The sequence below is a fragment of the Nonomuraea harbinensis genome (assembly GCF_019396385.1).
Lineage (GTDB): Bacteria > Actinomycetota > Actinomycetes > Streptosporangiales > Streptosporangiaceae > Nonomuraea > Nonomuraea ferruginea.
The window spans coordinates 1-56,776 of sequence record NZ_JAHKRN010000050.1 but is presented as its reverse complement, the minus strand read 5'-3'; the positions used below and the strand labels follow the sequence as shown (position 1 = coordinate 56,776).

Here is a 56,776-nt window from a genome sequence, read left to right as displayed (position 1 = left end):
GCGCGTCGACCCCCGCTTCCGCGAGGATGGCGGCGGCCTCCTCGCGGACGCACTCCAGCTCCTGCACGGCGGCGATGAGCGGGATCATGATCTCCGGGCGGGCGCCGGGGACCTCCTTGGCGGCCTGGGCGATGGCGCGTACCTGCATGGCGAACAGGCCGGGGATGACCAGGCCGAGCCGTACGCCGCGCAGGCCGAGCATCGGGTTCTGCTCGTGCAGTCTCTTGACCGCGGCCAGCAGGGCGCGGTCCTTGTCCGTGGCCTCGCCGGTGGCGACCTTGACGGACAACCCGACGATGTCGGGCAGGAACTCGTGCAGCGGCGGGTCGATGAGCCGGATGGTCACCGGCCGGTCACCCATCGCCTGGAAGATCCCCACGAAGTCGGACTTCTGGAGGGGTTCGAGCGCGTCCAGCGCGGCCTGCCGGTCCTCGGCTCCGGCGGCGAGCACCAGGTCCTCGACGAGCTGGCGGCGGTCGCCGAGGAACATGTGCTCGGTGCGGCACAGCCCGATGCCCTCGGCGCCGAAGCGGACCGCCCTGGCGGCGTCCTCGGGGTTGTCGGCGTTGGCCCGCACGCCCAGGCGGCGCGCCCCGTCGGCGTGCCGCATGATGCGGTCGACGGCCTTGACCAGGTCGTCCTCGGGCTCGGCGCCTTCGAAGTACTCGACCACGGCGGAGGCGACGACCGGCACCTCGCCGAGGAAGATCTCGCCGCTGGTGCCGTCGATGGAGATCACGTCGCCCTCGTTGACGACCACGCCGCCGGGGGCGGAGAACGTGCGGCCGGCCGTGTCGACGTCCAGTTCCTCGGCGCCGCACACGCAGGTCTTGCCCATGCCGCGGGCGACCACGGCGGCGTGCGAGGTCTTGCCGCCGCGGCTGGTCAGGATGCCGCGGGCGGCGATCATGCCGGACAGGTCGTCCGGGTTGGTCTCGCGGCGCACCAGGATGACGTCCTCGCCCCGGGCGGCCAGCTCGGCGGCCCGCTCGGAGGAGAAGACGGCCTTGCCGACGGCCGCGCCCGGCGAGGCGTTCATGCCCTTGGCGATGCGCCGCTTGTCCGCGCCGGCGTCGAAGCGGGGGAACATGAGGCGGGCGAGCTGGTCGCCGGTGACCCGGGTGACGGCCTCGTCCATGGTGATGAGGCCCTGGTCGACGAGCTGGGTGGCGATGCGGAAGGCGGCGCCGGCGGTGCGCTTGCCGACGCGGGTCTGCAGCATCCAGAGCTTGCCGCGCTCGATGGTGAACTCGATGTCGCACAGGTCGCGGTAGTGGTTCTCCAGCGTTTCCATGATCGACAGCAGTTCGTCGTAGGAGCGCTTGTCGAGCCGCTCCAGCTCCTGCAGCGGGATCGTGTTGCGGATGCCGGCGACGACGTCCTCGCCCTGCGCGTTCTGCAGGTAGTCGCCGTAGATGCCCTGGCGGCCGCTGCCGGGGTCGCGGGTGAAGGCGACGCCGGTGCCGGAGTCGCCGCCGCAGTTGCCGAAGACCATGGAGCAGATGTTGACGGCGGTGCCGAGGTCGGCGGGGATGCGCTCCTGGCGGCGGTAGAGGATCGCGCGCGGCGCGTTCCAGGAGTCGAAGACGGCCATGACGGCCATCCGCATCTGCTCGCGCGCGTCGGCGGGGAAGTCGTCGCCGGTCTGGTCGCGGACGATGCCCTTGTACGACTCGACCAGGCGCTGGAGCTCACCGGCGTCGAGGTCGGTGTCCTGGCGGCCGTCCTTCAGAGCGTCGAGGGCGTCCTCGAACAGGTCGCCGTCGATGCCGAGCACGGTCTTGCCGAACATCTGGATGAGCCTGCGGTAGGAGTCCCAGGCGAAGCGGTCGTTGCCGCCCGCCTGCTTCGCCAGGCCGTGCACGGACTCGTCGTTGAGCCCGATGTTGAGCACCGTCTCCATCATGCCCGGCATCGAGAACTTGGCACCTGAGCGCACGCTGACGAGCAACGGGTCGTCGGCCTGGCCGAGCCGCTTGCCCATGCTCTCCTCGAGCGCCCGCAGGTGCTCCTCGACCTCCCGGTCGAGCCCTTCGGGCAGGGCGCCCTCTGCCAGGTAGTGGCGGCACGCCTCAGTAGTGATCGTGAACCCCGGAGGAACGGGCAGCCCGAGATTGGTCATCTCGGCGAGGTTGGCGCCCTTTCCGCCCAGGAGATCTTTGAGATTCCTGTTGCCCTCGGTGAAGTCGTAAACGTACTTGGCCACCACAGCTCCAATCAACGCTTCTACTCGGACTCTACCGGCGGAATTGATGATGAAACTGCACTCTTCGGTTAAGTCAACGTTTCCCCAGCTCAGACGCCCTCCAGAGGTCTAATCCATTGATTATTCCGACCACTTCGGGAAGTGGTTTATACCAATGGTTCAAACCAATTCTTGAGTATGTCCGGCATCGGGGTGCACATTCGGATCACTGCTATACAAGCCGTCAGAGGGGCCGGCGTACGCGTCGGACCGCGGCAGCAGGCCGGACCGTCAGGGGAACGGGTTGTGGTCGGGCGCCGGGCCGGAGGCGCCGCCGCGGGCCGGTAGCCACAGCACGAACGTGGCCCCTTCCCCGATCCGCGAGTGCACCGCCACCCTGCCGCCGTGCGACTCCACGATCTGCCGGACGATCGCCAGCCCCAGCCCGGTGTGCCGGTCGCGGCGGCTGGCCTCACCGCGCCAGAACCGGTCGAACACCCGCGCCTGGTCCTCCGCCGCCAGCCCCGGGCCGTCGTCGCGCACGGCCACCCACAGCCAGCCGCCGGCTTCGTCCACGGCGGCCTCCCGGTGACCGGCCTTCTGGTGGCCGGACCTCGCGGCCGCCCAGCCCGCCGCGCGGTGCAGCGGCCGCAGGCGGGACACTCCGCCGGAGATCATGTCCGTCGCCCCCCACCGGCCGGCGGCCACCCGCACCCGCCCGCCCGGCGGGGACAGCCGCACCGCGTTGGACAGCAGGTTGGCCACCGCCCGCCGGAGCGCGTCCTGGTCGCCGGTCGTCTCCAGGCCGGGCGTCAGCCGCCTGGTGATGGTGAGGCCGCGCGCGGTGGCCAGCGCCGCGTACTCCTCGCAGGCCTCGACGGCCACCCGCGACAGGTCAAGGTCGGTGTCGGCGAACGCGGTGCCCTGCCTGCGGGCGCTGGCCAGCAGGTCCTCGACCAGGCGGGTCATCCGGGTGGTGGCCCGGTCCACGACGGCGACGGCCCGGCCGCGCTCCTCCTCGCTCGCCTCCGGCGACAGCAGCACCGCGTCCACGTTCGCTCTGATGATCGTCAGTGGGCTGCGCAGCTCGTGGGAGGCGTCGTCGATGAGCTGCCGTTGCGCCCGGAACGCCTCCTCCAGCCTGTCGAGCATGGTGTCGATGGTGTCGGCCAGGTCCTTCAACTCGTCGCTCGGGCCGCGCAGGGTGATCCGCCGTGACAGGTCCGTCGCCTGGATCTCCTCGGTGGTACGGGTGATCGACCGGACCGGCCGCAGCACCCGGCCCGACAGCAGCCAGCCGATGCCCAGGCTCGCCGCGAACAGCCCGCCCAGCGTGTACAGCGAGTAGTCGCGCAGGGTGGCGAGCGTCCCGACGTTGATCGCGTTCTCCACCTCTTCGATGAACACCACTTCCTGCTTGCCGACGTACTCGCCGTCCCGGTACGTCTTCGCGATCTCGGTCGCGTACGAGCGCTGCTCGGTCGTACGGGAGACCGCGTAGTAGATGCCGCCCAGCACCAGCGCCGCGAGCAGGAAGAGCAGCCCCGAGTAGAGCACGGTGAGCCGGAACCGGATGGTGTGGATCATGCGGGCTCCCTGAGCCGGTACCCCCGGCTGATGACGGTCTCGATCAGGCCGTCGGCCTGGAGCTTACGGCGCAGGTTGCCGACGGTCACCCGGACGGTGTTGGTGAACGGGTCGGCGTGCTCGTCCCAGACGTGCTCCAGCAGTTCCTCGCTGGAGACCACGTAGCCCGGCCTGGTCATCAGGTAGTGCAGGACGCCGTACTCCTTGGGGGTGAGCGCCAGCGCCCGCCCGTCCAGCGACACCTCCATCCTCGCGGTATCGATCCGCAGCGTTCCCACCTCGAGGACGGAGGTGCCGCCGGTGTCCCTGCGCAGCAGGGCTCTGACCCTCGCCAGCAGTTCGGGAAAGGCGAACGGCTTGACCAGGTAGTCGTCGGCGCCCTCGTCGAGTCCGCGCACGCGGTCGTCCAGCCGGTCCCGCGCGGTGACCATGATGATGCGCACGCCGTCGCCCGTCGCCCTGACCGCCCGGCACAGCTGGAAACCGTCGCCGCCGGGCAGGTTGAGGTCGAGCAGCACCAGGTCGTAGGAGTTGACCTGGAGCTTCTCGTGCGCGGTGAGGGCGTCGGCGGCCACGTCGACCGCGTATCCGGCCCGGACCAGGCCCACGCGTAACGCCTCCACCAGGTCTTCCTCGTCCTCGACGACCAGCAATCGCATACTTCGGACCCTAGTTTCGGATGAGGCGGTCCGCGATGGGCGCGGCCCGGTCGATGGGGATGGCGAACCCGATGCCGATGTTGCCGCCGCCCCGCCCGGCCGCGATCGCGGTGTTCACCCCCACGACCTCGCCACGGGCGTTGACCAGCGGGCCGCCGGAGTTGCCCGGGTTGATGGAGGCGTCGGTCTGCACCGCGGTACGGGACGCGCCGCCCAGCCGCACCTCCCGATCGGTGGCGCTGACGATGCCGGCGGTGACCGTCCCCGACAGGCCGAGCGGCGAGCCGATGGCGAGCACCTGCTCCCCCACCGACAGGTCCGCCGACCGGCCCAGCGTGGCCGGCGGCAGGCGGGCGGAACCCGCGCCCGCCACCTCCAGCACGGCCAGGTCCTCGTCGTCGTCGGAGCCGAGCACCCGCGCGCCCAGCCTGCGGCCGTCGCTGAGCACCACCGTCACGTCGGACGCGCCCCGCACCACGTGCGCGTTGGTGAGGACATGGCCGCTCCCGTCCACCACGAAGCCGGACCCGCCTGCCCGGCCCGCCTCGACGGACACCACGCTCGGCAGGACCATCGCGGCCGTCGCGCTCAGCCCGGTCGCGCCGCCCGAGGCGGCCGGCGCCGCCCGGGGCAGTGCGGTGGCGGGTTCCCCGTATCGGAAGGCGGCCGCCCCCGCCAGTCCGGCCGCGGTACCGGTGACCGCCGCGACGAGCACGGCGGTCACCAGGAGACGACCGCCCCGGCGCGCGGGTTCCACGGGGCGGGAGGGCGGCGGGACGGCCAGGGGCACCTGCGTGAAGGCGGGGCCGCTGGGCCTGCCGAGCCCGTTCACGGCAGCCTCGCGAACCAGAGCATCGAGGTGGCCGCCGCCAGCAGCGCCGCGATCAGCCCCGCCGCGACGAACCACTGCCAGATCTCCTGCCGTTCGGTCCGATAACCGACCGAGGTGCCGATGTCCTCGTACACGGCCTGGAGCTCATCGCCGCTGGCCGCCTCGTAGAAGCCGCCACCGGCCGTCTCCGCGAGCCGTTGCAGCGCGGGGCCGTCCACCGGCACGGGCAACTGTCTTCCCTGGAGTTCGATGACGCCCTCCTGCGTGCCATAGGCGATCGTGGTGACGGGCACGCCTCGGGCCGCCGCCTCGCGCGCCGACTCCTCGACGGTCCGGCCGGTCGTGTTCTCGCCGTCGGAGAGCAGCACGATGTGCGCGGGCGGGGCCTGCTCCTCGGTGTCGAGCGCCTCGATGGCGTCCAGCGAGGAGTAGACGGCCTCGCCGATGGCGGTGCCCGCGGTGGTGGTCAGCCGGTCGAGCGCGCCGAGCACGGCCGGGCGGTCGGTGGTCGGCGGCACGACGACCGAAGCGTTCTCGGAGAACGCCACCAGGCCCAGGTTGAACCGGGGCGGCAGGTGCTCCACGAACTGGGTGGCCGCCTGCCTGGCCGCGCTGAACCGGTCGGGGCTGACGTCGGTGGCCGCCATCGAGGCGGACACGTCGAACGCCACCATGATCGTGGCCCGTTCCCTCGGCACCGTCACCTCGGCCGTCGGCCTGGCGAACCCGGCCACCAGCAGCACGAACATGGCGAGCGACAACGCCGCCGGCACGTGTTTGCGCCACCCCGGCCCGCGCGGGGCGACCTTGTCCAGCAGATCGAGATTCGTGAACCGCACCGCGTACTCGGTGCGCCGCCTCTGCGCGACCACGTACCCTGCCGCGAGCAACGCGACGGGCACCAGCAACAGCAGCCACATCGGCGAGAGCAGCGTCATGCGACCTCACCCCCTCCCGGCGGAGGCCCCTCACCGACGACCTGCCCCCTCCCAGCCGGCCGCCCCTGACCGAGCGGACGGTCTTCCTCAGACGGGGCGTCGGAGCGGGCGAGGGCGCGGCGGAAGGCGGCGAGCCGGGCAAGTCCCCGTCTCCGGCCCTCTCCGGATCCAGCGGGCTCGGGTGAGGGGCCGTTTCCGGAAGGGCGGCCTGCCGTCGTGGTGGTTGAAAGGGGTGCGGGGGAAGGTCCCGCGGTGGCGGAGCGGTGGGCGAGGCGGCGGTGTTTCAGGACGTGGCGCACCAGGTCGCGTACCCAGTCGCCGTCCGTGCGCAGGCGCAGGTGGGCGACCCCCGCGCGGCGCAGGCCGGCTTCGATGGCGGCCCGCTGGCCGGCGGCCGCTTCGGCGTAGCGCAGGCGGAGGCGGGCGCCGGCCGTGGAGACCTCGCGCCGCCGCCCCGTCTCCGGGTCGACGAGCGTCAGGACGCCCACGTCGGGGAGCGACAGCTCCCGCGGGTCCAGGACCTCGACCGCCAGCACCTGGTGCCGGGCGGTGAGCCGTCGCAGCGGCCCCTCCCACGTCCGCGGCGCGTCCAGGAAGTCCGACACCACGACCACGAGGCCGCGCCGCCTGACAGTCCGGCAGAGCTGATCGGCGGCGGCGCCCAGGAGCGACCCAGGGGTGCCGGGCGGGGTGCGCGGCAGCGAGAACACGGCTCGGAGCAGCGCCATCAGGTGCGGCCGCCCTGTCCTGGCCGGCAGCACCCGGACACCGCCTCCGTGCAGCAGGTGCGCGCCCATGCGGTTGCCGGTGCGCTGGGTGAGGAAGCCGACCGCGGCGAGGGCGGCCAGCGCCAGCTCCCGCTTCTCCATCGACGCCGTGCCGAAGTCCATACTGGCGCTGGCGTCGAGCAGCGCCCAAATCTCCAGCTCGCGGTCGGCGACGAGCTCGCGCACATGGGGTTCGTTCGTGCGCGCGGTGACGTTCCAGTCCATCCGCCGCACGTCGTCTCCGGCCTGGTACGGGCGAGCCTCCGCGGGTTCGCTGCCCGGCCCGGGGAACAGTCCGAGATGCTCGCCCTGCAGCAGCCCGTCCAGCCGCCTGGTGATGGTCAGCTCCAGCCTGCGCAGCGCGGGCTCGGCCGTCAGGTAGGAGCTCATGCCGCTGACTCCTGCTGCGGGGCGACGACCGGCAGCGGCACCGCCGCGAGCACCCGGTCCACGACGGCCCGCGGCGGGACGTCGTCGGCCAGCGCGTCGAACGACAGCACCAGCCGGTGCGCCATCACGTCGTGCGCCAGGTCTCGCACGTCCTCCGGCAGCACGTACTCGCGACCCCGCATGAGCGCCAGCGCCCGGCCGGAGGCGAGCAGACCGAGGGTGGCGCGCGGGCTGGCGCCGAAGGCGAGCAGCCCGCGCAGGTCGGGCAGCCCGTAACGCTCGGGCTCGCGGGTGGCGTGGACGAGGCGGACGGCGTACTCGGCGACGGCGTGGTGCACGAACACCTCGTCGGCGCGCCGTTGCAGCGCCACCACCTGGTCGGGGGTGAGGACCGGCTGTGGTCGCGGCGGGTCCACGCTCATCCGGTAGGCGATCGCCAGTTCCTCCGACTCGCTGGGATAGCCGACGTCCACCTTGAGCAGGAACCGATCGCGCTGCGCCTCCGGCAGGTGGTAGACGCCTTCCGACTCGATGGGGTTCTGGGTGGCCAGCACCAGGAACGGCCTGGGCACCTCGTAGGTGCGCCCGCCGATGCTGACCTGACGCTCAGCCATGATCTCCAGCAGCGCCGACTGCACCTTGGCGGGCGCCCGGTTGATCTCGTCGGCGAGCAGCAGGTTGACCATCACCGGGCCGAGCTCGATGTCGAAGGTCTCGGTCGACGGCCGGTAGATCCGGGTGCCGACGATGTCGGACGGCACCAGGTCGGGCGTGAACTGGATGCGCGAGAACGTGCCGCCGACGACCGTGGCGGTGGTCTCGGCGGCCAGCGTCTTGGCGATGCCGGGCACCCCTTCGAGCAGGCAGTGCCCGCGGGCCAGGACCGCGACGAGCAGCCGCTCCACCATGTGGTCCTGCCCCACGATCACCCTCTTGACCTCGAACAGCGCCCGTTCGAGCAGCGCGGCTTCGGTCATGGCCTGGCCTCGGGGCAGTCGTCGACGACGACCCGCAGTTCCAGCGCCGAAGGCTCCGGCTCGGCCATGGCGGCGCCGCCGGTCGCGAGGAGCGCACCGGCGGCCAGGACGAGCGCGAGAAGTGTTGTGCGTGCCATGGATCCCCCTGTCTTTCAGCTATGGGGGCCACTCCATCAAGGGCACGCGAAAAGGGGCGTAACACTGGCTTTTACATGATTTTTCGGTGCACGGGGTCTGGAGTGAGCGGCGCGGCACACAACAGAAGGGGGCCCCTCCGTAGAGAGGCCCCCCGCGACGCGGCGCGCGTCAGTCGTTGAGGTGCTGGCGCAGGTAGCTCTCCACCTGGTCGATGGAGATGCGCTCCTGGCCCATGGAGTCGCGCTCGCGGATGGTCACGGCGTTGTCCTCGAGCGTGTCGAAGTCGACCGTGATGCAGAACGGAGTGCCGATCTCGTCCTGGCGGCGGTAGCGGCGGCCGATCGCGCCCGCGTCGTCGAACTCGACGTTCCACCGCCTGCGCAGCGCCGCGGCCAGGTCGCGGGCCTTGGGCGACAGGTCGGCGTTGCGCGACAGCGGCAGCACCGCGGCCTTGACCGGGGCGAGCCGGTGGTCGAGCCGCATGACCGTGCGCTTCTCCATGACGCCCTTGGCGTTGGGCGCCTCGTCCTCGGTGTAGGCGTCGATGAGGAAGGTGAGCGTGGCCCGGTCGACGCCGGCCGACGGCTCGATCACGTAGGGCACGTAGCGCTCGCCGGTCTCCTGCTCGAAGAAGCTCAGGTCGGTGCCGGACGCCTTGGAGTGGGCGGTCAGGTCGAAGTCGGTGCGGTTGGCGATGCCCTCCAGCTCACCCCACTCGCCGCCGGCGAAGTTGAAGCGGTACTCGATGTCGACGGTGCGCTTGGCGTAGTGGGAGAGCTTCTCCTGCGGGTGCTCGTAGAGGCGCAGGTTGTCCTTGGCGATGCCGAGATCGGAGTACCACCGGAAGCGCTCGTCGATCCAGTATTGGTGCCACTCCTCGTCAGAGCCGGGCTTGACGAAGAACTCCAGCTCCATCTGCTCGAACTCGCGGGTGCGGAAGATGAAGTTGCCCGGCGTGATCTCGTTGCGGAACGACTTGCCGATCTGGCCGATGCCGAACGGGATCTTCTTGCGCGCCGACTGCTGCACGTTGAGGTAGTTGATGAAGATGCCCTGCGCGGTCTCCGGCCGGAGGTAGGCCAGGCCGGACTCGTCCTCGACCGGGCCGAGGTAGGTCTTGAGCAGGCCGCTGAACTGGCGGGGCTCGGTGAAGGCGCCCTTGTTGCCGCAGTTGGGGCAGGTGACGTCGGCCAGGCCGCGCTCGGGGGCCTTGCCGTTCTTCTCTTCGTACGCCTCGAGCAGGTGGTCGGCGCGGTAGCGCTTGTGGCAGGACTGGCACTCGGTGAGCGGGTCGGTGAAGGTCTCGACGTGGCCGCTGGCCTGCCACACCTCGCGGGCCAGGACGACGCTGGAGTCGAGGCCCACCACGTCGTCGCGCGACTGGACCGTCGACAGCCACCACTGCCGTTTGACGTTGTTCTTCAGCTCGACGCCCAGCGGGCCGTAGTCCCAGGACGCGCGCAGTCCGCCGTAGATCTCGCTCGACGGGTATACGAGCCCGCGGCGCTTGGCGAGGCTGACGATGGTGTCCATGACGTCGGTGCGTCGTGCCATGTTGATCGGATCTCTTTCCGGCTGGAGGTCGGCGAGGAAATGAATGTGTGAGATCCCAGCTTAGGGGAAGGGCGAGCGGCTCCGCGCCCGACTATCGCTACGCCCCGTCTTGGACGAGAACGTCCTCGAAGGCGGACGGTTCGTTCACCATGAGGATCATGAGCGGGTACATCTCCATCCGGGCGGTGGACAGCGCCCGGCGGTAGAACCCGGCGCCCTCCCACTCGGTGACCAGGGCCCACAGGTTGGGCTCGTCGACCGATCTGGCGAGCCTGCCGCGCAGGTAGCCGGGCTGGGCGGCGAGCGTGTCGAGGATGACCTCGGCCTGCTTGGCGAAGCCTTGCGACTGGGCCTCTGGAACGGTGTAACGGATCACGGCGAGCACGTCCCCAGCATGTCAGACGATCCATGGATGCCGGGGCGATTCGGGCGGCGCTAGGCTCGGGCCGTGGCCACTGACGACGACCGCCTCAGACATCCGATGGCGCAGCCCCGCGAGGATCACCAGGGCAGGCCCAAGCGGCCGCTGCCGCCGGGCGAGCAGTTCTTCACGCCCGGGGCGACGGGGATGCGCAAGGCCGTGGAGCGGCGCAGCGCGGCGCCGATGGCGTTCCTGTTCACGCAGGTGCCGCGCTGGGTGACGCCCGCCGTGATGGTGGTGCTGCTGCTGGCCGGGTTCGCGGTGCAGAGCTGGCTGGGCGGGCTGGCCGTGCTGCCGGTCGTGGTGTTCGTCGGCTGGCTGGCCTATCTGTCGTGGCCGTCGCTCGGGGTGGGCGGCAAGCTGTTGCGGGTGGCGATGCTGACGTTCCTGGTGCTGCTGGTGGCGACCCGGTTCGGGCTCCTCTAGGGGATCAGCGTGTAGCCGGGGAAGTTGCCCGGCAGGCGCTCGCCGTCGGGGCCCTGGGTGGCGGCCCTGACGAGCAGCTCGCCGCCGACGAACGCGCCACGCCAGGAGGCGCCGAGCCCGCCGAACAGCTCCTCGCGGTCGCCCCGCGAGCGTGGCCGGTTGTGGCCGACCTTGAACGCCCGCACGTCCGGGGCGAGCCTGCGGTACGTGTCCTCCTCGTCGCAGGAGAGCGTGGCGACCAGCGCGCCGTTGCTGGCGTTCATCGCGGCCAGCAGCTCCGCCTCGGTGTCGACGAGCACGAAGCTGTCGACGGGGCCGAACGGCTCGGCGTGGTGGAGCGGGGACGAGCGGGGCGGGTCGAGCAGGGCCACCGGCGCAAAGTAAGCCGAAATATCCTGACCGGGCAGGAAATTTCCGGACTCCACGGACGCCCGGTGCAGCGGCACCGCACCCCGCGCCACCGCCTCGTCCACCTGGTCGGCCAGCTCCTTGGCCTTCGAGGCGTTGATCAGCGGCCCGAAGTCCAGCTCCGGCAGCGGATCGCCGGGATGGGCGACGGCGAGCGGATGCCCGAACCGCAGCGACCCCACCGCCTCCAGGTAGGCCCCGAGGAACTCGTGGAACAGCGACCGCTGCACCACGAACCGCGGGTAGGCGGTGCACCGCTGCTTCCCGTAGTCGAAGGAGGCCCGGATCTGCCGGCTGAGCAGCTCCCAGCCGGAGTACTCCCACACGCCCCAGCAGTTGAGCCCCTCCTGCTCCAGCACGTGCCGCCGGTCCAGGTCGGACAGCGAGCCCGCGACGTGCCCGCCGGCGTCCCTGCCGCCCACGAACGACACGCAGCCCAGCGACCTGCCCGCCACCAGCACCGGTGACAACTCCGCCCCGCTCCCGCTGACCAGCGTGAACGGCAGCCCTTCCCGGACCGCGAGCGCGCACGCCAGGGTGAGGCAGCACAGCCCGCCGTCGGTCGGCGTCTTGGCGATGACCGCATTGCCGGCCAGCGCCTGCACGAGCATGGCGTGCATGAGCACGCTCATCGGGTAGTTCCAGCTCGCGATGTTGCTGACGGGGCCGGGCAGCGGGGCGCGCCCCGCCGCCATCCGGTCGATCTCCTCCACGTACCAGCGCACCCCGTCGAGGCAGCGGTCGACGTCGGCGCGGGCCGTCTTCCACGGCTTGCCGATCTCCCACACCAGCAGCAGCGCGAGCAGGTCGCGGTGCGCGGCCATGGACTCCACGGCCGCCGACACCCGCGCCTTGCGCTCCTCCAGCGGGACGTGCCGCCACCGCCGGTGCTCCTCCACCGCGCCCGCCACGGCGCGCGCGGCGCCGGCCCGGTCGAGCCGGGGCGGCCCGGCGATGGCGGTGCCGTCCACCGGCGAGAACACCGGCGCGGGCCGCCCGTCCCGCTGCCAGAACCCGCCCCAGTGGTTGAGCACCCTGTCGTGGTGGAACGCCTCCGGCGCCGCCTCGCAGCACCTGTCGTACGCGTCCTGCCAGGATGTGCCCGGTTTGACCTGCATGAGCCTTCCTCTCAGTCTGACCAGTCGACGGCGACGAGCTCGGGCAGCGGCTCGAACTCCTTGACGGCGTCCAGCGAGGGACCCATGGCGGCGTTGGCCTCGCGCTCCACCATCACCTCCACCAGCACCGGAAGCCGCCGGCGGGCCGCCTCGCCGGACGCCCATGCCAGCGCGTCGCGGATGTCGCCGGGCAGTTCCACCCGGCGCGCCGGGCAGCCGAAGGACTCCATGGCCTTGACATGGTCGATGCCGCCCTCCCCGTAGTGCAGGTCCACCGCGAAGTTCATGCCGTACGGGATCTCGGCCTGCCTGATGAGACCCAGATACTCGTTGTTGATCATGACGATCACGAACGGGATGTTGTACTGGGCGGCGACCGCGACCTCCTCCATGAGGAACTGGAAGGAGTAGTCGCCGACGACCACCACGACGTCGCGCTCCGGGTGCGCGGTCTTCACCCCGATCGCGGCCGGCACCTCCCACCCGAGCGGCCCGGCCTGCCCGCACACGAGGTAGCGGCGCGGCAGGTAGGTCGTCTGGAACTGGCCGGACCAGATCTGGTAGAGCCCGATGGCGGTGACGAACGTGGTGTCCCTGCCGAAGTGCTCGTTGATCTCGCGGAACACCCTCGGCGGCTTGATCGGCACGTCCTCGAAGTCGTCCCTGCGGACCAGGGTGGCGCGCAGCTCGCCGACCCGGCGCACCCACTTGCCCGGCCGGCGCGGGGCGGGGTGCCGGGAGCGCGCCTCGTCCAGCAGCCCGGCCAGCACCGGCCGGGCGTGCCCGACGATCCCGAGGTCGGGCTCGAAGACCCGGCCGAGCTGCATGGGCTCGATGTCGACGTGGATGAACCGCCGGTTCCCCCGGTAGACGTCGAGGTCGCCGGTGTGCCGGTCGCCGAACCTGGCGCCGACGGCCAGCACGAGGTCGCTGTCGAGGAAGGCGGCGTTGCCCCACCGGGTCTGGGTCTGGATGCCGGCCATCCCGGCGAACAGCGGGTGGTCCTCCGGGAAGGCGCCCTTGCCCATGAGCGTCACCTGCACCGGCACCTGAAGGTGCTCGGCCAGGCGGCGCAGCTCCTCGTGCGCGTCCGCGATGATCACGCCGCCGCCGGCCAGGATCAGCGGCCGCTTGGCGGCGGCAAGCAGGTCCACCGCCCTGCGCACCGCCTGGGGCAGCGGCCTGGGCTCCTCGACGGGCAGCGGCGCGTCGACCGCGGGATCGTACCGGCAGGTGCCGCGCTGCACGTCCAGCGGCAGGTCGATGAGCACCGGCCCCGGCCGGCCCGAGCGGGCGATCCGGAACGCCTCGCGGAACAGCCACGGCGCCTGCGCGGGCTCCTTGAGTTGCACCGCCCACTTGGTGACCGGTTTGGCGATCTCCACGATGTCGACCGCCTGGAACGCCTCCTGGTGCAGCTTCGAGCTGACCGCCTGACCGGTGACGCAGATCATCGGGATCGAGTCGGCCATCGCCGTGTAGAGCCCGGTGATCATGTTGGTGCCGGCGGGGCCGGAGGTGCCGATGCACACGCCCACGTTCCCGGTCACGCGGGCCCAGCCGTCGGCGGCGTGCGTGCCGCCCTCCTCGTGGCGGACCGTGATGTGCCGGATCGAGCTGTGCTGGAGCGCCGCGTACAGCGGCAGGATGGCGGCGCCCGGGATGCCGAAGACGGTGTCCACGCCCTCCGACTCCAGCACCTTGACCACGGCCTCCATGCACGGGACGGCGTTCATCCGTTGAACCTTTCGACGACCTTGAGCAGGGCGGAGTGGTCGAGCGAGCCGTGGCCCTGGGCGCGGGCGGCCGCGACGAGCTGGGCCACCTGCGCGGTGAGCGGCAGCGCGACGCCGGCCTCGCGGGCGGCGGCCACGGCGATGCCCATGTCCTTGTGGTGCAGGTCGATGCGGAAGCCCGGGGCGAACTCCCGTCTGATCATGGTGTGCCGCTTGATGTCGAGGATCCGGGAGCCGGCCAGACCGCCCGCGAGCACGTCCAGACCGGCCACCGGGTCCACCCCCGACGCCTCCAGGAGCACGATGGCCTCCGCCACCAGGCCGTAGATGCCGCCCACCACGAGCTGGTTGGCGGCCTTGACCGTCTGGCCCGCGCCGGGCGGGCCGACGTGCACGATCGTGGTGCCGAGCGCGCCGAGCACCGGCCGGGCCGCCGCGAAGTCCTCGGGGTCGCCGCCCACCATGATCGACAGGGTGCCGTCGACGGCGCCGCGCTCGCCGCCGCTCACCGGCGCGTCCAGGGCGCGGACGCCCTTGGCGGCGGCCTCGCGGGCGACCCACCGGGAGGTGTCCGGCCTGATCGTGCTCATGTCCAGGTAGATCAGGCCGGACGCGCCGTGCGCGACGACGACCGGCGCGACCTCCTCGACCTGCGGCGAGTCGGGCAGCATGGTGATCACCACGTCCGCGTCGGCGACCGCCTCGGCCACCCCGGCCGCGCCCTTGCCGCCGCGGGCCTCCAGCTCGGCGACCCGTTCGGCGCTGACGTCGTAGCCGACGACGTCGTACCCGGCCTTGACGAGGTTGGCGGCCATCGGGCTGCCCATGATCCCGAGGCCGATGAAAGCTATGGTCACTGCCGCCTCCAAGCGAACGCGCCCGGCCCTTCGTGCCGGTACTCCAGCCCGACGTGCCCCCGGTAGCCCGCCGCCGCCAGCCGGGCGAAGATCTCCGGGTACGGCATGCGCCCGCTGCCGGGTTGCCCGCGGCCGGGGTCGTCGGCGATCTGCACGTGACCGAACCGGGCGGCGTGCGCGTCGATGAGCGCGAGCACGTCCTCTCCCATCACGTGCAGGTGGTACAGGTCGGCCAGGAAGGCCACGTTGTCCCGGCCCACCTCGTCGATCAGGTCGAAGGCGGCGGCCGACGAGGTGATCGGGTAGTGCGGGTTCTCCCGGGAGTTGAGCGCCTCGACGACCACGGTGGCGCCGGCGTCCGCCGCCGCGTCGGCCGCCGCCCGCAGGTTCGTCAGGGCCAGCGCCCGGTCGGTGCCCGGGTCGTTGCCGTACAGCGCGTTGAGCGTGCCGCAGCCCAGCTCGGCGGCGAAGCCGGCGGCGACGCCGACGTTGGCCAGGAACCGCGCGGAGTCGTCCGGCCGGGCGAGCAGGCCGCGCTCGCCCGCCGCCATGTCCCCGGCGTCGAAGTTGAGCCCCACCAGGCGCACGCCGGCGTCCTCGATGGCCGCGCGGAGCGCGTCCAGCTCGGCGCGGGACGGCTCGGCCGTGCCGAACGGCCACCACAGCTCCACCGCGTCGAACCCGGCCTTGGCCGCGGCGGCGGGCCGCTCCAGCAGCGGCAGGTCGGTGAACAGGATGGACAGGTTGACGTCGAACCTCATGGCGAGAGCCTCCCGAGCGCCGAGCGCAGCAGCCGCGCCGTCTCGGACGGGGTGCGGCCGACCCGGACGCCGACCGCCTCCAGGGCCTCCTTCTTGGCCTGGGCGGTGCCGGACGAGCCGGACACGATCGCGCCCGCGTGCCCCATGGTCTTGCCTTCCGGCGCGGTGAACCCGGCGACGTAGGCCACGACCGGCTTGGTGACGTGCCCGGCGATGTAGGCGGCGGCCCGCTCCTCGGCGTCGCCGCCGATCTCGCCGATCATCACGATCGCGTCGGTGCCGGGGTCCTCCTGGAAGGCCGCCAGGCAGTCGATGTGCGTGGTGCCCACCACCGGGTCGCCGCCGATCCCGACCGCGGTGGAGAAGCCGAGGTCGCGCAGCTCGTACATGAGCTGGTACGTGAGCGTGCCGGACTTGGAGACCAGGCCGATCCGCCCGGCGGAGGTGATGTCGGCGGGGATGATCCCGGCCGACGACTGGCCGGGGCTGATCAGGCCGGGGCAGTTCGGGCCGATGATCCGGGTGCCGGCGCGGGCCGCCAGGGCGCGGAACCGTACCGTGTCGTGCACCGGCACGCCCTCGGTGATGACCACGCAGAGCGGCACCCGCGCGGCGACGGCCTCCTCGACGGCGCCGAAGGTGAAGCGCGGCGGCACGAACACCACCGACACCTCCGCGCCGGTCTCCGCCGCGGCCTCGGCCACCGAGCCGAACACCGGCACCGTGCGCTCGCCGAAGTCGACCGTGCGGCCGCCCTTGCCGGGCGTCACCCCGGCCACCACGTCGGTGCCGGCGGCCAGCATGCGGGCCGTGTGCCGGGTGCCCTCCGCGCCGGTCATGCCCTGCACGAGCACCCGGCTGTCCTTGGTCAGGAAGATCGCCATCACGCACCTGCCGCGAGTCTGGCCGCCGTCTCGGCGGCGCCGTCCATGGTGGGGACCTGCCGGACCGCCGGGTGCCTGGCCTCGCTCAGGATGCGCCGCCCGGCCTCCGCGTTGTTGCCGTCCAGCCGTACGACGATCGGCCGGCCGAGGCCGCGCTCGCCGAGCAGTTCCAGAGCCGTCACGATGCCGTTGGCCACCGCGTCGCAGGCGGTGATGCCGCCGAAGACGTTCACCAGCACCGAGCGCACGTCCGGATCGGCCAGGATGATCTCCAACCCGTCGGCCATCACCTGGGCCGAGGCGCCGCCGCCGATGTCGAGGAAGTTGGCCGGGGCCGCGCCCGCGCCCGCCACCACGTCCAGCGTGCTCATCACCAGGCCGGCGCCGTTGCCGATGACGCCGACCCGCCCGTCGAGCTTGACGTAGTTGAGCCCTTTGGCCCTGGCCCTGTCCTCCAGGCTGTCCGCGGGCTCCGCGTACTCCCAGGAGTGGCGGTAGGCGGCGTTGCCGTCGAGCGTCACCTTGCCGTCGAGGGCCACGATCCGCTGGTCGGTCGTGCAGATCAGCGGGTTCACCTCGACCAGGACGGCGTCCTCGGCCACCATCACCCGCCACAGCCGCTCCAGCACCTGCGCGGCGGCCTCCGGCAGCCCCGCCTTGGCCGCGAGCTGCCGGGCCGTCTCCGCGTCCACACCGGTCTCAGGGTCGATCTGGACGCGCACGATGGCGTCGGGGTCGGTGGCCGCCAGCTCCTCGATCTCCATGCCGCCCTGGGCGGACACCATGGCGAGGAACCCGCCCTCGGCCCGGTCCACGAGGAAGGCCGCGTAGTACTCCTCGAAGGGCACGGTGGCGGTCTCGACGAGCACGCGGTGCGCGGTGTGCCCCTTGATGTCCATGCCGATCACGTGGCCGGCCTCGTCCTCGGCGGCGGCCGGGCCCGGGGCGGTCCTGATGCCGCCCGCCTTGCCGCGTCCGCCGGTCTTCACCTGGGCCTTGATGACGACGGGCGCGCCCAGCTCGGCGGCGATCGCGCGGGCCTCCTGGGGGGTGGCCGCGACCCTGCCCGCGGGGATCGGTATCCCGTGGCGCCCGAAGAGCTCCTTCGCCTGATACTCGTACAGGTCCATTCGAGCCTCCTTTGTAGACGGTATACCGTATGGAATATCCCTCGTCCAGACCCTCGACAGCGGTCGGTGTACCGGATATTCCATACGGTATGGAGAATGCAACAACTGTCAGAGACTGGCGCGGGCGCTCCTACCTCGTGGGACCGGTGCCCGCCGACCGCACCCGGATGTTCCGTCTCGCGCTGGCCGCCATGGCCGCGATCGGTCCCCTGCAGTACGGCTTCGCGGCCCTGCTGGCCACGGACGCGAACGGGCTGATCCTGCTGGCCGCCTGCATCGTCTTCCAGGCCGTGGGCGCGCTGCCCGCCCTGCGGCTGGTCCGCCGCGGCCGCCTGCCGGTCCGCGCCGCGCTGGCCGCCGGCGCCGCCCTCACGACGCTCGGCTTGCTGACGGCCGCCGTCGTAGGCGCCGGAACCGGAACGGCGGCGTTCCCTCTCGCCCTGCTCGGGTACGCCGTGCTCGGCGGACTCGGCGCCGGAGCCGTGTACGGGGTCTGCGGCGAGGTGGTCTCCTCCTGGTATCCCAACCGTCCCGCCGCCCGGGTGAGCATGGTGACGGGCGCCTTCGGGTACGGGTCCGCGCCGCTCCTGGTGTGGGCCGGGCTCGCGCCCGCCATGACGCCGGCCGTGTTCGCGGTGGCGGCGCTGCTGGCCGCGGCGGCGATCGGGACGGCGGCCAGGTCCCTGCGGCTGGCCCCCGAGGGCTGGTGGCCGGAGACGGTGGAGCCGCGCGCACACGCGCTGGAGGCGGCGCGGCTGCGCAGGACGCCCGGCGCGGTGCGGCAGTTCGGGCTTTCCCAGGCGCTGCGCACCCGGGCGCTGCCGGCCCTGGCGGTGATCCTGGCCTGCGCGGGCGCGGTGTCGGTGTTCGACGTGGTGGTCGTGGCGAGCACCGGAGCGTGGGGGGCGCTGGCCCTCATGGTGGCGCTCAACGGCGGCGGGCGGGCGGTCGCGATGCGGCTGTCGGAGTTCTTCGGCCGCCGCCTGGTGCTGGCCTCGGTGCTCGGACTCCTCGCGCTGGGCCAGGTCCTCCTGGCAGGCGCCATGAACCCCACCGCCAGGCCGGACGGCGGCGTGGCGGGCCTGCCCCCGGAAGCCGCGAACGCGGCCGCGCTGGACGCGGGGACCGCGCCGGGGACCGGGGCCGCGCTGGACGCCGGGGCCGTGCTGGGGGTCGCGGCCGGGAGTCCGCTGCTCTGGCTCGGCGCGATCGCCGCCGGACTGGGCGGCGGGGCGTTCTACCCGCTGGTCGCGAGCCTGGTCAGGGAGTTCTTCGGCGAACGGCAGACCTGCGAGATCCACGCGGTCGTTTACAGCGCCAAGGCCGTGGCAGGAGTGCTCGGTGTGGCCATGGCCGCGTACGCGCTCACCGCGCCCGCGACGGCGCTCCTGCTCGCCGCGGGGCTCGCCGCGCTGCCCGCGCTGGCGTCGACGCGGTTGCGCACCCCCGGCCTGCCCGCCACGATCCCTTTGTGACGGGCCGGCCCGTCACGATCCCTTTGTGACGGGCCTGCCCGTCACGATCCCCCCCTGTGACGGCACTCCCCGTCATGATGCCCCTGTGACCTCGGTCTCTGTGATGAGACTCACGATCAGCCGAAGGTACGGGGCGGTATGCTGTAGGCAGTCGACCAAAACCATTTCGTCAGCCCCTGGAGTCAGAATCATGTTGCTGTCGGATCAGGCCGGTCGGGCGGCGGCCCCCAAGATCCCCCGCCCCGCCACGCTCCGGGAGAGCGTGATCGAGGCCATCCAGGAGCTCATCGTCTCCGGCCAGCTCAAGCCCGGCCAGCACCTGGTCGAGAGCGAGCTGGCCGAGCTGCTCGGCGTGTCGCGGCAGCCCGTCCGCGAGGCGCTGCAGCAGCTCAGCGGCGAGGGCTGGGTCGACCTGCACCCCGGCCAGGGTGCGTTCGTGCACATCCCGACGATGGAGGAGGCCGACCAGCTGCTCGCGGTCCGCGCGCTGCTGGAGACCGAGTCCGCCAGGCTCGCCGCGCGGCACGCCGGCGAGGACGGGGTGGCCCGGCTGCGCGCCCTGTGCCGGCGCGGCATCGAGGCCGTCCAGTCCGACGACGTGGACGGCGCGGTGGCCACCAACTCCGAGCTGCACGCCCTGGTCACCGAGCTGTCCGGCAACAAGGTGCTGTCCGAGCTGGCCAGCCAGGTCGCCCGCCGCGTGCGGTGGTACCACACGCCCGTGGCCCGGCAGCGCGGCATGGCCTCCTGGGAGGAGCACACCGCCCTGATCGACGCCATCGAGCGCGGCGACCAGGAAAGGGCCGCCCACATCATGCGCGAGCACACCGAGCACACCCGCGCCTCCTACATGGAGCAGCGCGAGAGCGAGCCGGTGGAGCCCGCCCCCAAGCCGGTCCGGCGCCGCCGCCCGCGGACGCCGGCCACCGGTTGACCCGGCGTTCACACCCGGACGCCTATCCCGTAACACCTCGGGCAGAGGATGGGGACGCGGAAGTCGCCCCCGGCACTTCGAGCAGAGGTTTGGGACGATTTTTGTCTGAAACCAGGCGACGAAAGGAGGTGAACAGAGATGAAGAAGCTTGCCCGCTTCCTCCTTGGAGATCCCCTCGGTCAGCCCGCCGACGGCCGGCCGATCGGGATCGGCCTGGCCACCGCGCTCAGGAAGCAGCGTTCCGCCGACGACGCGGAGCGGTTCCTGACCCGGTGGGCCGAGCAGCGCCACGTGCACAAGAGCGTGCGCTGACGGCTGAGGTGCCGCGCACAGGGGTGGCGCCCCCCGCGCGCGGCGCGCCTCAGCGCTCCGAGTCCGAACGCACCGGATCGGACGACGCCGAGTCCTCCTCCAGCGGCTCCCCTGCCGCCTTCGCGTCGCGGGCCGACTTCATCAGGCTCAGCACCGTGGTCACGGCGAGAGTCCCGAGGATGACGCCCAGAGAGACCAGGATCGGGATCTCCGGCGCCCACGACACGCCGTCGTGGTGCATCGCCTCCAAGATGAGTTTGACTCCGATGAAGGCCAGCACCACCGACAGTCCCTTGCTCAGGTAGACCAGCCGGTCGAGCAGGCCGCCGATCAGGAAGAACAGCTGCCGCAGCCCCATGAGGGCGAAGGCGTTGGCGGTGAACACGAGGTAGGGCTCCTTGGTGAGCCCGAAGATGGCCGGGATCGAGTCGAGCGCGAACAGCAGGTCGGTGGTGCCGATGGCGACCATGACGATCAGCATCGGCGTCACCATCCTGCGACCCAGGTGCACGGTGAGCCGGGCGCCGTAGTAGGTGTCCGTGGTCGGGAGCACCCGGCGCACCGCGCGCAGGGCGGCGTTCTCGCTGAACTCGGCCTCGTCCTCCTCGTGCCCGATCAGTTTCCAGGCGGTGTAGACCAGGAAGGCGCCGAAGACGTAGAACAGCCAGTCGAACCTGGCCACGGCCTCGGCGCCGGCGGCGATGAAGGCGCCGCGCATCAACAGGGCCAGGACGATCCCGATGAGCAGCACCTTCTGCCGGTACTGCCGGGGCACCCTGAACCTGCTCATGATCAGAATGAAGACGAACAGGTTGTCGACGCTGAGCGAGTATTCGGTGATCCATCCCGCGAAGAACTCGCCGCCGTGCTGCGCCCCCGAGACGAAGAGCAGCCCGCATCCGAAGGCGATGGCCAGGGCGACGTAGAACGACACCCAGGCCACGCACTCCCGGAAGGAGGGCTCGCGGGGGTTGCGGGCGACGAGGTAGAAGTCCAGCGCGAGCACGATCGCGAAACCGCCGATCGTGGCGAGCCAGACCCAGGCGGGCAGGTTCATCGACGAGCTCCCTTCCTGGTCTGCATGACCTGGGCATGGCGGACGTACAGGCCGAACAGCGCCTCGGCGCGGGGGTTGCCCGCGCGGCGGCGCATCAGCCAGGGCGGCATGACCCGTTCGTGCAGGAAGACGAAGCCGATCGCGAAGCCGAGACTCACCATCGCCTGGAACAGCAGGAAGGTGAGCACGCCGTCGTTCGCCCCGGCCCCGGCGACGCTCTCCTGGAGCAGCCGGGACAGCGGGAAAGCGGCCATCCAGTAGAGCCCGGTGGGGCCGAACGTGCCGGGCCGGAACACGCCGCGTCCGAGCAGCACCCCGTACAGCCCGCCGAAGAAGGCGAGCGGCGCGGACAGTGCGAGCGCGGACTGGGCGGCCAGGCCGGCGGGGACCTCCGCGAGGAGGGTCAGCCCGCCGGCCAGCGCACCGGCGACGGCTCCGATCGTCGCCCCGGGCAGGGCGAGTTCGAGGTCGTCCCGATCGATCATCAACCCACGACCACCCCGAAGGCGAACAGGCTGTAGAACAGCATGCCCAGATAGAACACCGCGCCGAGGCCGATGATCACGTTGGTCCACCACTTCGGCCTGATCGGTTTGGGCAGCATGCGGTTGTTGACCAGCAGCAGCGTCACGCAGTACGCGCCCATCGCGAACGTCGACAGGAACGCCAGCGTGTCCAGGATCCCCTCAGGCCCGTCGGCCGGGCCGAAGAGCAGGATCAGGATGCCGAAGATGATCACGCCCCACAGGAAACCCGCGTACAGGTGCGACATGCGCAGCTTCTTCGCGCCGGGCACGAAGTTGTAGGTCATGTCGGCCTGGCCGCGCGAGAACGAGTCGAAGAGCCCCAGCGTGGCGTTGAGCCCGATCAGCGCGATGAACCCGAGGAAGACGCCGCCGAGCACCGAGCTGCCCGCCGAGGAGACGGCCTCGGACATGGCGCTCAGCGCCACGTCCCGGTCGTCGCCCCGCAGCGCGGTCTGCACCTCGGGGTTCAGCCGCGCCGCCGACTGGGCGATCACCGTGAAGGAGATCGTGACCAGCATGGTGATGCCCCAGAAGAGCGCCAGCGCGTCGAACGTGACCCAGCGCCGCCAGCCCTTCCACTTGGCCATCTCCGCGGGGTCCTCGGTGTCGAACATGAAGCCCCGCGAGGGCATGGCCTCTTCCTCGCCCGCGTGCCGCAGCCCGCGGACCTTCGGGATGTGCGCGCCCATGCCGGCGCCGGAGTCGCGCAGGTGCAGCGTGTACCACATCTGCTGCATGCCCGACGGTCCGGCGAAGGCGCAGGCGCCCACGATGACCGGGAACCACGCCGCTGTCATGGCCTCCTCCGGAAGATAGCCGAAGGCGAACATGCCGGTGATGGTGGTGACCACGTCGTTCCACGAGCCCACCATCGCGGCGACCACGGAGGTGCCGATCACGAGCGTGCCGATGAGCAAGGACAGCACGTTCTCCAGGACGTTGTAGATCACCTTGGCCAGGCTGAAGATCACCCCGACCAGGATGAGCCCGGCTATGGCCGTGACCATCCACGGGATCCCGGTTATCTGCTCGAACGCCGCCGCGCCGGCCGACAGGTGGCCCGGCCAGATGTAGACGAGGACGGCGACGATGAAGAAGAACCACATGATGGGCTTGAACACCCGGGCCGCGCCGGAGAAGATGCTCTCTCCCGTGGCCATGGCGTACCGCGCCATCTCCAGCATCACCACGGCCTGCAGGGTGACGCCGATCAGGAACAGCCACCTGATCTCCGGCCCGAACAGCAGCACGAGCCTGGGCCACATGTAGGACTCGCCCATCCCCACGCCCAGGGCGACGAGGAAGACGGTGGGCCCCAGGATGTGCACCGAGGGAGGCGCATCGGGGAGTTTCCTGATGGGCATCGGCTCAAGCCGGCCCGCTTTCCATACTCGTTTGTCCTCATCCGGCGGCGCAGACGTCGCCGGGGTGTTGGATGTGTCCACCTACGGACCTCCTGGGGGGTTGGTTGTTCTCCTGCGCTGCCCCGATCGCCCCCTCGCCAGGTGATGAGCTCGGCTCTTAGCTCAGCAGCCCGGCCGCTCTTGCCCAGCGGTACTTGGCGCCCAGCACCGCCACCGGCTTCTCGGTCGTGTAGGGGTACGCGACCACGCCGTGCTCGAACAGGTACTCCGACGCCTCCTCGACCTCGGTGTCTCCGGCAAGCGAAGCCACGACGGGCTTGACGTTGCCCTTCTCCCGCTCCTCCGCCACGACGCGGGCGATCAGCTCCGCGAAGACCATCGGCGGGGTCACGATGGTGTGCCAGTAACCCAGCACGAGCGCGTGGATCCGGTCGTCGGCCAGACCGAGCCGGACCGTGTTCTGGTAGGTCGACGGCGGCTCGCCGCCGGTGATGTCGACCGGGTTGCCGGCCGCCCCGAACGGCGGGATGAAGGCGCGGAACGCCTCGTCCAGGTCCGGCGGGATGTCCATCAGCGTCAGCCCGGCGTCCACGCAGGCGTCCGAGAGGAGGACCCCGGAACCGCCCGCCCCGGTGATGATGACGACGTTCTCGCCCTTGGGCGCGGGCAGGATCGGCAGCGCCCGCGCGTACTCGAGCATGTCGTTGAGCCCGGGCGCGCGCACCACTCCGGCCTGCCGCAGGATGTCGTCGTACACCTTGTCGTCGCCCGCCAGCGCCCCCGTGTGGGAGCCGGCGGCCCGCGCGCCCATGGCGGTGCGCCCCGCCTTGAGCACGATGACCGGCTTCTCCTTGACGACCCGGCGGGCCGCGTCGACGAAGCCGCGGCCGTCCTTGAGGTCCTCCAGGTGCATGGCGACGGCCTTGGTGTTGTCGTCCTGCTCGAAGAACGTCAGCAGGTCGTCCTCGTCCACGTCGGCCTTGTTGCCGACGCCGACGATCGCCGACACGCCCATCTTGGTGGTCCGGCTGAAGCCCAGGATGGCCATGCCGATGCCGCCGCTCTGCGAGGTCAGCGCCACGCTGCCCTTGACGTCGTACGGGGTGCAGAACGTCGCGCAGAGGTTCTCCGGCGTGTAGTAGTAGCCGTAGATGTTGGGGCCGAGCATCCGCACGCCGTGCCGCCTGGCGATCTCCACGATCTCCTGCTGGCCCTCGACGTTGCCGGTCTCGGCGAACCCCGACGGGATCATGATCGCGCCGGCCACTCCCTTGCGCCCGGCGTCCTCCAGCGCGGCCGGGACGAACTTGGCGGGGATGGCGAACACGGCCACGTCCACGTCGTGCGGCACGTCGGAGATGCTCTGGTACGCGGGCAGCCCCATGATCTCGGGGGCCTTGGGGTTGATCGGGAAGATCCTGCCCTGGTAGCCGCCGTTGATGAGGTTGCGCATGACCGAGTTGCCGATCTTGCCGTCCTCGGCGGAGGCGCCGATCACGGCCACCGAGCGCGGCTTGAAGATCCGCGTCATCTGCCGCAGGATCTCCTCCCTCGGCAGCCGGTCGGGCTCCCTGGCCGGCTCGCCGATGATGATGCGCACGTCCGCGGCGACCGCCCCGCGCGCGTCGGCGAAGACCGGGTTGAGGTCCACCTCGGCGATCTCGGGGAAGTCCGTGACGAGCCTGCTCACGCGTTCGATCAGTTCCGCCAGCGCCTTGCGGTCGGCCGGCTCCGCGCCGCGTGCCCCACGCAGCACCTCAGCCGCTTTGATGTCGTCCAGCATCCCCAGCGCCTCATCACCCGAAACCGGGGCAAGCCGGAAGGTGACGTCCTTGAGCACCTCGACCAGGACACCGCCGAGACCGAACGCGACGACCTTGCCGAAGGTGGGGTCGGTGACCGCACCCACGATGACCTCGTGGCCGCCGCCGACGAGCTGCTGCACCTGGACGCCGTCGATGCGGGCGTCGGGGTCGTACGCCCGCGCGTTGGCCAGGATCTCGTCGAAGCCCTCCCGTACCTCCTCGGCCGTCCTCACCCCGACCAGCACGCCGCCTGCGTCGGTCTTGTGCAGGATGTCCGGTGAGACGATCTTCAGGACGACCGGGAAGCCGATCGCGGCCGCCAGTTCGGCGGCCTGCCCCGCCGAGGTGGCCAGGCCCTCCCCGGGGGTGGCGATCCCGTACGCCTGGCAGATGCCGCGCCCCTCGGGGGCGGTCAGTGCCGTGCGGCCCTCGGCCAGCGCCTTGTCCAGCACGTCCCTGACCGCGCCGCGCGCCCCTTGCTCCACTAGATGACTCCGTTCGTCTTGAGCTCGGCCAGCTCGTCGGCGCTCACGCCCAGCTCGCCGTAGATCTCCTGGTTGTGCTCGCCGAGCAGGGGCGACGTCCTGACCTCCACCGGGGAGTCGGACAGCTGCAGCGGGCTGCCGACGGTGAGGAACTCGCCCCGCTCCGGGTGGTCGACCGCGACGACCATGCCCTCCTCGCGCAGCGACTCGTCCTCGATCAGCTCCTTGGTGGACAGGATCGGCCCGCACGGCACGTTGGCCGCGTTCAGCTTGTCGAGGACCGTCCACTTGTCGTGCCTGATCGTCCACTCCTCGATGAGCTGGAACATCTTGTCCAGCTTGGGCAGCCGCGCCTCGGGCGTGGCCCACTCGGGGTCGTCGGCCAGCTCGGCGCGGCCGATGATCTCCGAGATGGGCTTCCAGCCGACCGGCTGGACGATCACGTAGATGTAGTCGTTCGGCCCGCCGGGCGCGCAGCGCACCGCCCAGCCGGGCTGGCCGCCGCCGCTGGCGTTGCCGGAGCGGGGCACCTCGTCGCCGAAGGTCTTGTTCGGGTACTCGCGCAGCGGGCCGTGCGCCAGCCGCTGCTGGTCGCGGAGCTTGACCCGGGCGAGGTTCAGCACCGCGTGCTGCATGGCCACCTGCACCCGCTGGCCCCGGTCCGTGGTCTGGCGCTGGTAGAGCGCGGCCAGGATGCCGGCGACGGCGTGGATGCCGGTGCCGGAGTCGCCGATCTGCGCGCCGGTGGCCAGCGGCGGGCCGTCCTCGAAGCCGGTGGTGGTCATCGAGCCGCCCATCGCCTGGGCGATCACCTCGTACGCCTTGAACGCGCGGTAGCGGCCGGGGCCGAAGCCCTTGATGGAGGCGTAGATCAGGCGCGGGTTGAGCTCCTGGAGCCGCTCCCAGGTGAAGCCCATCCGGTCGACGGCGCCGGGGCCGAAGTTCTCCACCAGGACGTCGGACTGCTTCACCAGCTCGGTGAAGATCTCCTTGCCGCGCTCGGACTTCATGTTGAGCGTGATGCTGCGCTTGTTGCAGTTCAGCATCGTGAAGTAGAGGCTGTCGACGCCGGGCAGGTCACGCAGCTGCTGCCGGGTGATGTCGCCGGTGATGGACTCCAGCTTGACCACGTCGGCGCCCAGCCAGGCGAGCAGCTGGGTGGCGGACGGGCCCGACTGGACATGGGTCATGTCGAGGACGCGGACACCTTCGAGTGCCTTCATGTTCGGACCTGCCTACTTGTACATGGTCTGGTTCATGGTTCCCGGGGCGTACACGTCGGGATCGACCCAGACGTTGATGAGCGACGGCTTGCCGGACTCCCGGGCCCGCTCCAGCGCGGGGCGGATGTCGGCCGGGTCGCGGACCTCCTCGCCGTGGCCGCCGAGCAGCTTGGCGAACTCGCCGTAGCGGACGTCGCCCAGCGTGTTGCCGACGCGGGCGCGGTCCTCGCCGTACTTGGCGGCCTGGCCGTACCTGATCTGGTTCATGGACGAGTTGTTGCCGATCACGCCGATGAACGGCAGGTCGAAGCGGACCATGGTCTCGAAGTCCCAGCCGGTGAGGCTGAAGGCGCCGTCGCCGAAGAGGCAGAGCACCTCCTTGTCCGGGCGGGCCTTCTTGGCGGCCATCGCGAACGCCATGCCGACGCCGAGCGTCCCGAGCGGGCCCGGGTCCATCCAGTGGCCGGGCGACTTGGGCTGCACGACCTGGCCGGAGAAGGTGACGATGTCGCCGCCGTCGCCGATGTAGATGGTGTCCTCGGTGAGGAACTCGTTGATCTCGTGGACCAGCCGGTACGGGTCGATGGGCTGGGCGTCGGAGAGCTGGCGGGGCAGCCGCTTCTCGTACGCCTGGGTCTCGACCGCGCGCAGCTCCTCGATCCACTCCTTGCGGCGGGCGGCGCCGTTCTCCACCCGCCCGCCGGCCGCCTGCGCCGCGGCCGACAGGATGAGGCCGGGGTCGCCGACGATACCGAGGTCGATGTCGCGGTTCTTGCCGACGGTGCGGTAGTCGAGGTCGATCTGGACGACCTTGGCGGTGGGCGACAAGCGCTTGCCGTAGCCCATGCGGAAGTCGAACGGGGTGCCGACGATGATGATCAGGTCGGCCTCGGTGAAGGCGTAGCGGCGGCTGAGCTGGAAGTGCATCGGGTCGCCCGGCGGCAGCGTGCCGCGCGCCGAGCCGTTCATGTAGGCCGGGACGTCGAGGCCGCGCACGAAGTCGATCGCCGCGTCGGTGGCCCGGCAGGTCTGCACCTGGCTGCCGAGCAGGATCGCCGGCTTCTCCGCGTGCGCCAGCATGTCGGCCAGGCGCTCGATCGACTCCGGGTCGCCGGCCTGGCGGGTGGAGGCCCGGTAGTTCTTCGGGATCCTGGCCTTGTCGAGCGGCACCTTGGCGTCCAGCACGTCACGCGGGATCTCCAGGAACGACGGCCCCGGCGCGCCGTGATAGCACTCGCGGAAGGCCATCGACACCAGGTCGGCCACCCGTTCCGTGGTCGGCACCGTGGCCGCGAACTTGGTGATCGGGGCCATCATGTCGACGTGGGGCAGGTCCTGCAGCGAGCCCATCTTGTGCTGGCTCAGCGCGCCCTGGCCGCCGATCAGCAGCATCGGGCTCTCGGCCCTGAAGGCGTTGGCCACGCCGGTCACCGCGTCGGTCGTGCCCGGCCCCGCGGTGACGACCGCGCAACCGGGCTTGCCGGTGATGCGGGCGTAACCGTCGGCGGCGTGCGCGGCCACCTGCTCGTGTCGTACGTCGATGACCTCGATGCCCTCATCGACACAACCGTCGTAGATGTCGATGATGTGGCCGCCGCAGAGCGTGTAGATCACTTCCACGCCCTCGGCCTTGAGCGCTTTGGCTACCAGATGACCGCCAGAGATCGTTTCCGACATCGTGCACCCTTTCCGGCGACTGTCTATCGCATACTGCATACCGTATGAAGGCAATGGTTACCCTCTCCTCACCGAGCTGTCTAGCCCCCAGTGGGCAACTCGATCAGCTCGACCTGCTCCCCCGACCACCCCGGCGGCACCACCGCCAGGGCCTCGGCCAGCGCCGCTCCCCACAACGACCCCGGCCTGTCGTGCCCCACGGGAATCGCGCCCCGGCCCGACCTGAGCACCGGAACCAGCCGGGTGTCCCGCTCGTGCGCCCGCACCGCCCCCGCCAGCGCGCTGCTCTCCCGCCGCACCCCTGCCCCCCGCATCCCCCGCAGTACGGGAACGAGCAGCGTCATGGCGGCGGCCAGCGCCGCGAACGGGTTCCCCGGCAGGCCCACCACGAGCGTCCCCCCGGGCAGGCGGGCGAGCAGCTGCGGATGCCCCGGCCGCACCGCCACCCCGTCCACGAGCACCTCCGCCCCCAACTCCCCCAGCACCCCCCGCAAATGATCAGCCGGCCCCCGCGACGACGCCCCACAAACCACCACCACCTCCACCCCACCTCCCTCCCCGGAACGGGCCAGGAGGTCCTCTCGGGCTTCACGACCCTCATCAGCAAGAACCCGCAGGTCTTCGCAGGACGGAAGTCCCTCCCGCGGCGGGGACTCCTCACCGGAACGGACCCGAAGGTCCTCTCGGGGCGGACGGCCCTCATCGGGAAAAAGCCGCAAGTCTTCGCGGGGCGGAAGTCCCTCCCGGGGAGGGAAGCCCTCCGGGGGCGGGGACTTCTCGCCGGAACGGAACCGGAGGTCTTCTCGGAGCTGGGGGTTCTTTCCGGGAGAGAACCCCTCTCGCGAAGGCTCCTCGCCTCGGGGTTCGGGAGAAGATCCTTCTCGGGGTGGGGGGTTCTCGCCGGGGCGGGAGCTGAGGTGTTCTTGGGGGTTCTGTCTGGGGTGGGGTGGCGGGGCAAAGGCTGACAGGGCTGTGTGGAGGGGGGCGGCGCCGTCGGGGAGGCGGCTGTGGGAGGTGAGGCGTCCTCCGGCCCAGTCGATCAGTCCCGGGAGGAACGGGCCGATGGCGTCGCGGACCCGGCCCGGTCCTGGGAGGCCGTGGTCGACCACCTCGTCGCCGGTCACCAGCACCGCGACGGACGGCACTGGCCGTACGGTGAGGATGTCGTGACCCAGCGCGGCGGCGAGCCCGGCGACGACAGGCGTCACGACGGCCCCGGCCCCGAGCACGACGGCGCCCTCGGCGATGTCCTCGCCCCGCCGCCGGATGTGCCGCCCGGCCTCGATCCGCCCGTCCACCCACGAGCCGCCCGACGCCCGCTCGTACGGGAGCACCGACTCGGACCCCGGCGGCACCGGGGCGCCCGTGGCGATCTCCACCGCCTCACCAGGCCACAGCGCGTCCCCGTACGGGAGACCTCCCGCGAGGACCCGGCCCACCACGCGCCAGGGCGGCGCCCCCGCCACCGCGTACCCGTCCATCGCCGACACGTCCGAGCCGGGCACCGCCACCAGGGCACGCAGCGGCCCAGCGAGGCGGCAGCCGAGCGCCCGGGAGAGGGGCAGGTCAGCCGGGGGCAGCGGACGGGCGGAGCGGGCCGCGAGGTCGCGGGCGGCCGGCCACGAGAGCGCGCGCACGGCGGCCTCATGTCGAACAACGGTCATCGACGTGCTCCTTGACCCGAATTTTTCCATACTGTATACCGAATGCAAATCCGACGCGAGAACGGAGCGAGAGCATGAAGGTCGCTGTTCTTGGCGCCGGCGCCATCGGCGCGTATGTGGGGGCCGCCCTCCACAGGGCGGGAGTCGAGGTCCACCTCATCGCGAGAGGGCCGCACCTCGAGGCCATACGCAAGTCCGGTGTGATGGTGCTCAGCCCCCGGGGCGATTTCGTCGCCCACCCCCATGCCACCGACGACCCGTCCGAGGTCGGCCCGGTGGACCACGTCTTCCTGGGCCTCAAGGCGAACCACTACGCCGCCTCGGGCCCCATGATCAAGCCGCTGCTGCACGAGGCCACGAGCGTCATCGCCGCGCAGAACGGCATCCCGTGGTGGTACTTCCACGGGCTCAAGGGCCCTTACGAGGGCTACCGCATCGAGAGCGTCGACCCGGGGGGCACGGTCACCGCCGCGCTCCCCCTGCACAGGGCTGTCGGATGTGTCGTCTACGCGGCCACCGAGATCGAGCGGCCCGGAGTCATCCGTCACTACGAGGGCACCCGCTTCTCCATCGGGGAACCGAGCGGCGAGCCGACCGCGCGCTGCGCGGAGTTCAGCGAGGCCATGGTGGCGGGCGGGCTGAAGTGCCCGGTGGAGACGGATCTGCGCAGGGACGTGTGGATCAAGCTCATGGGCAACATCGCCTTCAACCCGATCAGCGCGCTGGCCCGGGCCACGATGGCCGGGATCTGCCGCCACGACGGCGCGCGGGAGCTGGTCAGATCGATGATGACCGAGACGGTGGACGTGGCCAGGCGGGTCGGCTGCGATCCCGGGATCTCGATCGAGCGCCGCCTGCGCGGAGCGGAGAAGGCCGGCGAGCACAAGACCTCCACCCTCCAGGACCTGGAGAAGGGCAAACCGCTGGAGCTCGACGTGCTGCTCGCGGCGGTGGTCGAGCTGGCCGATCTCACCGGGGCCGACGTGCCCACGCTGCGCGCCATCCACGCGGTGAGCGACCTGCTCAACGAGAACCTTGTCCGTGCGGTCTGAGGACACATACCGTAGCCTGTATACAGAATGGAGGGATCATGAGCTATGACCGCCTGACCCATCCACTGGTGCGCGAGGACGGCGTGCTGCGCAGGGCGACCTGGGAAGAGGCGCTCGACCGCGCCGCCGAGGGTTTCCGCCGCAACGTCGCCGAGCACGGCCCCGACAGCTTCGCCATGCTGTCGTGCGCCCGTTCGACGAACGAGATGAACTACGTGGGCCAGAAGTTCACCCGCGTGGTCATCGGCACCAACAACGTGGACTCCTGCAACCGCACCTGTCACGCGCCCAGCGTGGCGGGGCTCTCCGCGGTGTTCGGCAGTGGCGGCGGCACCTCCTCATACCAGGAGGTCGAGGACACCGACGTGATCGTGATGTGGGGCTCGGCGGCCCGGAACGCGCATCCGATCTTCTTCCAGCACGTCTTGAAGGGCATACACAACGGCGCCCGGATGTTCGCCGTGGATCCACGGCGCACCGGCACCGCGCAGTGGGCGGACCTGTGGCTGGGCCTGAACGTGGGCACCGACATCCCGCTCGCCCACGCCATAGCCCGCGAGATCATCCACGCCGGGCTGCACAACGAGGCGTTCATCGAGCGCGCCACGACCGGCTTCGAGGAGTTCCGCGCGTCGGTCGAGCCGTGGACGCTCGGCGTGGCCGAGCAGGTCACCGGCGTGCCCGCGGACGCGATCAGGGAGCTGGCGCACGCCTACGCCCGCGCCGACCGCGCCCAGCTCTGCTGGACGCTCGGCATCACCGAGCACCACAACGCCACCGACAACGTCCGCGCGCTGATCAACCTCAGCCTGCTGACCGGCCACGTCGGCCGCTACGGCTCCGGCCTGTCGCCGCTGCGCGGCCAGAACAACGTGCAGGGCGGCGGCGACATGGGCGCCATCCCCAACCGGCTGCCGGGCTTCCAGGACATCCTGGACCCGGAGATCCGGGCCTCCTTCGAGCGGGCGTGGGGGGCGCCGATCCAGCCGAAGTATGGCCACAACCTCACCGAGATGCTGGAGGCGATGGCCGAGGGCCACGTCACCACCTGCTATCTCATCGGTGAGAATCCGGTGCAGTCCGAGGCCGACTCGCTGGCCTGCATCAAGCGCCTGTCCATGCTCGACCACCTCGTCGTGCAGGACATCTTCCTCACCAAGACCGCCCAGATGGCCCACGTGGTGCTGCCCGCCAGCGCCGCGTGGTGCGAGGCCGACGGCACGTTCACCAACAGCGAGCGGCGGGTGCAACGGGTGCGCAAGGCGCTCGATCCACCGGGCGAGGCCCGCGACGACATCGAGATCCTCTGCCAGCTGGCCCGCAGGCTGGGCCACGACTGGAGTTACGACGGCGCCGAGCAGGTCTGGGACGAGCTGCGCTCGGTCTCCCCCGTGCACCACGGCATGACCTACCGGCGGCTGGACGAGCACCAGGGCATCCAGTGGCCGTGCTTCTCCGAGGACACGCTGGAGCCGCCGTACCTGCACGCGCGGCTGTGGGAGACCGACCCGGTCAAGCGCGGCATGCCCGCCGCGTTCGCGGTGCTGCGCCACTCGCCGCCGGTCGACCTGCTGGACGAGGAGTACCCGCTCCGCCTCACCACCGGGCGCAGGCTCGACTCGTACAACACGGGTGTGCAGTCCTCGGGGTTCGCCTCGCCGCTGCGGCGCGGGGAGACGATCGACATGTGCCCGGAGGACGCCGAGCGGCTCGGCCTCGTGGCCGGTGAGGAGGTGCGCATCACCTCGCGCCGGGCCTCGGTGGTCGCGCCCGTGTACATCGACCCCGCCCTGCGGCCGGGGCTGGTGTTCATGACGTTCCACTTCCCGGACGAGGTCGACGTCAACTCGCTGACCATCGAGGCCACCTGTCCCATCGCGGGCACCGCCGAGTTCAAGGCGGCCGCCGTACGCGTCGAGAAGCTCGTCAAGGTCGGGTGAGCGATGGACCTGCGATTCCGTGACGCGGAGCCGACGGCCGAGGAGCGCGAGGCGGTCGACGCGCTGCTCGGGCCGCCCGCCTCCGCCTGGGACGGCGGCGAGCGGACCGCGACCGACCTGCGGGTCGCGGCCCGCGCCGAGAGCTCCCGCGACCTGCTGCTGCCGGCCCTGCACGCGGTCAACGACCGGGTGGGGTGGATCAGCGAGGGCGCGCTCGACTACATCTGCCGCCGCCTCACCGTGCCGCCCGCCGAGGCGTACGGGGTGGCGACCTTCTACTCGCTGCTCTCCGTGCAACCGCGCCCGCCCCGGGTGCTGCACGTCTGCACCGACCTCGCCTGCCACGCCAAGGGCGCGGACGCGGTACGGCGGCGCGTCGAGGAGCGGCTCGGCCCGCCCGGCGAGTCCTGGCAGCCGAGCCCGTGCCTCGGCCTGTGCGAGCGCGCCCCGGCGGCCCTCGCCCTGGAGGCGGGCGACCCGCCCACGGCCGACGTGTACGGGCCGGTCCTCCCGGAGACGATCGGGGACGGAATCTGGACGGGCTTGCCCGGCCCGGACGGCGTCCCGCTCAACGGCTCCTCCAGCACGACCTCCAACGGCACGGCCGCCTCCGACGGGCCGCGCGCCAGGCAGACGGGGGACGCCGGGGAGCCTCCCGCCGAGGCCGCCGTGCCCCAGGCCGGGCAGGACGGGCTCGTCCTGCTACGCCGCATCGGCGTGGCGGACCCGGCGAGCCTGGACGACTACCGGGCCAACGGCGGGTACGCCGCGCTGCGCCGGGCCTTCCGGCTCGGCCCCGCCGGGGTGATCCGCGAGGTGCTGGAGTCGGGGCTGGTCGGCCGGGGCGGCGCGGCCTTCCCGACGGGCCGCAAGTGGGACGCCGCCGCACGCCAGCCCGACCACCCGCACTACCTGGTGTGCAACGCCGACGAGAGCGAGCCGGGCACCTTCAAGGATCGCGTGATCATGGAGGGCGACCCGTACGCGCTCGTCGAGGCCATGACGATCGCCGCCTACGCCACCGGCTGCGCCAAGGGCTACCTCTACATCAGGGGCGAGTACCCGAGGGCCGTCAGGAGGCTGGAGCACGCGATCGCCACCGCCCGCGCCAGGGGCCTGCTCGGCGCCGGCATCCTCGGCCACGACTTCGACTTCGACATCGAGCTGAGAAGAGGCGCGGGCGCGTACATCTGCGGCGAGGAGACCGCGATCTTCAACTCCATCGAGGGCTTCCGCGGCGAGCCGCGCAGCAAGCCGCCGTTCCCGGTGGAGAAGGGCCTGTTCGGCAAGCCCACGGTGGTCAACAACGTGGAGACGCTGGTCAACGTGCTGCCGATCCTGGAGCACGGCGCCCAGGCGTACGCCGCGACCGGCACCGGGTCCTCGACCGGCACGAAGCTGTTCTGCGTGTCCGGCGGCGTCGCCCGGCCCGGCATCTACGAGCTGCCGTTCGGCGCGACGCTCCGCGAGCTGATGGACCTGGCGGGCCCGGTGGGCGAGACGCGGGCGGTGCTCCTCGGCGGCGCGGCCGGGGCGTTCGTGACCGATCCCGACATCCCGCTGACGTTCGAGGGCACCAGGCAGGCGGGCGCCACGCTGGGCTCCGGCGTGGTGCTCGTGCTGGACGACAGCGTGGACCTCAAGGCGATCCTGCTGCGCATCGCCGAGTTCTTCCGTGACGAGTCGTGCGGGCAGTGCGTGCCCTGCCGGGTCGGCACCGTACGGCAGGAGGAGGCGCTGCACCGCCTGTCGGAGCGGGTGGACGAGCGGGACCTGCTGCTGCTGCGCGAGGTCGGGCAGACCATGCGGGACGCCTCGATCTGCGGGCTCGGCCAGACCGCCTGGAACGCCGTGGAATCAGCCATCGACCGCTTGGGGGTGTACCGGTGATCCCGCTGCAGCCGCCTCGGCGGCTCGTCGACGTCGAGATCGACGGCGAGAACGTCCGCGTGCCTGAAGGCTCGACGATCCTGGACGCCTGCGCGGCGGCGGGCAAGGACGTCCCGACTCTCTGCTACGGCGACACGCTCACCCCGAAGAACGCCTGCCGGGTGTGCGTCGTCGAGGTGGAGGGCTCGCGGACGCTCGCCCCCGCCTGCTCCAGGAAGGTGGAGCCGGGCATGACGGTCGGCACCGACACCGAGCGCACCCGCCACAGCCGCAAGGTCGTGCTGGAACTGCTCGGCTCGTCGGTCGACCTGTCCACGACGCCGCGGGCGGCCGAGTGGATCGAGGAGTACGGCGCCGAACCCGGCCGGTTCGGCGACGACGCCGCCACCGTCGAGCAGCCCGCCAAGGTCGACAACGAGCTGTACGTGCGCGACTACGGCAAATGCATCCTCTGCTACAAGTGCGTCGACGCGTGCGGCGAGCAGTGGCAGAACTCGTTCGCCATCGGCGTGGCCGGCCGGGGCTTCGACGCGACGATCTCCACCGAGTTCGACGCGCCGCTCACCGACTCGGCCTGCGTCTACTGCGGCAACTGCGTGGAGGTGTGCCCCACCGGGGCGCTGTCGTTCAAGACCGAGTTCGACATGCGGGCCGAGGGCACCTGGGACGAGTCGCGGCAGACCGAGACCACGACGATCTGCAGCTACTGCGGGGTCGGCTGCAACCTGACCCTGCACGTACAGGACAACAAGATCGTGAAGGTGACGTCGCCGCACGACAACCCGGTCACCCATGGCAATCTCTGCGTCAAGGGACGGTTCGGGTTCGGCTATGTCTAGGGTCTCCGTCAAGCGCCGCATCCTGCGCATCAGGGACGCCGCCCCGACGCGCAGGATCGACTCGCTCGCCGCGGAGGAGCCGCTGGAGATCCGGCTCGACGGAACCCCGCTGACCGTCACCATGCGGACCCCGGGCGACGACTTCGACCTGGCCGCCGGTTTCCTCGTCAGCGAGGGGGCCGTCGGCTCGGCGGACGACATCGCCACGATCCGCTACTGCGCGGGCGCGACCGCGGACGGTCAGAACACCTACAACGTCCTGGACGTGCGGCTCGCGCCGGGCGTCCAGGCCCCGGCCCCGCGCAACTTCTACACCACCTCCTCCTGCGGGGTCTGCGGCAAGGCCTCGCTGGAGGCGGTGCGCACCGTCGCCCGCTGGGCCGCGCACGACGACCCCGTCGAACTCGGCCGGGCGACCGTGGCGGCCCTGCCCGGCAGGCTGCGCGCGGCCCAGCGGGTCTTCGACCGGACCGGCGGGCTGCACGCCGCCGGTCTGTTCACCGCCGAGGGCGAGCCGCTCTGCGTCCGCGAGGACGTGGGCCGGCACAACGCGGTGGACAAGCTCCTGGGCTGGGCGCTCAGGAACGGGCGGCTGCCGTTGCGGGGCACCGTCCTGATGGTGTCCGGCCGGGCCTCCTTCGAGCTGGTGCAGAAGGCGGTGATGGGGGGCGTTCCGGTGCTCGCCGCGGTGTCCGCCCCGTCCTCCCTCGCGGCCGAGCTGGCCGCCGAGGAGGGCCTGACGCTCATCGGGTTCCTGCGCGGGGACTCGATGAACGTCTACGCGGGCGAACAGCGGCTGGACCTCACCTCGGGTGCCGGCTACGGCTCAGCCGGCGTACCTCCCCCGAGGTGATGGCGGGATGCCGTGCGGAAGGCCTGGCCCCCAGCCGCCGTCCGGCATCCCAAGCCATCGACTTTGACAACCATTTTCATTCCCCGGCATACTGACTCACATGATGTCAGGACATTCCCGTATGCGGGTCGCTGGGGCGCTCGCGGGCGCGACGTTGCTGGCCACGACCGCGTGCGGCGCCGACGCCGGGACCGGCGCGGCCACCGGAGACACTCCGCAGGTGGTCGCCGCCTTCTATCCGCTGCAGTGGATCACCGAGCAGGTCGGCGGCTCCGACGTCCAGGTGTCGAGCCTGACCACTCCCGGTGTCGAGCCGCACGACATGGAGCTGGGCGCCCACCAGATGGCCCAGCTGGAGGACGCGGCGCTCACCGTCTACATCAAGGGCGTGCAGCCCGCGGTGGACGAGGCCGTCGCGCCCGACACGGCGTTCGACGCCGCCACCGCCGTCCGGACGATCCCGGCGGGCGGGCACGACGAGCACGAGCACGAGGAAGGCGAGGAGGCCCACGACCACGAGGTCTCCTACGATCCGCACCTGTGGCTCGACCCGTCCAGGTTCGCCGCCGTCGCCACGGAGCTGGGCGAGCGGCTGGCCGCCGCGGACCCCGCGCACGCGCAGGCGTTCAAGGACCGCGCCGCCAAGACCGCCGCCTCGCTCACCGCGCTGGACGAGGAGTTTAGCAAGGGCCTGGCCACCTGCTCGACGCGCACGATGGTCACCGCGCACGAGGCGTTCGGCTATCTGGCCGACCGTTACAAGCTGGAGCAGGTGGGCATCACGCTCGACCCCGAGTCCGAGCCCTCGCCCGCCCGGCTGGCCGAGGTGGCCGAGCTGGCCAAGCGCGAGAAGGTGACCACGATCTTCACCGAGGCGCTGGTCAGCCCCAAGGTGGCCGAGGTGCTGGCCGGCGAGGTCGGCGCGAAGACGGCGGTGCTCGACCCGCTGGAGAGCGCGCCTTCCGGCAATTACGCGTCCGCGATGCGCGACAATCTGAGGACATTGCAGACGGCCCTGGGGTGCACCACATGAGCGAGACCGCGTTCGCGATGACCGGCGGGCGGGTCGCGCTCGACGGCCGGCCTGTGCTGGCGGGCGTCGACCTGACCGTCCGCGAGGGCGAGGTCGTGGCCATCATGGGCGCCAACGGCTCGGGCAAGTCGACGCTCGTGCGCGCGCTGCTCGGGCTCACGCCGCTGTCCGGCGGCACGACCCTGCTCTACGGCTCACCGCCCGCGCGGTTCCGCCACTGGTGGCGCATCGGCTACGTGCCGCAGCGCCTGGCGATCGGCGGCGGCGTGCCCGCCACCGTACGGGAGGTCGTCACCTCCGGCCGGGTCGCCCGGCGGCGCAGGCTGAGCCCCTACCGTCAGGAGGACAGGGAGGCCGTGGCCCGCGCTCTGGAGGCGGTGGGGCTGTCCGACCGGGCCGGCGACTCGGCGCAGGCCCTGTCCGGAGGCCAGCAGCAGCGGGTGCTCATCGCCCGCGCGCTGGCCGGGGAGCCCGACACCTACGTGATGGACGAACCGACCGCCGGCGTCGACGCCGGGACCCAGCGGCTGCTCGCCGACACGCTCGCCCGCCTGGTGTCCGCCGGGAAGACCATCGTCCTGGTCGCGCACGAGCTGGGCCCGCTGGAGCCGCTCATCACGCGCGGCGTGGTGGTCCGGGAGGGCCGCATCGCCCATGACGGGCCGCCCCCCGAGCCGGAGGGCGACTGCGCCAGACCGGGTCACGAGCACGTGCACCCGCACGCCGCCGAAGCCGCCGCGGGCCCGCTCCGCGGCTGGCAGGGAGAACCATGATCGACCTGAGCCTGCTCGACAAGCAGTTCTTCCAGCTCGCGCTGATCGCCGCCCTGCTGGTGGGGCTCTGCGCGCCCGCCGTGGGCACGTTCATCGTGCAGCGCAGGCTGGCCCTGCTCGGCGACGGCATCGGCCACGTGGCGCTGACCGGCGTCGCGCTCGGCTTCCTGACCGGCACCGCCCCGGTGCTGACGGCCGTCGTGGTGGCGATCGCGGGGGCTCTCGCCATCGAGCTGGTCAGGGCGCGCGGCCGCACGAGCGGCGACGTGGCGCTGGCGCTGCTGTTCTACGGCGGCATCGCGGGCGGCGTCATGCTCATGGGCATCGCGCCCGGCGGCAGCAACGCCAAGCTCAACTCCTACCTGTTCGGCGCCATCGCCAGCGTCACGACCGAGGACATCTGGGTCATCGGCGGCCTGGCCGTGCTGGTGCTCGGGGTGGTCACGGTCTTCGGCAGGGAGCTGTTCGTGCTCTGCCAGGACGAGGAGATGGCCAGGGCCAGTGGGCTGCCGGTGCGCTTCCTCAGCGTGCTGGTCGCGGTCACGGCCGCGCTGACCGTGGTCATCGCCATGCGGGTGGTCGGCCTGCTGCTGGTCAGCGCGCTCATGGTGATCCCGGTGGCGACCAGCCAGCAGCTCACCAGAGGGTTCCGCACGACAATGCTGCTGGCCATGGTGTTCGGCGTGGTGGCGTCGGTGGGCGGGCTGCTCGCCTCGACCGCCTCCACGCGGGTGCCGCCGGGGGCGGCCATCGTCCTTCTCGCCCTGGCCGGCTTCGTCCTGGCCCTCGGTGTCGGTAGATTCGTACGTCAAGGCCGATCCCAGGAGTCGAACGTGAGCCAGCAGGCAGGCAGCGTCCGCGTCAAGGAGGTCAGATGACCTCCAGGCGGCAGGCCGTCCACGAAACCCTGCGTCAGAGCGAGGGGTTCCGCAGCGCCCAGGACGTCTATACGGAGATGCGCCAGCACGGCGCGAAGATCGGGCTGACCACGGTCTACCGCGCGCTGCAGACGCTGGCCGACCACGGCAAGGTCGACGTGCTGCGCAACGACGAAGGCGAGTCGGTCTACCGCGCGTGCGCCACCGGCGAGCACCACCACCATCTGGTCTGCCGCCGCTGCGGCCACACCGTCGAGGTGGCGGGCCCCGCCGTGGAGCGCTGGGCCGAGACCATCGGCGCCGACCACGGCTTCACCGAGATCACTCACACCGTCGAGGTCTTCGGCACCTGCTCGTCCTGCTCCAAGCCGCCGGAGGCGGGCTGATCGCGACGTGACCCCCACAGCACGCCCAGCACGACCACCGCGCAGCCCGCGAGCTGCAGCGCCGACGGACGCTCGCCGAGCACGGCCGCCGACAGGCCGACCGTCGTCATCGGCTGGACGAGCAGCAGCAGCGCGGTCAGCGCGGCGGGCTGGCGGGGCAGCGAGTACGTGATGAGCGACCAGCCGAGCACCTGCGGCCCGAGCGCGAGCACCAGCAGCCAGCCGTGCTCGGGCCAGCTGACGGTGAGGTCGGCGCCGCCGAAGACCGGGCTGAGCGCCGTCATGGCGAGCGTGGCCACGACGGTGGCGTGCGCGAGCGGCGCCGCCGAGCGGTCGGAGGCGCTCTTCATGAGCAGCAGGAAGGCCGCGTACGAGAGCGACGTGGCGACGCCGGTGACCACCCCGAGCACCGGGTCGACGCCGTACGCGGCCCGGTCGAACACGCCGGAGATCAGCACGACGCCGCCGAACACCACCGGGGTGGCCGCCATCAGGGCGCGCGACGGCCGCTCACGGAAGATCGCCCAGGCGGCGAACGCCACGATGAACACCTGGAGGTTGCCGAGCACGGTGGCCAGCCCGGCGCCCACGTACGCGATCGAGTGGTGCCAGAACAACAGGTCGAGCGCGAACATCAGGCCCGCGACCCACGCCAGCAGGCGGGGCCTGCCCCTGAACGGCCCGCGCCGGCGCCGCTCCAGCGTGGCGAGCACGATCAGGGGCGGGATCGCGTACGCGCACCGGAAGATCGCCGAGGTCGCCGGCGCCACGTCGGCGAGCCGGACGAGCGGCCCGGAGGTGGAAATGATCAGAGCGCCTGCGATCGCGATCAGCACGATTCGGCGGTGTGAACTCATCGGAAATCCCAGGCCCCCCGTGGGAGAGATACGCTGCGACCACGCTAGAACCGGCCCCGACAGGAGTCAACATGCCCTTTGGCCATGACATGCAGCATTCCCTGGGCACCGTCGTCGAGCTCGTCAACACCTCCCCGTCGACGGGCGGCGAAGACCGGCTCGCCACTCTGACCGAGCTGCAGTCCTTCGTCGAAGGGCGGCAGGTCAGCGGTCTGGGCGGGCTCACCGCGCGTGATCTGGGCCAGGTCCGGATGATACGGGAGGCGTTCTACCGCGTCTTCACCGCGGCCGACCAGCCGACGGCGGTGCGCCTGCTCAACGGGCTGCTCTCCGAGACGCGCATAACGCCGCGCCTGACCGAGCACGACGGCCATCCGCTGCACGTCCACTACTTCGCCCCGGACGCCACGCTGGCCGAGCACCTGGCCGCCGACTGCGGCGTCGCCCTGGCCCACCTGCTGGTGGAGGACGAGTGGGAGCGGCTCCGCACCTGCGCGGCGCCCGACTGCGAGCACGTCTTCGTCGACGAGTCGCGCAACCGCAGCCGCGTCTACTGCGACAGCCGCACCTGCGGCAACCGCATGCACGTCGCCGCCTACCGCGCCCGCCGCCGCGCCTGACCCGCCTTGAGCTTGCCGGTCAGCAGGGTCGCGGCGGTGGCGAGCACGATGAGGTTGAACGCCATCTGCACCAGCACCAGCCCTCTGGCCAGCTGACCCTGCGCGTGCACGTCGCCGAAACCGACGGTGGCCAGCGTGGAGACCGCGAAGTAGAGCGCGTCCGTCCTGGTCTCCAGGCCCGCGAACTCCCCCTCCCGCCAGTAGGCCACGTTGTAGTCGGCGAGCGCGAACAGCACCACGCCCGCCACGGTGATCAGCGCCAGCGTGGCCGGGGTCAGCCCGCCCTCGTCGCCGGCCGACTGCTGCCTGGCCTCCCTCACGACGCTCCAGCACACCAGGGCGAGACCGGCGATCACGCAGGCCACCCGCAGGAACCGCACCCAGTCGGGCTGGTCCTCCTGCAGGGGCACCACGTAGTAGGCCGCGATGATCAGCGCGGTGTGCCAGGCGAGTCGCCGCATGCGGGAAGAGTTCCCCGCGCGGGGAACGGTTAGACCGGGTTGGGCAGAGCTCCGCCGTAACGCCGGTCGCGCTTGGCGTAGATCTCGCACGCCTCCCACAGGTCCCTGCGGTCGAAGTCGGGCCAGAGCCGGTCGAGGAAGACCATCTCCGCGTAGGCCGACTGCCACAGCAGGAAGTTGGAGAAGCGCTGCTCGCCCGACGAGCGCACGAACAGGTCGACGGCCGGGATCTCGGGCTCGTCGAGATAGCGGGCGAAGACCTTCTCGTCGACCTTGGACCGCTTGACCCGGCCCGCCTGGAGGTCGTCGGCCAGCCTGAGTGCCGCGTCGACGATCTCGGCCTGGCCGCCGTAGTTGACGCAGAACTGCAGCGTCAGCTTGCGGTTGGCCCGGGTCATCTCCTCGGCGGACTGCAGCTCGGAGATCACGCTCTTCCACAGCCGGCCCGGCCTGCCCGCCCAGCGCACCCGCACGCCCATCGCGTGCAGCTCGTCGCGGCGGCGGCGGATCACGTCGCGGTTGAAGCCCATGAGGAAGCGCACCTCGTCGGGCGAGCGCTTCCAGTTCTCCGTCGAGAACGCGTAGGCGCTCAGGTAGGGGATGCCCAGCTCCAGAGCGCCCTCGATGACGTCGAACAGCGACGACTCCCCCGCTTTGTGCCCCTCGGTGCGGGGCAGCCCGCGGGCCTTGGCCCACCGGCCGTTGCCGTCCATGACGATGGCCACGTGGCGGGGCACCAGCTCACGCGGGATCGGCGGCGGGGTCGCGCCGGACGGATGGGGTGTCGGCGGGCGGACGTTCAAACGGGCTCCCTTTCTACGTGGCGGAGCGAGCGTATCCCGTGTTCGAGGTGCCATTGCAGATAGGCGGCGACCAGGCCGCTGCACTCGCTGCGGTGTCGCTGCTCGGACGCGTCGGCCGTCGCCCAGTCGCCGCGCAGCAGCGCCGTCATCAGGCCGATCGTCTCACCGGCGGGCACCGCCGCGCCGGCGGGCCGGCACGCCCCGCACACCACGCCGCCCGCCACGATGGCGAACGCCCGGATCGCGGGCGCCCGGCACTTGGCGCACGCCTCCAGCGCGGGCGCGTATCCGGCGACGGCCAGCGAGCGCAGGAAATAGGCGTCGAGCACCAGCCGGGGTTCGTGATCGCCCTCGCCGAGCGTGCGCAGCCCGCCCACCAGCAGCAGGAACTGCCGCAGGGCCGGCTCCTTCTCGCCGTGGGTCAGCCGGTCGGCGGTCTCCAGCATCGCGGTGCCGGCGGTGTAGCGCGGGTAGTCGCTCGCCAGCGCCTCGCCGTACGGCCTGATCGTCTCCGCCTGGGTGACGACGTCGAGCGTGCGGCCGGTGTGGAGCTGGAGGTCGACGTGGGTGAACGGCTCCAGCCTCGCCCCGAAGCGCGAGGTGGTGCGGCGCACCCCCTTGGCGACGGCCCGGATCTTGCCGGTGCGCTTGGCCAGAACCGTGACGATGCGATCGGCCTCGCCGAGCTTCTGCGTGCGCAGGACCACGCCCTCGTCACGATAGAGACTCACCCGGCCATCCTACGGTCGTATCAAAGTGACGACACTTCGTGCTACTCCCATGGCGGTGTGACACGCCTTTCCGCAACCGTCACTAGACTTTGACGCCTGTTCCGCATTGCCCACTGTTCACCCCTCCGTTACCGCCGAAAGGTAGTCATGACCCGCGTGGTCCTGCTGGGCTCTTCACCCGGCCCCGACACCGCTCCGACCGGCTTGAGGCTCGCCGCACTTCCCGGCAATCCCACCGTCGCGGAGCGACTGCGCAACCAGGTCCTCACCATGGACCCGACGCCCGCCACGATCGGCTCCGGCGACGTGGCCGCCGCCCTGCGCGCACTGGCGGAGGTCGCGGAGTCCGCGACCGAGCCCCTGTTCATCATCCCGGAGAACTCGGTCATCCACGACGAGCTGATCTACCAGATCAACAAGACCAAGCGCGGCGCGCTGGTCCTCGTCGCCAAGGAGCCGCGCCCGGTGGCGGAAGAGGAGGGCGAGGAGACAGAGGACGACCAGCTCAACGGTAACGTCCCGATAGCGGAGGCCGAGCCCGAGATCGGCATGAACGAGGTGGAGGGCCTGCCGGTCCGCTCCCGCATCGGCAAGACCCGGGTCATCTCGGTCGGCACCGCCACCCACCTGGTGACCAGGCCCAACGCCGTGCTGCTCGGCCCGATGTACATCAGCGCGCGCAACGCGCCGATGCTCGCCGAGACCTGCCGCGAGCTGGCCGCGATGGCGTCCGCCTTCGGCGACGACGACGACCTGGTCCAGATCATCGCCTTCGGCCTGGTGCGCAAAGGCGTGTCGGTCGGCATCCGGGGCCGCCGCGACCTGTTCTACCGCCGCGTCACCTCCCAGGAGCAGGCCAACGAGGCCGCCGTCGAGATGTCCGGCTTCGACGAGGACCGCGCCAGGCTCAACAACGCGGTCAAGGGCGCCGACGGCTTCTTCACCACCTACTTCGTCTCGACCTACTCCCGGTTCATCGCCCGCTGGGCGGCCCGGCGGGGGCTGACGCCCAACCAGGTCACGCTCATCTCGATCGCCCTCGGCGTGGCCGCCGCCGCCTGCTTCGCCACCGGCCAGCGGCCGTGGATGATCGCCGGCGGGCTGCTGATCTACTTCGCCTTCGTGTTCGACTGCGTCGACGGCCAGGTCGCCCGCTACGCCCGCAAGTTCGGGGTGCTGGGGGCGTGGCTCGACGCCACGTTCGACCGGTTCAAGGAGTACGTCGTCTTCGCCGGGCTGGCCGTGGGCTGGGTCGTGGCGGGCAACGGCGGCGACGACATCTGGATCTTCGCGCTGGCCGCCCTCGGCCTGCAGTCCGTGCGCCACCTGCTCGACTTCTCCTTCGGCATCTCCAACCGCCGCAAGCCCCCGGCCAAGCTGCCCACGCTGGCGCTCGACGCCCGCGACGACCGTGACCTGCGCCAGGCCCTGGAGCGCCGCAAGGTCGAGCAGAGCAGTGGCGTCAAGCGCATGCTCAAGATGTGGTCCAAGGCCGGCAAGTACCGCGCGGTCCACTGGGCGCGTAAAATGATCGTGTTCCCCATCGGCGAGCGGTTCGCGGCCATCGCGATCACCGCTGCGCTCTTCGACGCCCGCATTACCTTCCTCACGCTGGTGATCTGGGGCTCCGTCGCCGCCGTTTACACTCTCACCGGACGCCTCATGAGGTCGCTCGCATGATCACCCAGCCGCAGGCCGCCGCAACCCCCACGCCGGACCCCGACGAGGAGCGCCGGCGCATCCAGACCGCCCGCCTGCTCGCCTACCGCGACGACGGTCCCCTCGTCCACGTGCTGTCGGGCAGGCTCGGCAAGGGCCTGCCGCCGGTCCCCGCCACGCTGGCCGCGCTGCTGGCCGTCATCGCCGTCACGGTGACCGGCCTGGTCCAGCCGGGCTTCACGATGCTGCTGCCGTCGCTGATCGTGCTGCTGCTGGTGCTGCCGACCGCGCCGCGCGACCACCTGGGCCGCTTCGACTGGCTCACGCCGCCGCTGCTGCGCGCCGCCGAGTTCCTCGCCATGATCGTGGTCGGCCTCGCGGCGGGGGCGCCGAAGTGGCTGCTGTTCGTGCTGGTGTACGTGGTCGGCTACCACACCTACGACACCGTCTACCGGACCCGGCAGAGCATCTGGCCGCCGGCCTGGGTGTTCTACGCCGGGCTCGGCTGGGAGCTGCGGCTGCTCATCATCGGCGCGGGCGCGGCGTTCGGCCTGGTCACGCCGGTGCTGGCGGTGCTGACGGCCTACCTGTTCGTGCTGTTCGCCGTCGAGAGCGTGACGAGCTGGGTCCGCCTGGACAAGGCGTCGGCCCAGGCGGCCGCCGACGCCGAGCAGGACCTGGAGCAGTCCCCCGAGGACGCGCTGGAGCAGGCCGCCGGCGAGGCCGAGAAAGCCTGATCTCCCCTACGCGAAAGGCGGGGCCGCCCTCACGGCCCCGCCTTTCGCGTTTCCTCCGGCACCCCGGCTTCCGCGAGGGGAGCGTTTAGGCTGGGGACTCAGGGACTCTGAGCCGGAGGAGCCGGATGGCGTTCTTGTCGCGGCTGTTCAAGCGGGGCGACCCGCTGGCCGAGCGTGAGGAGGCGCGCCGGCAGGGCATGCGCGACGCCCGGCGACACCCGCTGACGACCTTCACCGACCCCGAGAGCCGGCCCCCGTTCGTCGCCGAGGTACGTGCCCGCGCCCGCGAGCAGATCGCCGACGCCGGCCGCCGGCTGGCCGCCCGGCGCGGCGAGTTACTCGACCAGTCCCTGGCCGCCCGGGAAGCGATCCTCCTGGAACTCAGCCGCACCGACCTCCTCCCCCAGCCCCCACCCAACGGCCACCCCGGCCCACCCGCTGATCCGTATCCGCCAGGTTCCAGGCCTTCACCCGATTTCGCAGGACCGTACGGCAATCCGCCAGATTCCAGGCCTTCACCTGAACCGGCGGGACGGTACGGCGATCCGCCACCTGACCCGCCGGGACCGTACGGCGATCCGCCACCTGACCCGCCGGGACCGTACGGCGATCCGCCAGACCCCTATTCCGCGGGACCGTACGGTGACTCTGGGGCACGCGCAGCAGGACCGTACGGTGGCTCAGGGGCACGTGCGGCGGGATCGTACGGTGATCGCGGCGGGCGCCCGGCGGCTCCCTACGAGGAGGACGCGTTCATCTCCATCGCCGAGGCCCGATGGAGGCGGGGTGAGGCGCGGCGGCGGGACGCGGTGCGGGAGAGCCAGGAGAGCGTGCAGCGCGCCGGCGCCCGCATCGGCCAGTACGCGCAGGAGTGGGAGAACGCCCTGGTCGAGCACGACCACGAGGTGGAGGCCGTGCACGCGCGGGCCGAGCAGATCATCGCCGCCTACCGGAGCGGCGTCATGGAGACCCACCCGCGCCGGGAGGAGATCCCGCCGCTCTGGCAGGGCGAGGTCATCGCCATGGAACCCACCGGCGAGACCCGGCTCGGCATCTCGGGGCGCGACGAGCTAGGCCGGATCCTCCACGAGGTGGAAGCCCGGGTAGCGGACTGGCACACCAAGGTCCTCCCCCACGAACTACCCTCAGCCCTCCGCCTCCCCCCGCTCGAACCTCCCCACCGGACTCAGTCCCCCAACCTCAAGCAGACCACTCCCCCACCACCCCATCTCCTCCGAAAACCCCCCACTCCCTGACGGACTCCACCGCTCCCACATCTCAGCCGCAGGCCACCGAACCCACCAAGGCCCCCACCCCCACCGCATCCCCGGGGGAGACCACCCAACCCCCAGCGGACCCGACCCCCACCACATCCCCGCCCCAAACCACCCGACCGGAAACGCCCCCTACCGTCTCCCCTCCGGAGACCACTCATCTCCCGGCGGATCCCACCGCCACCACATCCCAAGCCACCCGACCCGAAACGGCCCTCGCCGTCTCCCCGCTGGAGACCACCCACCCCGCACTGGATCCCACCGCCACCCCACCTCCGCCGCGAGCCGCCCGACCCGAGACGGCCCCCGCTGTCTCCTCGCCGGAGCCCCATCCCGCGGTGGACCCCACCGCCACCCCATCCCCGCCGCCAGCCGCCCGACCCGAGACGGCCTCCACCGTCTCCCCGCCTGAGAACACCCACCCCGCGCTGGATCCAACCGCCACCACATCTCCGCCGCCAGCCGCCCGGCCCACGATGGACCGATCCCCCACGTCTCTTCCAGAAGCCGTCTCTTCCTTACGTACGGCAACGGCCCCTGCAGAGGTCACGTATCCCCCGGCAGGTACCTCCGGCATGGCTCCGTCACCGTCGCAAGCCGCCCACCCCTCCCCGGATCCTCTGCACGAGACCGCGTCCGTACCAGGTGAGGCGGTGGAGACCCGCGAGACCGACGCCCTCACGCCTTCGCCTGCGAACGATGAGCATCCGGGGCATGACGAGGACGACTCCGAGGCTTCCGCCGACGGGCCGGCGAGCGCCGGGCCCGGCTCCCCTCGTACGGACAGCGATGTCGGCGAGCCAGCCGGCGACGGCCCGCGCGAACCACACCAGGACGCCGAAACCGACGTCCATCCCGGACCGGACCACGCCACCGAGACACGCACTCCAACGGCACACGACCGCGCCGCCGAACCACACACCCCACGCACACAAGACACCACCGCGACAAGCACCCCAACCGGACAGGACCGTGCCAGAGGGCAGCGGCGGACCTATCCATGGCGGGAGGCGTTCGGCGACCCGAGCGCCGCATCGCCCAGCACACCACGTGACGGCGACGGAGAGGAGCGGCGTTGGCCGGGTTAGGGAGCAGAGGGGTGGCCGTGCTCGGCGTCGCGGCGCTGGTGGCCGGTGGTGTGGCGGGGTGCGGGACGGACGCGGGGGCGGTGTGCGGGGTGGTGGTGGACTCCACGAGCTACGCGGAGCCCGCCACGTCCCGTGAGGACGTGACCTCGAAGCTGCCCGAGTTCGCCCAGGGGTGCGACTGGGTGGGGTTCGCCGCCGTCACCGGCGCGTCGGAGAGCAGTTCGTGCCGGGAGGACCCGGTCACCGTGGCCGCCACCCGCGCCGAGAACCCGAACGACAACCCGGTCGTCGAGGACCGGGTGAGGACGCACCGGATCAAAGAGGTGGTGCCCAGGGCGGTGCGGCTGTTCGACTGCCCAGCGGAGGGCGAGGGCTCGGACGTGCTGGGCGCGCTGCGGTACATGGTGAAGCAGATGACCGCGCGGCGGCAGCCGGACAAGGAGCACCGGCTCATCGTGTTCAGCGATCTGAGCAACAACCGCGGCGAGCTGAACATCAACCGCCTGGATCTGGGCGAAGCGGCGCGGAAGCGGAAGGTCGAGGAACTGCGGCGGGCCGGCCTGCTGCCCGCCATGGGCGGGTACGCGGTGACGGTGCACGGGTTCCTGCGGGAGCGGACGGCGAACCCGGACCGGTTCCCGCTGCTGGAGGCGTTCTGGGCAGAGGCGTTCGAGGCGGCCGGCACGACGGCCGCCGACCTCCTGTAGGGAGAGCGCTCTCTCACAGCATGCCGGACTGTTCACCTTCCTGCAACGCCTGCGGTGACGATTGTTGACAACAGGTAAGGAACTGTGTTTTCGTTCGGCGTGAGAGCGCTCTCTTCACTCCGCCTCCCTTCCCCCCAGGAGCAGTGATGACATCACCACCGTCCAGGGTGCGCCGCCGCATAGCGGCCGCCGCCGTGGCGCTGGCCGCCGTCGGTGGCCTGCTCGTCCAGGTGGCCACGAGCGCCGCCGCCTCCGTCCCGGCCACCCCGTCCGGCTGGTCGCTGGTCTGGGCCGACGACTTCAACGGCTCGTCGGGCTCGCTGCCCTCGTCCAGCAACTGGATCATCGACACCGGCCACGGCTACCCCGGCGGCCCCGGCAACTGGGGCACCGGAGAGATCCAGAACTACACGTCCAACCCCGCCAACCTGAGCCTCGACGGCTCCGGCAACCTGCGCATCACCCCGCTGCGCGGCTCGAACGGCGAGTGGACCTCCGGCCGCATCGAGACCCGGCGCTCCGACTTCAAGCCCGCCGACGGGCGCATCCTGCGCATCGAGGGCCGCATCCAGATGCCGAACGTCACCGGCGACGCCGCGCTCGGCTACTGGCCCGCGTTCTGGGCGCTCGGCTCCCCCTACCGGGGCAACTACTGGAACTGGCCGGCCATCGGCGAGTTCGACATCATGGAGAACGTCAACGGCCTCAACACCGTCTGGGCCGTGCTCCACTGCGGCGTCAACCCCGGCGGCCCGTGCAACGAGACCCAGGGCATCGGCGGCAGCCGCGCCTGCCCCGGCTCCACCTGCCAGTCGTCCTTCCACACCTACCGCTTCGAGTGGGACCGCAGCGTCAGTCCCAACCAGCTGCGCTGGTACGTGGACGGCCAGCAGTTCTTCAGCGTGAGCCAGTCGCAGCTCGACGCCACCACGTGGAACAACATGACCGGTCACGCCGGCTACTTCCTCCTCCTGAACGTGGCCATGGGCGGCGCCTTCCCGAACGGCGTGGCGGGCTTCGGCACGCCGACCGCCGCGACCGTGTCCGGCCGGCCGATGCTGGTCGACTACGTGGCCGTGTGGCAGAGCGGCACCGGCACCCAGCCGACCGACCCGCCGACCGACCCCCCGGGTGACGGGTTCGACGCGCGCTCCACCATCCAGGCCGAGGGCTACAGCGCCCAGTCGGGCACCATCACGGAGACCACCACGGACTCCGGCGGCGGGCAGAACGTCGGCGCCATCCGCAACGGCGACTGGCTCCGCTTCGACAACGTCCGGTTCGGCTCGACGGCGGCCCAGCAGTTCAAGGCCAGGGTCGCCTCCGGGGCGGGCGCCGGTGTGAGCGGGCTCGTCCAGGTCAGGCTGGGCAGCCCGACGGCGCCGCCGATCGGCGACTTCGCGATCGGGAACACCGGCGGCTGGCAGAGCTGGCGCACGGTCCCGGCCAACATCACGCCGACGACCGGGACGCACACCGTCTACCTCACGTTCAGCAGCGGCCAGCCCGCCGACTTCGTGAACGTCAACTGGTTCACCTTCTCCACCAACTAAGGCTCCACCAACTAAGGGGATCACCGGCCGGGCGCCGCACGGCGCCTGGCCACGATCCGTTCGGCCCAGCTCGCCGCCTCCGGGTCCCGTAACCCTTCCACCACCCCGCCCAGGTAGGCGGTGGCCAGGCTGTCGAAGCCGCGGTCGAGCTGCCGGGTCCGGCCGGCCAGCCGCCGGTCGACCGACTCCACGTACTGGGCGATGCTCTCGGCGTATCCGGCGTCCTGCTGGTAGACGCCCTGCGCGGTCGCGAACGCCCTGGACTCGGCGTCCAGCTTGGCGCGCAGCTCCCGCAGCGTCCGGTCGTTCGGGTTGTGCATGCGCCGGCCCAGGTCGGCGGCGATGAGGGCGGTGGCGATCAGCAGGGCCAGCAGCAGCACCATGGTGGGCAGCGTGCCGGCCCCCTCGGCGGTGGGCCCGATCTCCTCCCCGTCCACGACCAGCGGCCGGACCAGCGCGTCGCGCCGGAGCACGGCCACCGCCACGATGAAGCCCAGCCACACCAGCGCCACGCCGATCAGCAGCCAGCGCCCCTTGGCCGAGCCGCCGTGCTCCTGCCAGGACCGGAACGCGCGCCCGTACATGTGCGGCGCGACCAGCATGATGAGGGCGGCGCCCGCGGCGAGCAGCGCGGTCATCGCGACGCTGTCGCCCCAGTCGAGGATCACCTGGTAGAGGATCGGCACCTCGACGATCACCAGCAGGAGCAGCAGCAGCGCGGCGGGCAGCCAGCGGCGCACGACGGGCCACCGGCTGCCGGAGATCGCGATCGAGCTGGGGCGGCCGTCGCCGGGGCGGCGGCTGGGCTGCTCCAGCTCGGCGACCCGCGGCCGGGTGTCGTCGAGGGCCGCGCGGGCGGCGGCGAAGGCGCGCTGCGACTCGGCGAGCCTGATCTTCTGCCCTTCGAGCGCGGCGCGCGCCTGCCGCAGCTCCCGCTCGGTGAGGTCCTCGATGCGGGCCAGCTCGCCGAGCCGCTCGTCCTCCAGCTCGTGGAAGCGGGGCACGCTGCCGGTCTGCAGGGTGAGCGTGTCGATCTGGCCGTCGGCGGCGTGCCGCCGCCCCAGCTCGCGCTCGGCGTCGCGGCGCGCCGTCCAGTCGGGCAGGTGGTAGAGGTCTCCGTCGTACGCGACCGCGGGCGCGACGCGGATGACCTGCGCGGGCTCGTCGGGCTGCGTGGGACGGCGGCGTGACAGGCGCATCGGGCCTCCAGACGACCCTCCGGACGACACTGTCCCTCGATGCTAACCGCCCCACGCCCTCCCGGACCGTCCCTCCGTGCCGGTCAGCCGCTGGAGCGTGTCACCAGCCTGGCGGGGAGCACCACCGGGGTGGCGTGGCGGCCTTCCAGGCGGGAGAGCATCAGCCGGGCCAGTGCCATGGCCTGGTCGGAGGCGGGCGTCCGTACGGTGGTCAGCGCGGGGGTGGTGTACGCGGCCGCCTCGATGTCGCCGAAGCCCACCACCGCCAGGTCGTCCGGCACCCGCCGCCCGGCCTCGGCCGCGGCCCTGAGCACGCCGATCGCCAGGTGGTCGGAGGTCGCGAGGACGGCGTCCAGGCGGCGCTCGTCGGACAGCAGCCGGGTGAGGGCCGCCGCGCCGGACTCCGCCGTGTCGCCGGCCAGCGCGACGTGCGGCAGCCGTCCGGCCCGCTGGAGCGTGTCGCGGTGCCCGGCCATGCGGTCCTGGACGGCGACCAGGTGGGTGGGGCCGCAGACGAGGCCGATGTGCCTGCGCCCCTGCCGCAGCAGGTGCTCGGTGGCCGCGGCGGCGCCCCCCGTGTTGTCGGCGTCCACGTACGGCACGAGCGAGCTGATCGCCGGCCGGCCGAGCAGGACGAGCGGCACGTCGGTGCGGGCGAGCCGCTCGGCGAGCGGGTCGGCCCCGTCCGTCGGGAGCAGCACCACCCCGTCGGACAGCCCGGCCTCGACGTGCCGGACGATGCGCCGGTGGCTCTCGGAGGTGTCGGCGAGCATGAGCGTGATCTGCTTGCCCGCCCCTTCCAGGACGCTGGTCACGTACTGGACGACGGCGGCGGTGAGCGCGTCGTCGGGGCGCGGGATGGACAGGACGAGCGCGACCGTGTCGGTGCGGCGGGTGGCGAGGCTGCGGGCGGCGGCGTTGGGCACGTAGCCCAGTTCCTTGACGGCCCGCAGGACGTTCTCGCGGACCTCGGGGCTGACCGCGGCGTCGCCGTTGACGACGCGGGACACGGTGGCCCTGGAGACCTTGGCCCGGGCGGCGACGGTCTCCAGGGTGGGCCGCTTGGGCCGGCCGTCGCCGAGCCCGTTGCGGCGCACCACGTCGCGGTACCACAGGGCGCTGTCCTTCAGGCGGCGCCGCTGGGTGGCGAAGTCGACGTGCACGATGCCGAACTTGCGCTGGTAGCCGTCGGCCCATTCGAGGCAGTCGAGCAGCGACCACAGCAGGTAGCCGCGGACCTTGGCGCCCTCGTCGAGGGCGGCGAGCAGGGCCCGCAGGTGCTCTTCGACGAAGCTGACGCGGTCGACGTCGTGGATGCCGTCGGCGGTCACGGTGTCGACGAAGTCGGCCCCGTTCTCGGTGATCATCAGCTCCTGGTCGGGGTACTCGCGGGACAGGCGGCGCAGCAGCACGGTGAGCGCGCCGGGCACGATCGGCCAGCCCATCGCGGTCACCGCGGTCGGCACCGTGCAGAACAGGACGCCGTCGCTGCCCGGGTAGACGGGGTCGGCGGGCTCGCCCGGCTGGGCGCGCACCACGCTGGGCGCGTAGTAGTTGACGCCGAGCAGGTCGAGCGGCTGGGCGATGACGGCCAGGTCGCCGTCGCGGACGTGACCGAGCCCGGCGGCGGACTCCACGACGTTCAGCAGCCGCTCGGGGTAGCGTCCGCGCAGCATCGGCTCCAGGAACTGCCCGTGCACCAGCTCGTCGATCCTGGCGACCGCGTCGGCGTCCTCCTCCGACAGCTCCCTGGCCGGGTCGGTGACCTGGCCGGGGGTCATCACGGGCGCGAAGTTGAGCACCGCGCCGACCCTGGCCGCGCCGGCCGAGCGCAGCGCCGAGGCGGCCAGCCCGTGCCCGAGCAGCATGTGGTGGGCGGCGCGGAAGGCGTCGGCGGCCGACTTCCGGCCGGGCGCGTGCACCCCGGCGCCGTAGCCGAGGAACGCGGCCACCCACGGCTCGTTCAGCGTGAACCAGGTGTGCACCCGGTCGCCCAGCCGCTCGTGCACGACCCGGGCGTAGTCGGCGAAGCAGAGCGCGGTGTCGCGCTCCGGCCAGCCGCCCCGGTCCTCCAGCGCCTGCGGCAGGTCCCAGTGGTAGAGGGTCGCGTACGGGGTGACGCCGGCCGAGAGGAGCTCGTCGACCAGCCGCTCGTAGAAGTCGAGCCCGGCCGTGTTCACCCGGCCCGAGCCCTCGGGCAGGACCCGCGGCCAGCTCACCGAGAACCGGTAGGCGGCCACGCCCAGATCCTTCATCAGCCGCACGTCGCCGGGGTAGCGGTGGTAATGGTCGCAGGCGGCCTGCGAGTCGGAGAACGCGTCCCAGATGGAGGGCCCCCGGCCGTCTTCCGCGTTCGCGCCCTCGATCTGGTACGCGGAGGTCGACACGCCCCACACGAAACGATCAGGGAACGTCCCTCTGCTCATCACTCGCCAACTCCCCGTGCCATGCCTCATCGAAGGGGCCAGTTTGCCCCGGTTCGATCGTCGCGCGCCACACGACGTTGGCGATATACAGAGCCCGTGGAACTGGATCGGCTGGACCGTGACATCATCGCCGCGCTCGTCGAGGACGCCCGGCAGACCTACGCCGAGATCGGGCAGGAAGTCGGCCTGAGCGCGTCGGCGGTCAAGCGGCGGGTCGACCGGCTGCGCGAGAGCGGCGCGATCACCGGCTTCAGCGCCATGGTCGCGCCGGCCGCGCTCGGCTGGACCACCGAGGCGTACGTCGAGCTGTTCTGCCAGGGCAAGACGAAACCGTCCGACATCGCGCTGGCCGTGGCCCGCTATCCGGAGGTGGTGGGCGCGGCCACGATCACCGGCGAGGCCGACGCGCTGCTGCACATCAGGGCGACGGACGTGCGCCACGTGGAGCGGGTGATCGAGCGCATCGCCGCGGAGCCGTTCGTGGTGCGGACGAAGAGCGCGATCGTGCTGTCGAGGCTGGTCGACAGCCCTCCCGGCACCACCTTGCCGGACGCGCGCAACGGATCACACGTCCCCGGCTGATACTCGCAACAGAACTTCACACGCGCGCAATCCCGCCCTCTTCCGCCGCGTGAGGGGCGTTCTTAGGCTGTGCTCGACCCCTGACATGGGGAAACACTCTGACGAAGACGACGGAGTCTGCATGCCCAGACGCTTTCTCATGTGCCCGCCGGAGCACTTCGCGGTCGAGTACGCGATCAATCCGTGGATGGATCCCGCGGCGGGCGCCGACCGCGCCGTGGCGATCCGGCAGTGGGAGGGCCTCAAAGCCGCGTACGAGAGCCTCGGGCACGAGGTGAGCCTGATCGAGCCGATCGAGGGCCTGCCCGACATGGTGTTCGCGGCCAACGGCGCGCTGGTGGTCGGCGGCCGCGTGTACGGCGCCCGCTTCGCGTTCCCGCAGCGGGCCGCCGAGGGGCCGGCCTACCTGCGCTGGTTCGCCGAGCGCGGCTACCCCACGCTGGAGCCGGAGCACGTGAACGAGGGCGAGGGCGACTTCCTCACCATGGACGAGATCGTCCTGGCCGGCACCGGGTTCCGCACCCGGGTCGCCGCGCACCACGAGGCCCAGGAGTTCCTGGGCCGTCCGGTGATCTCGCTGCGGCTGGTGGACCCGCGTTTCTACCACCTCGACACGGCGCTGTTCCCGCTCGACGGCCGCAACGTCGCCTACTACCCCGGCGCGTTCTCCGAAGGCAGCCGGGAGGTGCTGCGCCGGCTGTTCCCCGACGCGGTGCTCGCCACCGCCGACGACGCCGCCGTGCTCGGGCTCAACGCGGTCAGCGACGGCGTCAACGTGGTGATCAACGCAGAGGCGGGCGATCTCCAGCTAGAGCTGAAGCGACGTGGGTACGAGGTGATTCCGGTCGATCTGTCGGAGTTGCGCAAGGCGGGTGGCGGCCCCAAGTGCTGCACACTCGAGATCAGGGGGGAGAACTGACATGACCACCAGCGCGGAGCTGATCGAAGTAAGCGAGCGCCGCAGCGCGCACAACTACCATCCGCTGCCCGTGGTCCTCCACGAGGCGCACGGCGCCTGGGTGACCGACGTCGAGGGCAGGCGCTATCTCGACTTCCTGTCCGGCTACTCCTCGCTCAACTTCGGCCACGGCAACGAGAAGATCCTCGCGGCGGCCCAGGAGCAGCTGAGGAACCTGACCCTGACCAGCCGGGCCTTCTACCACGACCAGTTCGCCCGGTTCTGCGCCGGGCTGGCCGACCTCACCGGCAAGGACATGATCCTGCCGATGAACACCGGCGCCGAGGCCGTGGAGACCGCGATCAAGGTCGCCCGCAAGTGGGGCTACCTGGTCAAGGGCGTCGAGCGCGACAAGGCCAACATCGTGGTGATGGAGGACAACTTCCACGGCCGCACCACCACGATCGTCAGCTTCTCCACCGACCCGGACGCCCGCGACGACTACGGCCCCTACACCCCGGGCTTCACGATCGTGAAGTACGGGTCCGCCGACGCGATCCGCTCGGCCATCGACGACGACACGGTCGCGGTGCTCGTCGAGCCGATCCAGGGCGAGGCCGGGGTGCTGGTGCCACCGGACGGCTACCTCACCCAGGTGCGGGAGATCTGCACCGAGCAGAACGTGCTCATGATCGCCGACGAGATCCAGTCGGGCCTGGGCCGCACCGGCAGGACCTTCGCCTGCGACCACGAGGGCGTCGTGCCCGACATCTACGTCCTGGGCAAGGCGCTCGGCGGCGGCGTGGTGCCGGTGTCGGCGATCGCCGCGGACGAGGACGTGCTCGGCGTGATCAAGCCGGGGCAGCACGGGTCCACGTTCGGCGGCAACCCGCTCGCCTGCGCGGTCGGCAGCGCGGTCGTGGAGATCCTCCGCACCGGCGAGTTCCAGGTCAGGGCGGCCGAGCTGGGCGGGATCATGCACGCGCGGCTGCGCGAGCTGGTCGGCCACGGCGTGGTGACGGTGCGCGGGCGCGGCCTGTGGGCGGGCGTCGACATCGACCCGTCGCTCGCCACCGGCCGCCAGGTGTCGGAGGCGCTGATGGCGCGCGGCGTGCTGGCCAAGGACACGCACGGGTCGACGATCCGGCTCGCGCCGCCGATCGTCATCTCGGAGGAGGACCTCCTCTGGGCGCTCGACCGGCTCGCCGAGACGGTCGACTCGCTGCGCTGACCCGCCGAGTCCAGG

At 71.6% G+C, this 56,776-nt stretch carries 51 protein-coding genes (1 of these 51 cut by a window edge); 22 read left to right on the top strand and 29 right to left on the bottom strand.

Annotation, left to right across the window (positions count from 1 at the left end; all coding sequences use genetic code 11):
• From ppdK to KME79_RS35835, 10 genes are all read right to left on the bottom strand, one after another.
• A protein-coding gene (gene ppdK, locus KME79_RS35880; protein WP_219549753.1) for a pyruvate, phosphate dikinase crosses the window boundary here: on the bottom strand, nt 1–2,206 show its 5' portion. Its footprint begins 428 nt before the window's first position; only the first 2,206 of its 2,634 coding nucleotides appear in the window; the start codon lies at nt 2,204–2,206; the stop codon falls past the left edge of the window.
• A 270-nt stretch (nt 2,207–2,476) separates the two neighbouring features.
• Entirely contained in the window at nt 2,477–3,772 is a 1,296-nt protein-coding gene (locus KME79_RS35875; protein ID WP_219549751.1) for a sensor histidine kinase, read from the bottom strand.
• Nucleotides 3,769–4,431 carry a response regulator transcription factor gene (locus KME79_RS35870; protein ID WP_148033350.1) on the bottom strand — a complete coding sequence of 221 codons (663 nt, stop codon included), beginning with the start codon at nt 4,429–4,431 and terminating at the stop codon, nt 3,769–3,771. The genes KME79_RS35875 and KME79_RS35870 overlap by 4 nt, the downstream gene beginning before the upstream one ends.
• 10 nt (nt 4,432–4,441) lie before the next feature.
• Nucleotides 4,442–5,263 (bottom strand): S1C family serine protease, encoded by an 822-nt coding sequence (locus tag KME79_RS35865; protein ID WP_219549749.1) that lies wholly within the window; start codon nt 5,261–5,263, stop codon nt 4,442–4,444.
• Nucleotides 5,260–6,201, bottom strand: a complete 942-nt coding sequence (locus KME79_RS35860; RefSeq protein WP_219549747.1) for a VWA domain-containing protein — start codon at nt 6,199–6,201, stop codon at nt 5,260–5,262. The genes KME79_RS35865 and KME79_RS35860 overlap by 4 nt, the downstream gene beginning before the upstream one ends.
• The gene (locus KME79_RS35855; RefSeq protein ID WP_219549745.1) at nt 6,198–7,358 is read right to left on the bottom strand and encodes a DUF58 domain-containing protein; all 1,161 of its coding nucleotides are present in this window, start codon (nt 7,356–7,358) and stop codon (nt 6,198–6,200) included. The genes KME79_RS35860 and KME79_RS35855 overlap by 4 nt, the downstream gene beginning before the upstream one ends.
• The gene (locus KME79_RS35850; RefSeq protein ID WP_219549743.1) at nt 7,355–8,335 is read right to left on the bottom strand and encodes an AAA family ATPase; all 981 of its coding nucleotides are present in this window, start codon (nt 8,333–8,335) and stop codon (nt 7,355–7,357) included. The genes KME79_RS35855 and KME79_RS35850 overlap by 4 nt, the downstream gene beginning before the upstream one ends.
• Complete coding sequence (locus KME79_RS35845; RefSeq protein ID WP_219549741.1) at nt 8,332–8,472, bottom strand: hypothetical protein; 141 nt, start codon at nt 8,470–8,472, stop codon at nt 8,332–8,334. The genes KME79_RS35850 and KME79_RS35845 overlap by 4 nt, the downstream gene beginning before the upstream one ends.
• Before the next feature lie 169 nt (nt 8,473–8,641).
• Nucleotides 8,642–10,027 carry a glycine--tRNA ligase gene (locus KME79_RS35840; RefSeq protein ID WP_187281306.1) on the bottom strand — a complete coding sequence of 462 codons (1,386 nt, stop codon included), beginning with the start codon at nt 10,025–10,027 and terminating at the stop codon, nt 8,642–8,644.
• A gap of 97 nt (nt 10,028–10,124) precedes the next feature.
• Nucleotides 10,125–10,412, bottom strand: a complete 288-nt coding sequence (locus tag KME79_RS35835) for an antibiotic biosynthesis monooxygenase family protein (RefSeq protein WP_148033355.1) — start codon at nt 10,410–10,412, stop codon at nt 10,125–10,127.
• A gap of 63 nt (nt 10,413–10,475) precedes the next feature.
• Here KME79_RS35835 and KME79_RS35830 point away from each other — a divergent pair, with 63 nt between their 5' ends.
• A complete protein-coding gene (locus KME79_RS35830) occupies nt 10,476–10,874 on the top strand; it encodes a DUF6703 family protein (protein ID WP_308249182.1) in 399 nt (132 codons plus the stop codon).
• On the opposite strand, the gene KME79_RS35825 is transcribed toward KME79_RS35830, so the two are convergent.
• From KME79_RS35825 to sucC, 6 genes are read right to left on the bottom strand one after another with little or no spacing between them, the layout of a single operon-like run.
• Nucleotides 10,871–12,400, bottom strand: coding sequence for an aldehyde dehydrogenase family protein (locus KME79_RS35825; RefSeq protein ID WP_219549739.1), 1,530 nt, complete (start codon nt 12,398–12,400; stop codon nt 10,871–10,873). The genes KME79_RS35830 and KME79_RS35825 overlap by 4 nt on opposite strands.
• Before the next feature lie 11 nt (nt 12,401–12,411).
• Entirely contained in the window at nt 12,412–14,136 is a 1,725-nt protein-coding gene (gene gcl, locus KME79_RS35820) for a glyoxylate carboligase (RefSeq protein WP_219549737.1), read from the bottom strand.
• Nucleotides 14,133–14,993 carry a 2-hydroxy-3-oxopropionate reductase gene (locus tag KME79_RS35815; protein ID WP_219549735.1) on the bottom strand — a complete coding sequence of 287 codons (861 nt, stop codon included), beginning with the start codon at nt 14,991–14,993 and terminating at the stop codon, nt 14,133–14,135. The genes gcl and KME79_RS35815 overlap by 4 nt, the downstream gene beginning before the upstream one ends.
• A complete protein-coding gene (locus KME79_RS35810) occupies nt 14,990–15,754 on the bottom strand; it encodes a hydroxypyruvate isomerase family protein (protein WP_148033359.1) in 765 nt (254 codons plus the stop codon). The genes KME79_RS35815 and KME79_RS35810 overlap by 4 nt, the downstream gene beginning before the upstream one ends.
• A complete protein-coding gene (gene sucD, locus KME79_RS35805) occupies nt 15,751–16,638 on the bottom strand; it encodes a succinate--CoA ligase subunit alpha (RefSeq protein WP_219549733.1) in 888 nt (295 codons plus the stop codon). Before sucD ends, KME79_RS35810 begins: the two co-directional genes overlap by 4 nt.
• Complete coding sequence (gene sucC / locus KME79_RS35800; RefSeq protein WP_148033361.1) at nt 16,638–17,768, bottom strand: ADP-forming succinate--CoA ligase subunit beta; 1,131 nt, start codon at nt 17,766–17,768, stop codon at nt 16,638–16,640. The genes sucD and sucC overlap by 1 nt, the downstream gene beginning before the upstream one ends.
• A gap of 89 nt (nt 17,769–17,857) precedes the next feature.
• Here sucC and KME79_RS35795 point away from each other — a divergent pair, with 89 nt between their 5' ends.
• From KME79_RS35795 to KME79_RS35785, 3 genes are all read left to right on the top strand, one after another.
• Nucleotides 17,858–19,243, top strand: coding sequence for an MFS transporter (locus KME79_RS35795; protein ID WP_219549731.1), 1,386 nt, complete (start codon nt 17,858–17,860; stop codon nt 19,241–19,243).
• A gap of 190 nt (nt 19,244–19,433) precedes the next feature.
• Nucleotides 19,434–20,177: a GntR family transcriptional regulator gene (locus KME79_RS35790; RefSeq protein ID WP_219549729.1), complete on the top strand. Its 744-nt coding sequence runs from the start codon at nt 19,434–19,436 to the stop codon at nt 20,175–20,177.
• 138 nt (nt 20,178–20,315) lie between these two features.
• The gene (locus KME79_RS35785) at nt 20,316–20,489 is read left to right on the top strand and encodes a hypothetical protein (RefSeq protein ID WP_219549728.1); all 174 of its coding nucleotides are present in this window, start codon (nt 20,316–20,318) and stop codon (nt 20,487–20,489) included.
• A gap of 49 nt (nt 20,490–20,538) precedes the next feature.
• Here KME79_RS35785 and KME79_RS35780 read toward each other — a convergent pair whose 3' ends face one another.
• From KME79_RS35780 to KME79_RS45700, 7 genes are all read right to left on the bottom strand, one after another.
• On the bottom strand, nt 20,539–21,546 hold the full coding sequence (locus tag KME79_RS35780) for a TerC family protein (RefSeq protein ID WP_148033364.1): 1,008 nt from the start codon (nt 21,544–21,546) through the stop codon (nt 20,539–20,541).
• Nucleotides 21,543–22,031, bottom strand: a complete 489-nt coding sequence (locus KME79_RS35775) for a hypothetical protein (protein ID WP_148033365.1) — start codon at nt 22,029–22,031, stop codon at nt 21,543–21,545. The genes KME79_RS35780 and KME79_RS35775 overlap by 4 nt, the downstream gene beginning before the upstream one ends.
• Nucleotides 22,031–23,437 (bottom strand): Nramp family divalent metal transporter, encoded by a 1,407-nt coding sequence (locus tag KME79_RS35770; protein ID WP_148033366.1) that lies wholly within the window; start codon nt 23,435–23,437, stop codon nt 22,031–22,033. The genes KME79_RS35775 and KME79_RS35770 overlap by 1 nt, the downstream gene beginning before the upstream one ends.
• A 157-nt stretch (nt 23,438–23,594) precedes the next feature.
• Complete coding sequence (locus tag KME79_RS35765) at nt 23,595–25,727, bottom strand: acetate--CoA ligase family protein (RefSeq protein ID WP_219549725.1); 2,133 nt, start codon at nt 25,725–25,727, stop codon at nt 23,595–23,597.
• Nucleotides 25,727–26,950, bottom strand: a complete 1,224-nt coding sequence (gene frc, locus KME79_RS35760; protein ID WP_148033368.1) for a formyl-CoA transferase — start codon at nt 26,948–26,950, stop codon at nt 25,727–25,729. The genes KME79_RS35765 and frc overlap by 1 nt, the downstream gene beginning before the upstream one ends.
• A 12-nt stretch (nt 26,951–26,962) precedes the next feature.
• Complete coding sequence (locus tag KME79_RS35755) at nt 26,963–28,627, bottom strand: thiamine pyrophosphate-binding protein (protein WP_219549724.1); 1,665 nt, start codon at nt 28,625–28,627, stop codon at nt 26,963–26,965.
• A gap of 80 nt (nt 28,628–28,707) precedes the next feature.
• Entirely contained in the window at nt 28,708–30,291 is a 1,584-nt protein-coding gene (locus KME79_RS45700) for a molybdopterin-binding protein (protein WP_246640984.1), read from the bottom strand.
• Between the two features lie 74 nt (nt 30,292–30,365).
• Here KME79_RS45700 and KME79_RS35745 point away from each other — a divergent pair, with 74 nt between their 5' ends.
• The 9 genes from KME79_RS35745 (at nt 30,366) to KME79_RS35705 (ending at nt 39,935) form a co-directional block, all read left to right on the top strand.
• Nucleotides 30,366–31,343: a 2-dehydropantoate 2-reductase gene (locus KME79_RS35745; protein WP_148033370.1), complete on the top strand. Its 978-nt coding sequence runs from the start codon at nt 30,366–30,368 to the stop codon at nt 31,341–31,343.
• A gap of 38 nt (nt 31,344–31,381) precedes the next feature.
• Nucleotides 31,382–33,283 carry a molybdopterin oxidoreductase family protein gene (locus tag KME79_RS35740; protein WP_219549723.1) on the top strand — a complete coding sequence of 634 codons (1,902 nt, stop codon included), beginning with the start codon at nt 31,382–31,384 and terminating at the stop codon, nt 33,281–33,283.
• Between the two features lie 3 nt (nt 33,284–33,286).
• On the top strand, nt 33,287–35,173 hold the full coding sequence (locus KME79_RS35735; RefSeq protein ID WP_219549722.1) for an NAD(P)H-dependent oxidoreductase subunit E: 1,887 nt from the start codon (nt 33,287–33,289) through the stop codon (nt 35,171–35,173).
• Nucleotides 35,173–36,012, top strand: a complete 840-nt coding sequence (locus KME79_RS35730) for a 2Fe-2S iron-sulfur cluster-binding protein (protein WP_261808883.1) — start codon at nt 35,173–35,175, stop codon at nt 36,010–36,012. The genes KME79_RS35735 and KME79_RS35730 overlap by 1 nt, the downstream gene beginning before the upstream one ends.
• A complete protein-coding gene (gene fdhD, locus KME79_RS35725) occupies nt 36,005–36,865 on the top strand; it encodes a formate dehydrogenase accessory sulfurtransferase FdhD (protein WP_219549721.1) in 861 nt (286 codons plus the stop codon). Before KME79_RS35730 ends, fdhD begins: the two co-directional genes overlap by 8 nt.
• A 121-nt stretch (nt 36,866–36,986) precedes the next feature.
• Nucleotides 36,987–37,898, top strand: a complete 912-nt coding sequence (locus KME79_RS35720) for a metal ABC transporter substrate-binding protein (protein ID WP_246640983.1) — start codon at nt 36,987–36,989, stop codon at nt 37,896–37,898.
• Nucleotides 37,895–38,671, top strand: coding sequence for a metal ABC transporter ATP-binding protein (locus KME79_RS35715; protein ID WP_219549719.1), 777 nt, complete (start codon nt 37,895–37,897; stop codon nt 38,669–38,671). Before KME79_RS35720 ends, KME79_RS35715 begins: the two co-directional genes overlap by 4 nt.
• Entirely contained in the window at nt 38,668–39,549 is an 882-nt protein-coding gene (locus KME79_RS35710; protein ID WP_148033376.1) for a metal ABC transporter permease, read from the top strand. The genes KME79_RS35715 and KME79_RS35710 overlap by 4 nt, the downstream gene beginning before the upstream one ends.
• Complete coding sequence (locus tag KME79_RS35705; RefSeq protein ID WP_219549718.1) at nt 39,546–39,935, top strand: Fur family transcriptional regulator; 390 nt, start codon at nt 39,546–39,548, stop codon at nt 39,933–39,935. Before KME79_RS35710 ends, KME79_RS35705 begins: the two co-directional genes overlap by 4 nt.
• On the opposite strand, the gene KME79_RS35700 is transcribed toward KME79_RS35705, so the two are convergent.
• Nucleotides 39,875–40,771: a DMT family transporter gene (locus tag KME79_RS35700; RefSeq protein ID WP_308249181.1), complete on the bottom strand. Its 897-nt coding sequence runs from the start codon at nt 40,769–40,771 to the stop codon at nt 39,875–39,877. The genes KME79_RS35705 and KME79_RS35700 overlap by 61 nt on opposite strands.
• Before the next feature lie 92 nt (nt 40,772–40,863).
• Between KME79_RS35700 and KME79_RS35695 the strand changes: the two genes are divergently transcribed.
• Entirely contained in the window at nt 40,864–41,412 is a 549-nt protein-coding gene (locus KME79_RS35695; protein ID WP_148033379.1) for a CGNR zinc finger domain-containing protein, read from the top strand.
• Here KME79_RS35695 and KME79_RS35690 read toward each other — a convergent pair.
• From KME79_RS35690 to recO, 3 genes are read right to left on the bottom strand one after another with little or no spacing between them, the layout of a single operon-like run.
• Complete coding sequence (locus KME79_RS35690) at nt 41,388–41,873, bottom strand: potassium channel family protein (RefSeq protein ID WP_219549717.1); 486 nt, start codon at nt 41,871–41,873, stop codon at nt 41,388–41,390. The two genes, KME79_RS35695 and KME79_RS35690, sit on opposite strands and share 25 nt — an antisense overlap.
• A 29-nt stretch (nt 41,874–41,902) precedes the next feature.
• Nucleotides 41,903–42,676, bottom strand: a complete 774-nt coding sequence (locus KME79_RS35685) for an isoprenyl transferase (RefSeq protein ID WP_148033381.1) — start codon at nt 42,674–42,676, stop codon at nt 41,903–41,905.
• Nucleotides 42,673–43,407, bottom strand: coding sequence for a DNA repair protein RecO (recO, locus tag KME79_RS35680; RefSeq protein WP_148033382.1), 735 nt, complete (start codon nt 43,405–43,407; stop codon nt 42,673–42,675). The genes KME79_RS35685 and recO overlap by 4 nt, the downstream gene beginning before the upstream one ends.
• Nucleotides 43,408–43,554: 147 nt before the next feature.
• Here recO and KME79_RS46655 point away from each other — a divergent pair, with 147 nt between their 5' ends.
• From KME79_RS46655 to KME79_RS35655, 5 genes are all read left to right on the top strand, one after another.
• Nucleotides 43,555–45,087, top strand: coding sequence for a CDP-alcohol phosphatidyltransferase family protein (locus KME79_RS46655; protein WP_219549716.1), 1,533 nt, complete (start codon nt 43,555–43,557; stop codon nt 45,085–45,087).
• A complete protein-coding gene (locus KME79_RS46650) occupies nt 45,084–45,803 on the top strand; it encodes a DUF5941 domain-containing protein (protein ID WP_148033384.1) in 720 nt (239 codons plus the stop codon). Before KME79_RS46655 ends, KME79_RS46650 begins: the two co-directional genes overlap by 4 nt.
• 125 nt (nt 45,804–45,928) lie before the next feature.
• Complete coding sequence (locus KME79_RS35665) at nt 45,929–47,059, top strand: hypothetical protein (RefSeq protein WP_219549715.1); 1,131 nt, start codon at nt 45,929–45,931, stop codon at nt 47,057–47,059.
• Nucleotides 47,060–48,152: 1,093 nt separating this feature from the next.
• Nucleotides 48,153–48,872 (top strand): vWA domain-containing protein, encoded by a 720-nt coding sequence (locus KME79_RS35660; RefSeq protein ID WP_219549714.1) that lies wholly within the window; start codon nt 48,153–48,155, stop codon nt 48,870–48,872.
• 146 nt (nt 48,873–49,018) lie between these two features.
• Nucleotides 49,019–50,425, top strand: coding sequence for a glycoside hydrolase family 16 protein (locus KME79_RS35655; protein ID WP_219549713.1), 1,407 nt, complete (start codon nt 49,019–49,021; stop codon nt 50,423–50,425).
• 20 nt (nt 50,426–50,445) lie between these two features.
• On the opposite strand, the gene KME79_RS35650 is transcribed toward KME79_RS35655, so the two are convergent.
• Complete coding sequence (locus tag KME79_RS35650) at nt 50,446–51,624, bottom strand: hypothetical protein (protein ID WP_219549712.1); 1,179 nt, start codon at nt 51,622–51,624, stop codon at nt 50,446–50,448.
• 83 nt (nt 51,625–51,707) lie between these two features.
• Entirely contained in the window at nt 51,708–54,050 is a 2,343-nt protein-coding gene (locus tag KME79_RS47255; protein ID WP_219549711.1) for a GH1 family beta-glucosidase, read from the bottom strand.
• Nucleotides 54,051–54,146: 96 nt separating this feature from the next.
• On the opposite strand from KME79_RS47255, the gene KME79_RS35640 reads away from it, so the two are divergent.
• The 3 genes from KME79_RS35640 to rocD all read left to right on the top strand — a co-directional run bounded on the left by KME79_RS35640 (nt 54,147) and on the right by rocD (nt 56,761).
• Entirely contained in the window at nt 54,147–54,632 is a 486-nt protein-coding gene (locus tag KME79_RS35640; RefSeq protein ID WP_148033390.1) for an Lrp/AsnC family transcriptional regulator, read from the top strand.
• A gap of 121 nt (nt 54,633–54,753) precedes the next feature.
• The gene (gene ddaH / locus KME79_RS35635; protein WP_219549710.1) at nt 54,754–55,551 is read left to right on the top strand and encodes a dimethylargininase; all 798 of its coding nucleotides are present in this window, start codon (nt 54,754–54,756) and stop codon (nt 55,549–55,551) included.
• A gap of 1 nt (nt 55,552) precedes the next feature.
• The gene (gene rocD / locus KME79_RS35630; RefSeq protein ID WP_219549709.1) at nt 55,553–56,761 is read left to right on the top strand and encodes an ornithine--oxo-acid transaminase; all 1,209 of its coding nucleotides are present in this window, start codon (nt 55,553–55,555) and stop codon (nt 56,759–56,761) included.
• Nucleotides 56,762–56,776 lie beyond the last annotated feature (15 nt).

Excerpts from the sequence above, each read along its gene's own strand:
- KME79_RS35825 (WP_219549739.1), bottom strand. The coding sequence starts at position 12,400 with ATGCAGGTCAAACCGGGCACATCCTGGCAGGACGCGTACGACAGGTGC.
- KME79_RS35695 (WP_148033379.1), top strand. The coding sequence starts at position 40,864 with ATGCCCTTTGGCCATGACATGCAGCATTCCCTGGGCACCGTCGTCGAG.
- KME79_RS35710 (WP_148033376.1), top strand. The coding sequence starts at position 38,668 with ATGATCGACCTGAGCCTGCTCGACAAGCAGTTCTTCCAGCTCGCGCTG.
- KME79_RS35845 (WP_219549741.1), bottom strand. The coding sequence starts at position 8,472 with ATGGCACGCACAACACTTCTCGCGCTCGTCCTGGCCGCCGGTGCGCTC.
- KME79_RS35770 (WP_148033366.1), bottom strand. The coding sequence starts at position 23,437 with ATGCCCATCAGGAAACTCCCCGATGCGCCTCCCTCGGTGCACATCCTG.
- frc (WP_148033368.1), bottom strand. The coding sequence starts at position 26,950 with ATGAAGGCACTCGAAGGTGTCCGCGTCCTCGACATGACCCATGTCCAG.
- KME79_RS35840 (WP_187281306.1), bottom strand. The coding sequence starts at position 10,027 with ATGGCACGACGCACCGACGTCATGGACACCATCGTCAGCCTCGCCAAG.
- KME79_RS35720 (WP_246640983.1), top strand. The coding sequence starts at position 36,987 with ATGCGGGTCGCTGGGGCGCTCGCGGGCGCGACGTTGCTGGCCACGACC.
- KME79_RS35690 (WP_219549717.1), bottom strand. The coding sequence starts at position 41,873 with ATGCGGCGACTCGCCTGGCACACCGCGCTGATCATCGCGGCCTACTAC.
- KME79_RS47255 (WP_219549711.1), bottom strand. The coding sequence starts at position 54,050 with ATGAGCAGAGGGACGTTCCCTGATCGTTTCGTGTGGGGCGTGTCGACC.
- KME79_RS35745 (WP_148033370.1), top strand. The coding sequence starts at position 30,366 with ATGAAGGTCGCTGTTCTTGGCGCCGGCGCCATCGGCGCGTATGTGGGG.
- KME79_RS35665 (WP_219549715.1), top strand. The coding sequence starts at position 45,929 with ATGGCGTTCTTGTCGCGGCTGTTCAAGCGGGGCGACCCGCTGGCCGAG.
- KME79_RS35870 (WP_148033350.1), bottom strand. The coding sequence starts at position 4,431 with ATGCGATTGCTGGTCGTCGAGGACGAGGAAGACCTGGTGGAGGCGTTA.
- sucD (WP_219549733.1), bottom strand. The coding sequence starts at position 16,638 with ATGGCGATCTTCCTGACCAAGGACAGCCGGGTGCTCGTGCAGGGCATG.
- KME79_RS35860 (WP_219549747.1), bottom strand. The coding sequence starts at position 6,201 with ATGACGCTGCTCTCGCCGATGTGGCTGCTGTTGCTGGTGCCCGTCGCG.
- KME79_RS35705 (WP_219549718.1), top strand. The coding sequence starts at position 39,546 with ATGACCTCCAGGCGGCAGGCCGTCCACGAAACCCTGCGTCAGAGCGAG.
- KME79_RS35650 (WP_219549712.1), bottom strand. The coding sequence starts at position 51,624 with ATGCGCCTGTCACGCCGCCGTCCCACGCAGCCCGACGAGCCCGCGCAG.
- ddaH (WP_219549710.1), top strand. The coding sequence starts at position 54,754 with ATGCCCAGACGCTTTCTCATGTGCCCGCCGGAGCACTTCGCGGTCGAG.
- fdhD (WP_219549721.1), top strand. The coding sequence starts at position 36,005 with ATGTCTAGGGTCTCCGTCAAGCGCCGCATCCTGCGCATCAGGGACGCC.
- KME79_RS35850 (WP_219549743.1), bottom strand. The coding sequence starts at position 8,335 with ATGACCGAAGCCGCGCTGCTCGAACGGGCGCTGTTCGAGGTCAAGAGG.
- KME79_RS35775 (WP_148033365.1), bottom strand. The coding sequence starts at position 22,031 with ATGATCGATCGGGACGACCTCGAACTCGCCCTGCCCGGGGCGACGATC.
- KME79_RS35740 (WP_219549723.1), top strand. The coding sequence starts at position 31,382 with ATGAGCTATGACCGCCTGACCCATCCACTGGTGCGCGAGGACGGCGTG.
- KME79_RS35855 (WP_219549745.1), bottom strand. The coding sequence starts at position 7,358 with ATGAGCTCCTACCTGACGGCCGAGCCCGCGCTGCGCAGGCTGGAGCTG.
- KME79_RS35755 (WP_219549724.1), bottom strand. The coding sequence starts at position 28,627 with ATGTCGGAAACGATCTCTGGCGGTCATCTGGTAGCCAAAGCGCTCAAG.
- sucC (WP_148033361.1), bottom strand. The coding sequence starts at position 17,768 with ATGGACCTGTACGAGTATCAGGCGAAGGAGCTCTTCGGGCGCCACGGG.
- KME79_RS35780 (WP_148033364.1), bottom strand. The coding sequence starts at position 21,546 with ATGAACCTGCCCGCCTGGGTCTGGCTCGCCACGATCGGCGGTTTCGCG.
- KME79_RS35875 (WP_219549751.1), bottom strand. The coding sequence starts at position 3,772 with ATGATCCACACCATCCGGTTCCGGCTCACCGTGCTCTACTCGGGGCTG.
- KME79_RS35735 (WP_219549722.1), top strand. The coding sequence starts at position 33,287 with ATGGACCTGCGATTCCGTGACGCGGAGCCGACGGCCGAGGAGCGCGAG.
- KME79_RS35810 (WP_148033359.1), bottom strand. The coding sequence starts at position 15,754 with ATGAGGTTCGACGTCAACCTGTCCATCCTGTTCACCGACCTGCCGCTG.
- KME79_RS45700 (WP_246640984.1), bottom strand. The coding sequence starts at position 30,291 with ATGACCGTTGTTCGACATGAGGCCGCCGTGCGCGCGCTCTCGTGGCCG.
- KME79_RS35655 (WP_219549713.1), top strand. The coding sequence starts at position 49,019 with ATGACATCACCACCGTCCAGGGTGCGCCGCCGCATAGCGGCCGCCGCC.
- KME79_RS46650 (WP_148033384.1), top strand. The coding sequence starts at position 45,084 with ATGATCACCCAGCCGCAGGCCGCCGCAACCCCCACGCCGGACCCCGAC.
- gcl (WP_219549737.1), bottom strand. The coding sequence starts at position 14,136 with ATGAACGCCGTCCCGTGCATGGAGGCCGTGGTCAAGGTGCTGGAGTCG.
- KME79_RS35795 (WP_219549731.1), top strand. The coding sequence starts at position 17,858 with ATGGAGAATGCAACAACTGTCAGAGACTGGCGCGGGCGCTCCTACCTC.
- rocD (WP_219549709.1), top strand. The coding sequence starts at position 55,553 with ATGACCACCAGCGCGGAGCTGATCGAAGTAAGCGAGCGCCGCAGCGCG.
- KME79_RS46655 (WP_219549716.1), top strand. The coding sequence starts at position 43,555 with ATGACCCGCGTGGTCCTGCTGGGCTCTTCACCCGGCCCCGACACCGCT.
- KME79_RS35785 (WP_219549728.1), top strand. The coding sequence starts at position 20,316 with ATGAAGAAGCTTGCCCGCTTCCTCCTTGGAGATCCCCTCGGTCAGCCC.
- KME79_RS35715 (WP_219549719.1), top strand. The coding sequence starts at position 37,895 with ATGAGCGAGACCGCGTTCGCGATGACCGGCGGGCGGGTCGCGCTCGAC.
- KME79_RS35790 (WP_219549729.1), top strand. The coding sequence starts at position 19,434 with ATGTTGCTGTCGGATCAGGCCGGTCGGGCGGCGGCCCCCAAGATCCCC.